46 protein-coding genes and 1 pseudogene are annotated in these 52282 nt (G+C 59.7%); 29 read left to right on the top strand and 18 right to left on the bottom strand.

The features are described from left to right. The first annotated feature begins 155 nt into the window (after positions 1–155). The 5 genes from glpE (at position 156) to malQ (ending at position 6901) form a co-directional block, all read left to right on the top strand. Entirely contained in the window at positions 156–482 is a 327-nt protein-coding gene (gene glpE / locus QMM04_RS02680) for a thiosulfate sulfurtransferase GlpE (protein WP_058759320.1), read from the top strand. A 32-nt stretch (positions 483–514) separates the two neighbouring features. Beyond that, on the top strand, positions 515–1339 hold the full coding sequence (glpG, locus tag QMM04_RS02675; RefSeq protein ID WP_282995591.1) for a rhomboid family intramembrane serine protease GlpG: 825 nt from the start codon (positions 515–517) through the stop codon (positions 1337–1339). A gap of 43 nt (positions 1340–1382) precedes the next feature. Then, on the top strand, positions 1383–2141 hold the full coding sequence (locus QMM04_RS02670; protein WP_058759319.1) for a DeoR/GlpR family transcriptional regulator: 759 nt from the start codon (positions 1383–1385) through the stop codon (positions 2139–2141). Between the two features lie 240 nt (positions 2142–2381). Next, positions 2382–4787, top strand: a complete 2406-nt coding sequence (malP, locus tag QMM04_RS02665; protein ID WP_282995590.1) for a maltodextrin phosphorylase — start codon at positions 2382–2384, stop codon at positions 4785–4787. Positions 4788–4843: 56 nt separating this feature from the next. Beyond that, positions 4844–6901: a 4-alpha-glucanotransferase gene (gene malQ, locus QMM04_RS02660; protein ID WP_282995589.1), complete on the top strand. Its 2058-nt coding sequence runs from the start codon at positions 4844–4846 to the stop codon at positions 6899–6901. Positions 6902–6937: 36 nt separating this feature from the next. Here malQ and nfuA read toward each other — a convergent pair whose 3' ends face one another. Together nfuA and gntX are read right to left on the bottom strand one after the other, a co-directional pair. After that, positions 6938–7513 carry a Fe-S biogenesis protein NfuA gene (nfuA, locus tag QMM04_RS02655; protein WP_021507402.1) on the bottom strand — a complete coding sequence of 192 codons (576 nt, stop codon included), beginning with the start codon at positions 7511–7513 and terminating at the stop codon, positions 6938–6940. 58 nt (positions 7514–7571) lie between these two features. Next, positions 7572–8249, bottom strand: coding sequence for a DNA utilization protein GntX (gntX, locus tag QMM04_RS02650; protein ID WP_059011196.1), 678 nt, complete (start codon positions 8247–8249; stop codon positions 7572–7574). A gap of 35 nt (positions 8250–8284) precedes the next feature. On the opposite strand from gntX, the gene bioH reads away from it, so the two are divergent. Beyond that, positions 8285–9058 carry a pimeloyl-ACP methyl ester esterase BioH gene (bioH, locus tag QMM04_RS02645; RefSeq protein ID WP_282995588.1) on the top strand — a complete coding sequence of 258 codons (774 nt, stop codon included), beginning with the start codon at positions 8285–8287 and terminating at the stop codon, positions 9056–9058. Here bioH and QMM04_RS02640 read toward each other — a convergent pair. Next, complete coding sequence (locus tag QMM04_RS02640) at positions 9039–10727, bottom strand: alpha-amylase family glycosyl hydrolase (protein ID WP_282995587.1); 1689 nt, start codon at positions 10725–10727, stop codon at positions 9039–9041. The genes bioH and QMM04_RS02640 overlap by 20 nt on opposite strands. Positions 10728–10823: 96 nt before the next feature. Beyond that, complete coding sequence (locus QMM04_RS02635) at positions 10824–13157, bottom strand: Tex family protein (protein ID WP_207899739.1); 2334 nt, start codon at positions 13155–13157, stop codon at positions 10824–10826. Between the two features lie 233 nt (positions 13158–13390). Here QMM04_RS02635 and QMM04_RS02630 point away from each other — a divergent pair, with 233 nt between their 5' ends. Then, positions 13391–14653, top strand: a complete 1263-nt coding sequence (locus QMM04_RS02630) for a hypothetical protein (protein ID WP_282995586.1) — start codon at positions 13391–13393, stop codon at positions 14651–14653. Positions 14654–14706: 53 nt separating this feature from the next. Further along, positions 14707–15213: a transcription elongation factor GreB gene (gene greB, locus QMM04_RS02625; protein ID WP_282995585.1), complete on the top strand. Its 507-nt coding sequence runs from the start codon at positions 14707–14709 to the stop codon at positions 15211–15213. 102 nt (positions 15214–15315) lie between these two features. On the opposite strand, the gene yjbE is transcribed toward greB, so the two are convergent. Further along, positions 15316–15558, bottom strand: a complete 243-nt coding sequence (yjbE, locus tag QMM04_RS02620; RefSeq protein ID WP_021507409.1) for an exopolysaccharide production protein YjbE — start codon at positions 15556–15558, stop codon at positions 15316–15318. A 510-nt stretch (positions 15559–16068) separates the two neighbouring features. Between yjbE and ompR the strand changes: the two genes are divergently transcribed. Then, on the top strand, positions 16069–16788 hold the full coding sequence (ompR, locus tag QMM04_RS02615) for a two-component system response regulator OmpR (RefSeq protein WP_001157751.1): 720 nt from the start codon (positions 16069–16071) through the stop codon (positions 16786–16788). Then, positions 16785–18143: a two-component system sensor histidine kinase EnvZ gene (envZ, locus tag QMM04_RS02610; RefSeq protein WP_031279686.1), complete on the top strand. Its 1359-nt coding sequence runs from the start codon at positions 16785–16787 to the stop codon at positions 18141–18143. Before ompR ends, envZ begins: the two co-directional genes overlap by 4 nt. 133 nt (positions 18144–18276) lie before the next feature. On the opposite strand, the gene pckA is transcribed toward envZ, so the two are convergent. The 4 genes from pckA to QMM04_RS02590 all read right to left on the bottom strand — a co-directional run bounded on the left by pckA (position 18277) and on the right by QMM04_RS02590 (position 23847). Further along, positions 18277–19896, bottom strand: coding sequence for a phosphoenolpyruvate carboxykinase (ATP) (gene pckA / locus QMM04_RS02605; protein WP_021507411.1), 1620 nt, complete (start codon positions 19894–19896; stop codon positions 18277–18279). A 270-nt stretch (positions 19897–20166) separates the two neighbouring features. Further along, positions 20167–21039 carry an Hsp33 family molecular chaperone HslO gene (gene hslO, locus QMM04_RS02600; RefSeq protein ID WP_021507412.1) on the bottom strand — a complete coding sequence of 291 codons (873 nt, stop codon included), beginning with the start codon at positions 21037–21039 and terminating at the stop codon, positions 20167–20169. 25 nt (positions 21040–21064) lie between these two features. After that, positions 21065–21466 carry a ribosome-associated heat shock protein Hsp15 gene (hslR, locus tag QMM04_RS02595; protein WP_021507413.1) on the bottom strand — a complete coding sequence of 134 codons (402 nt, stop codon included), beginning with the start codon at positions 21464–21466 and terminating at the stop codon, positions 21065–21067. Positions 21467–21705: 239 nt separating this feature from the next. Further along, a complete protein-coding gene (locus QMM04_RS02590; RefSeq protein ID WP_021507414.1) occupies positions 21706–23847 on the bottom strand; it encodes an intracellular growth attenuator family protein in 2142 nt (713 codons plus the stop codon). Positions 23848–24244: 397 nt separating this feature from the next. Here QMM04_RS02590 and nudE point away from each other — a divergent pair, with 397 nt between their 5' ends. Further along, positions 24245–24811: an ADP compounds hydrolase NudE gene (gene nudE, locus QMM04_RS02585; protein WP_282995584.1), complete on the top strand. Its 567-nt coding sequence runs from the start codon at positions 24245–24247 to the stop codon at positions 24809–24811. Positions 24812–24894: 83 nt separating this feature from the next. On the opposite strand, the gene mrcA is transcribed toward nudE, so the two are convergent. After that, a complete protein-coding gene (gene mrcA / locus QMM04_RS02580; RefSeq protein WP_282995583.1) occupies positions 24895–27444 on the bottom strand; it encodes a peptidoglycan glycosyltransferase/peptidoglycan DD-transpeptidase MrcA in 2550 nt (849 codons plus the stop codon). 148 nt (positions 27445–27592) lie between these two features. Here mrcA and pilM point away from each other — a divergent pair, with 148 nt between their 5' ends. From pilM to trpS, 12 genes are all read left to right on the top strand, one after another. Next, on the top strand, positions 27593–28402 hold the full coding sequence (gene pilM, locus QMM04_RS02575; protein WP_058780181.1) for a pilus assembly protein PilM: 810 nt from the start codon (positions 27593–27595) through the stop codon (positions 28400–28402). Beyond that, the gene (locus QMM04_RS02570) at positions 28402–28944 is read left to right on the top strand and encodes a PilN domain-containing protein (protein ID WP_282995582.1); all 543 of its coding nucleotides are present in this window, start codon (positions 28402–28404) and stop codon (positions 28942–28944) included. Before pilM ends, QMM04_RS02570 begins: the two co-directional genes overlap by 1 nt. Continuing rightward, positions 28937–29425 (top strand): hypothetical protein, encoded by a 489-nt coding sequence (locus tag QMM04_RS02565; RefSeq protein ID WP_282995581.1) that lies wholly within the window; start codon positions 28937–28939, stop codon positions 29423–29425. Before QMM04_RS02570 ends, QMM04_RS02565 begins: the two co-directional genes overlap by 8 nt. Further along, positions 29415–29795, top strand: a complete 381-nt coding sequence (locus tag QMM04_RS02560; RefSeq protein WP_104094151.1) for a HofP DNA utilization family protein — start codon at positions 29415–29417, stop codon at positions 29793–29795. The genes QMM04_RS02565 and QMM04_RS02560 overlap by 11 nt, the downstream gene beginning before the upstream one ends. Beyond that, positions 29737–30996: a DNA uptake porin HofQ gene (gene hofQ, locus QMM04_RS02555; RefSeq protein WP_264441903.1), complete on the top strand. Its 1260-nt coding sequence runs from the start codon at positions 29737–29739 to the stop codon at positions 30994–30996. The genes QMM04_RS02560 and hofQ overlap by 59 nt, the downstream gene beginning before the upstream one ends. A 479-nt stretch (positions 30997–31475) precedes the next feature. Continuing rightward, a complete protein-coding gene (aroK, locus tag QMM04_RS02550; protein WP_010617392.1) occupies positions 31476–31997 on the top strand; it encodes a shikimate kinase AroK in 522 nt (173 codons plus the stop codon). A gap of 39 nt (positions 31998–32036) precedes the next feature. Further along, a complete protein-coding gene (gene aroB / locus QMM04_RS02545) occupies positions 32037–33125 on the top strand; it encodes a 3-dehydroquinate synthase (RefSeq protein WP_264250332.1) in 1089 nt (362 codons plus the stop codon). A 94-nt stretch (positions 33126–33219) separates the two neighbouring features. Further along, positions 33220–34248: an SPOR domain-containing protein gene (locus tag QMM04_RS02540; RefSeq protein WP_282995580.1), complete on the top strand. Its 1029-nt coding sequence runs from the start codon at positions 33220–33222 to the stop codon at positions 34246–34248. 96 nt (positions 34249–34344) lie between these two features. Then, positions 34345–35157 carry an adenine-specific DNA-methyltransferase gene (gene dam, locus QMM04_RS02535; RefSeq protein ID WP_021507424.1) on the top strand — a complete coding sequence of 271 codons (813 nt, stop codon included), beginning with the start codon at positions 34345–34347 and terminating at the stop codon, positions 35155–35157. Positions 35158–35222: 65 nt separating this feature from the next. After that, on the top strand, positions 35223–35906 hold the full coding sequence (rpe, locus tag QMM04_RS02530) for a ribulose-phosphate 3-epimerase (protein ID WP_021507425.1): 684 nt from the start codon (positions 35223–35225) through the stop codon (positions 35904–35906). After that, a complete protein-coding gene (locus QMM04_RS02525) occupies positions 35890–36567 on the top strand; it encodes a phosphoglycolate phosphatase (protein WP_264441905.1) in 678 nt (225 codons plus the stop codon). The genes rpe and QMM04_RS02525 overlap by 17 nt, the downstream gene beginning before the upstream one ends. A 15-nt stretch (positions 36568–36582) precedes the next feature. Next, positions 36583–37587: a tryptophan--tRNA ligase gene (trpS, locus tag QMM04_RS02520; protein WP_058770971.1), complete on the top strand. Its 1005-nt coding sequence runs from the start codon at positions 36583–36585 to the stop codon at positions 37585–37587. Between the two features lie 40 nt (positions 37588–37627). On the opposite strand, the gene QMM04_RS02515 is transcribed toward trpS, so the two are convergent. The 5 genes from QMM04_RS02515 to nirB all read right to left on the bottom strand — a co-directional run bounded on the left by QMM04_RS02515 (position 37628) and on the right by nirB (position 43255). After that, on the bottom strand, positions 37628–38074 hold the full coding sequence (locus QMM04_RS02515) for a hypothetical protein (protein WP_058759299.1): 447 nt from the start codon (positions 38072–38074) through the stop codon (positions 37628–37630). A gap of 72 nt (positions 38075–38146) precedes the next feature. Continuing rightward, positions 38147–39511, bottom strand: a complete 1365-nt coding sequence (cysG, locus tag QMM04_RS02510; protein ID WP_264441906.1) for a siroheme synthase CysG — start codon at positions 39509–39511, stop codon at positions 38147–38149. Between the two features lie 46 nt (positions 39512–39557). Further along, complete coding sequence (gene nirC, locus QMM04_RS02505) at positions 39558–40361, bottom strand: nitrite transporter NirC (RefSeq protein WP_058780172.1); 804 nt, start codon at positions 40359–40361, stop codon at positions 39558–39560. Between the two features lie 30 nt (positions 40362–40391). Beyond that, positions 40392–40718, bottom strand: coding sequence for a nitrite reductase small subunit NirD (nirD, locus tag QMM04_RS02500; protein ID WP_021507431.1), 327 nt, complete (start codon positions 40716–40718; stop codon positions 40392–40394). Further along, positions 40715–43255 (bottom strand): nitrite reductase large subunit NirB, encoded by a 2541-nt coding sequence (nirB, locus tag QMM04_RS02495; protein ID WP_282995579.1) that lies wholly within the window; start codon positions 43253–43255, stop codon positions 40715–40717. The genes nirD and nirB overlap by 4 nt, the downstream gene beginning before the upstream one ends. Before the next feature lie 235 nt (positions 43256–43490). On the opposite strand from nirB, the gene QMM04_RS02490 reads away from it, so the two are divergent. Then, complete coding sequence (locus QMM04_RS02490; protein WP_021507433.1) at positions 43491–44774, top strand: cytosine deaminase; 1284 nt, start codon at positions 43491–43493, stop codon at positions 44772–44774. Between the two features lie 49 nt (positions 44775–44823). On the opposite strand, the gene tsgA is transcribed toward QMM04_RS02490, so the two are convergent. Continuing rightward, positions 44824–46002, bottom strand: a complete 1179-nt coding sequence (tsgA, locus tag QMM04_RS02485) for an MFS transporter TsgA (RefSeq protein WP_021507434.1) — start codon at positions 46000–46002, stop codon at positions 44824–44826. A gap of 261 nt (positions 46003–46263) precedes the next feature. On the opposite strand from tsgA, the gene ppiA reads away from it, so the two are divergent. From ppiA to QMM04_RS02460, 5 genes are all read left to right on the top strand, one after another. Continuing rightward, positions 46264–46836 (top strand): peptidylprolyl isomerase A, encoded by a 573-nt coding sequence (ppiA, locus tag QMM04_RS02480; protein WP_021507435.1) that lies wholly within the window; start codon positions 46264–46266, stop codon positions 46834–46836. Positions 46837–46936: 100 nt separating this feature from the next. Continuing rightward, positions 46937–47107, top strand: a complete 171-nt coding sequence (locus QMM04_RS02475) for a YhfG family protein (protein ID WP_021507436.1) — start codon at positions 46937–46939, stop codon at positions 47105–47107. After that, entirely contained in the window at positions 47097–47690 is a 594-nt protein-coding gene (locus QMM04_RS02470; RefSeq protein ID WP_125309850.1) for a putative adenosine monophosphate-protein transferase Fic, read from the top strand. Before QMM04_RS02475 ends, QMM04_RS02470 begins: the two co-directional genes overlap by 11 nt. A 41-nt stretch (positions 47691–47731) precedes the next feature. Further along, positions 47732–48307, top strand: coding sequence for an aminodeoxychorismate synthase component II (locus QMM04_RS02465; protein ID WP_088517938.1), 576 nt, complete (start codon positions 47732–47734; stop codon positions 48305–48307). Between the two features lie 87 nt (positions 48308–48394). Further along, positions 48395–49612, top strand: coding sequence for an aspartate aminotransferase family protein (locus tag QMM04_RS02460; RefSeq protein WP_058759292.1), 1218 nt, complete (start codon positions 48395–48397; stop codon positions 49610–49612). Here QMM04_RS02460 and QMM04_RS02455 read toward each other — a convergent pair. After that, entirely contained in the window at positions 49609–51684 is a 2076-nt protein-coding gene (locus tag QMM04_RS02455) for a YccS/YhfK family putative transporter (protein ID WP_021507439.1), read from the bottom strand. The genes QMM04_RS02460 and QMM04_RS02455 overlap by 4 nt on opposite strands. Positions 51685–51742: 58 nt before the next feature. Next, positions 51743–52282 (bottom strand): annotated as a pseudogene (crp, locus tag QMM04_RS02450) (cAMP-activated global transcriptional regulator CRP); the annotation flags it as partial.

The following is a 52282-nucleotide window of genomic DNA, read 5'->3' as shown; positions in this document are numbered from 1 at the left end:
TTGATGCCAGCGCTTAACTCAATAAAAACATTTTTGCGTGATATAGCTAACATTTCGGCAGGAAAAAAATCACATATCCACAGTATTTGTCAGGTTATGGCGGCGGCTTATCAGGGTAAACTAACGCCAATTGATGACGAGGTAATGAGAGACCCATGGAAACCTTCGAGTGTATTAACGTCCTGCAGGCTAACGAGCATCTGGCACAGGGAGCGCAACTGGTAGACATCCGCGATCCGCAAAGCTTCGCCATGGGCCACGCCACCGGTGCCCAACATCTGACCAATGACAACCTGGCGACGTTCATTGCCGGCGCCCGGCACGACCAGCCGGTGCTGGTGATGTGCTATCACGGCAACAGCAGTAAAGGCGCGGCGCAGTTCCTGTTAAGCCAGGGCTTTAGCGACGTCTACAGCATCGACGGCGGTTTTGATGCCTGGCGCGCGGCGTTTCCGACGCAGGTCGCCATCGGCAGCCTCTGATTGACCGATTAAAGGAAGGAGAGCACCGCATGATGCGCATCACCCAGTTTAACCAGCCGCGTATGGCGCAGGCGTTTGTCGATTACATGGCGACGCGCGGCGTCACGCTGCGTATTGAGCGCGAAAGCCACTATGTCATTGTGCTGGATGACGACAGCAAGCTGGAGATGGTCGAAAACGAACTCGCGCAGTTCGTGCGCGATCCCAACCATCCACGCTATCAGGCGGCGAGCTGGCACAGCGGTACCACCGACAGCGGTCTGCGTTATGAGCGTGGCAATATCTGGGCAAACATTCGCGAACGCGCGGGCCCGCTCACGCTGACCATGATGATCGCCTGCGTGGCGGTGTTTATCCTGATGCAGATCGTCGGCGACGATGTGGTGCTCGGCTGGCTGGCCTGGCCGGCAGATTCATCACAATATTTTGAGGTGTGGCGCTGGTTCAGCCACGCGCTGCTGCACTTCTCGCTGCTGCACATTCTGTTCAACCTGATGTGGTGGTGGTATCTCGGTGGTGCGGTAGAGAAGCGCCTCGGCAGCGGCAAGCTGTTCGTTATCATGCTGATTTCAGCGCTGCTGAGCGGCTGGATGCAGGCGAAGTTCAGCGGCGTGCTGTTTGGCGGGCTGTCCGGCGTGGTCTATGCGCTGATGGGCTACTGCTGGCTGCGCGGCGAGCGTGATCCCGAAAGTGGCATTTATCTCGAGCGCGGCCTGATTGGCTTCGCTATTGTATGGCTGGTGATTGGCTGGTACGGCGCCTTTGGCCTGTCGATCGCGAACGCTGCGCACGTCACCGGTTTGCTGGTGGGGCTGGCAATGGCGTTCGTTGATACGCGCAAACGCGCACGTCGCTAGTAGCAGGATAAAAAGAACACGGCCTTGAGCCGAGGAGAGAGATGTGAAGCAGACGCAACGTCATGACGCCATTATCGATCTGGTCCGGCGTCAGGGGTATGTCAGTACGGAAGAGCTGGTGGATCACTTTGAGGTCAGCCCGCAGACTATCCGGCGCGATCTGAACGATCTGGCCGATCAAAACAAAATTCAGCGTCATCACGGCGGCGCAGCGCTGCCTTCCAGCTCAGAAAACACCGCGTGGCAGGATCGCAAAATGATGTGGTCGGCGGAAAAAGCACGCATCGCCGAGCGCGTGGCGAGCCAGATCCCGGACGGCGCCACGCTGTTTATTGATATCGGCACCACGCCGGAAGCGGTGGCGCATGCGCTGCTCAACCACAACAATCTGCGTATCGTCACCAACAACCTCAACGTGGCGATTTTGCTGATGGGCAAGCCGGATTTCCGCGTGATCATCGCCGGCGGTGAAGTGCGCACGCGCGACGGCGGGATTATGGGGGAAGCCACGCTCGATTTTATCTCTCAGTTCCGGCTCGATTACGGCATTCTCGGCATCAGCGGTATTGATATGGACGGTTCGCTGCTGGAGTTCGACTATCACGAAGTGCGCACCAAACGCGCTATTATCGAGAACTCGCGCTGCGTGATGCTGGTGGTGGATCACTCGAAGTTTGGCCGTAACGCCATGGTTAACCTTGGCAACATGAGCCTGATTGATTATCTGTATACCGATCAAACCCCGCCATTAAGCGTACTGAAGGTGATTGAACAGCACGAAGTGCATCTGGAGCTGTGCTGATTTCCCAGGTGCGCATCAATGCGCACCCTGTGATGCAGCAGGCCATGCTTACCAAACCGCACCCTTAGTGCATTGTGCCGTATTGTAGGGTCGCCATTGATGGCGACCAGGCCGCAGCGGCACGCCTTTTTTCACTGCATCTTCATTTCCCTGTCGCTTTTTTCAGCGTCCCCGGCTTAACTTACTCTTTCAGATTTGCGCTTGCCCGTGTTTACCGTTTCGGATGCAAAGGGATGCACTATGTCGCCGCTAAAATTCAATAAAACCCGCTTTGACGCCGCGCTGACCCGCCAGTGGCAGCAGCTCGGACTGACTTCCGCCCGGCAGATGACGCCGCATCAGTGGTGGCAGGCGCTCAGCCGGGCGCTGATGGAACTGCTCGCCGCACAGCCGCCTGTGCCGCCGAAAAGCGCTCAGCGCCACGTTAATTATCTCTCGATGGAGTTTCTGCCCGGCCGGCTGACCGGTAATAACCTGCTCAATCTCGGCTGGTATAACGAGGTGGCTGCCGCGCTGGCAGAGCACCAGGTTGAGCTGAATGAACTGCTGGAGGAGGAGGTCGATCCGGCGCTGGGCAACGGCGGACTGGGACGGCTCGCGGCCTGCTACATGGATGCGATGGCGACGGTCGGCCAGCCGGCGATGGGGCACGGCCTCAACTATCAGTACGGCCTGTTTCGTCAGTCGTTTGTGGCCGGACAGCAGCACGAAGCGCCGGATGACTGGCAGCGCGATCGCTATCCGTGGTTCCGCCACAACGCCGCGCTGGATGTGCCGGTGGGGCTGGGCGGTAAGGTCAAAAAGCGCGACGATGGCAGCGTCGAATGGCGTCCGGCGCAGCAGCTGATCGGCCAGGCCTGGGATCTGCCGGTAATCGGCTATCGCAACGGCATCACACTGCCGCTGCGCCTGTGGCAAGCCACTAGTGCGCAGCCGTTTGACCTGACGCTGTTTAACGATGGCAAATTCCTGCAGGCGGAGCAGCCCGGCATTGAAGCTGATAAGCTGACCAAAGTGCTCTATCCCAATGACAACCATGCGCCAGGTAAACGTCTGCGGCTGATGCAGCAGTATTTCCAGTGCGCCTGCGCGGTGAGCGACATACTGCGTCGTCACCGACTGGCGGGCCGTGCGCTGCATACGCTGCCGGATTTCGAAGTGATTCAGCTCAACGATACCCATCCCACCATCGCTATTCCGGAGCTGCTGCGTCTGCTGCAGGATGAGCATGGCCTGAGTTGGGACGACGCCTGGCACATTACCAGCCGCACCTTTGCCTATACCAACCATACGCTGATGCCGGAGGCGCTGGAGCGCTGGCCGGCGAGCCTGCTGCGCGAACTGCTGCCGCGCCATCTGCAAATCATCAAACAGATCAATCGCCAGCTGAAGCAGCAGGTCAAACAGCGCTGGCCGAATGATAGCGCTCTCTGGCACAAGCTGGCGGTGGTGAGCGACGGCGAAGTGCGCATGGCCAATCTGTGCGTGGTGAGCTGTTTCGCCGTCAACGGTGTGGCAGCGCTGCACTCGCAGCTGGTGGTTAACGATCTGTTCCCGGAATATCACCAGCTGTGGCCGCACAAGTTTCATAACGTCACCAACGGCATTACGCCGCGCCGCTGGCTGAAGCAGTGCAACCCCCTGCTGTCCGCGCTGATTGACGCCAGCCTGCAGGTGGAGTGGGCCAACGATCTCGACGCGCTGGAATGGCTGGCGCCGCTGGCGAAGAAGAAAAGTTTTCGCCAGCAGTTCCGCACCATCAAGCAGCAAAACAAACTGCGGCTGACGGTGTACATCAAACGCGTGACCGGCATCGATATCAATCCTGAAGCGCTGTTTGATGTGCAGATCAAGCGCCTGCATGAATACAAACGCCAGCATCTCAGTCTGTTGCACATCCTGCACTGCTATCGCCAGCTGCGCGATAACCCGGACAATCCCGACTTCGTGCCGCGCGTCTTTCTGTTTGGCGCCAAGGCGGCGCCCGGCTATTTGCTGGCAAAAAACATCATCTGTGCCATCAATAAAGTCGCGGAGGTGATCAACAACGACCCGCTGGTGGGCGATCGTCTGAAGGTGGTGTTTGTGCCGGATTACCGGATTACCGCCGCCGAGCTGATGATTCCGGCAGCCGATCTCTCGGAGCAGATCTCCACGGCCGGTTACGAAGCCTCCGGTACCGGCAACATGAAGCTGGCGCTCAACGGCGCGCTGACCATTGGCACGCTGGACGGGGCTAACGTGGAGATTGCCGAGGCGGTCGGTGAGAAAAATATCTTTATCTTCGGCAACACGGTGGATGAGGTAAAAGCACTGAAGGCCGACGGTTACAGTCCGAAGAAACTGCGCAAGCACGATCGCTATCTCGACGGTTTGCTGAAGGAGCTGGAAAAGGGCAAATTCAGCGACGGCGACCGGCAGGTATTTGCGCCGCTGCTGGAGAGCCTGAGCAAACAGGGCGATCCGTGGCTGGTGCTGGCCGATTTCGCCGCTTATATCGCGGCGCAGCAGCGCGTCGAAGCGCTGTGGCGCGATCCGGAAGCGTGGACCAAAGCGGCGATTCTCAACACGGCGCATACCGGCCGCTTCAGTGCCGATCGTTCGATTCGCGATTATCAACAGCGTATCTGGCAGGCGGCGCGCTGAGCCGCCGGAAAATGACGCTGCATGCGTAATGTGCGCACGGCAACGAAGGAGACAACATGGCCATGAAGAAACTGGATCAGGCTGCACGGGATGCCGGTATCGCACTGAGTTTTATCAACAATAAAGGTGAGTCACAGACCATCAGCGACGACACCAAACGCGCGCTGATGGCGCTGATGGACGCCCCGACGGGCAGCGCGCCACCGCTGCCGCCGGTGCTGGTGTTAACGCCGCCCGGACTGCCTGAACTGACGCCGCAGGGCAGCGACGACTACCGCTGGCAGCTGGTGAGCGAGCAGGGGCAGCACTATGACGGCACGCTGAGCGCGGGAGAAAGCCTGGCGCTGCCGGCAGAACTGCCCGAGGGCTACCATCAGCTCACGCTGAGCACTTCACGCCAGCAGTGGCAGACGCGCATTATCATCGCACCGGCGCGCTGTTATCTGCCGCCAGCGCTGGCGCAGGGGGAGAAGCGCTGGGGCGCGCTGGTGCAGCTCTATACGCTGCGCTCGGCGCGTAACTGGGGCATCGGCGACTTTGGCGATCTGATGCAGATGCTGGAGCAGGTCGCCGCTCACGGCGGAGATTTCATCGGTCTCAACCCGCTGCATGCGCTCTATCCGGCGCAGCCGGATCACGTCAGCCCGTACAGCCCGAGCTCGCGCCGCTGGCTCAACGTGCTGTACATCGACATCAATCAAATCGACGAATTCACCCAAAGTGACGCCGCCCAGCGCTGGTGGCACAGCGCGCCAACGCGCAAAGCGCTAAAACAGGCGCGCAGCGCAGCGTTTGTCGATTATCGCGCGGTGACGACGCTCAAGCTGACTGCGCTGCGTTTTGCCTGGCAGCACGCACAGCCGCAGCTGACCCGGCAGCCGGCGTTTCAGCAGTTTCTGGCTGAAGGCGGCGATGCGCTGCGTTATCAGGCGGCGTTTGACGCCATCGTAGCGGCGCGCAGCCAGCAGCATCCCGATGAGTGGGGCTGGGAAAAGTGGCCGTCAGGCTGGCAGCAGGCGCAGCAGCCGGAGGTGCAGCAATGGTGCGCGCAGCATGAGGACGACATTCTGTTCTGGAGCTGGCTGCAGTGGCTGGCGCAGCAGCAGTTCGCCGCCTGCTGGCAGCGTAGCCAGCAGCTGGGGATGGCGGTCGGGTTATATCGCGATTTGGCGGTTGGCGTGGCACAGCACAGCGCGGAAACCTGGCAGGATCCGCAGCTGTATAAGCTGGGCGCGTCGGTGGGCGCACCGCCGGATCCGCTTGGCCCGCTCGGGCAGAACTGGGCGCTGCCGCCGCTCGATCCACATGTACTGCGCGCGCGGGGCTATCAGCCGTTTATCGATCTGCTGCGCGCCAATATGCGCGATTGCGGGGCGCTGCGCATCGATCACGTTATGGCGCTACTGCGTTTGTGGTGGATTCCCTATGGCGAAAGTGCCGATAAAGGCGCGTATGTCGCCTATCCGGTGCACGACCTGCTGGCGATCCTTGCGCTGGAGAGTCAGCGTCAGCGCTGCATGGTGATCGGTGAAGATCTCGGCACCGTGCCGCAGGAGATCGTCAGCCTGCTGCGCGACCGCGGCATTTTTTCGTGGAAGGTGCTGATGTTCGAGTGCGGGGAGGACGGGCAGTTCCGGCCACCGGCAGCCTATCCGCGCCAGTCGATTGCCAGCGCCAGTACCCATGATTTGCCGACGCTGAGCGGATTCTGGCATGCCGCCGATCTGCAGTTGCGCGAGCAGCTGGGGCTGTTTACTAAACGCAGCATGCTGAAGGCGGCCATCGCCGAACGCGATGGGCAGAGAAAAGCGCTGCTGAAGGCGATGAGCGAGGCGCAAGCCATTGATGCGCGCAGCAAAAACCGCGACGGCCAGCGTCTGACGCCTGCGCTGAATCAGGGCGTGCACCGCTTTCTGGCGTACACCGACAGCGCCCTGCTGGGGCTGCAGCCGGAGGACTGGCTGGGAATGGAGACGCCGGTCAACGTGCCGGGCACGGTAGCCGAATACCCCAACTGGCGGCGCAAACTGCGCGTACCATTGGAGAAGTTGTTTAGTTACCGGAAAGTGCAGCAGCTGCTGGCGATCGTCAATGAAGGGCGTAAGAAGCCGTAAAACACGCGGCAGCCGGGGTGGCTGCCGCATCTTCTATCAGTAGTAGGAGTGCTCGCCGCGCTGATGCTCGGTGAGATCGCGCACGCCTTTCAGCTCAGGGAAGGCGGCCAGCAGCTCTTTCTCGATGCCGTCTTTCAGCGTCACGTCAATCATCGAGCAACCGTTACAGCCGCCGCCGAACTGCAGAATGGCATAGCCTTCGTCGGTGATCTCCATCAGCGAGACGCGACCGCCGTGGCTGGCCAGCTGCGGGTTGATCTGCGCCTGCAGCAGATACTCCACGCGCTCAACCATCGGTGCATCGTCCGACACTTTACGCATCTTGGCGTTCGGCGCTTTCAGCGTGAGCTGTGAGCCGAGGTTATCGGTCACGAAGTCGATCTCCGCATCTTCGAGGTACGGCGCGCTCAGCTCATCGACATACGCAGACAGCTTGTCGAACTTCAGTTCGGTATCGGTGGCTTCAACCGCGTCCGGCGGGCAGTAGGAGACGCCGCACTCGGCGGTTGGCGTACCCGGGTTAATAACGAATACGCGAATCTGGGTGCCATCTTCCTGTTTTGACAGCAGTTTTGCGAAGTGCTCTTGCGCAGTATCAGTAATACGGATCATGGCGATTGCTCAATAGTTGACTAAAATACCTGGTTATAATACGCCCAACGCCGACGCTCTACAAGGTACGGCACAGGCATCCTATGTGTACGCTGGCCGCGCCCTGCGCCAGTAATAAGCGGCTGATTTCCCCCACCGTGCTGCCGGTGGTCACCACATCATCGATAAGCAGGATGTGGCGTCCGCGCACCGCCATTTCAAGGCGAAACGCGCCACGCAGATTGCTTTTCCGGGCGCGGGCGCTGAGCGCATGCTGCACCGCACCGTGACGCACCCGGCGTAGCCCTTCGCGGTATTCACAGCCAAGCCAGCGCGCCAGCGGTTTAGCCAGCAGCGCGGCCTGATTATACCCACGCTGCCACGCGCGGCGGCGATGCAGCGGCACGCTCAGCACCAGATCGATACGCGGCAACGGCTGCTGGCGGCGCTTTGTTAATAATTTTAACAAAAGCAGCCGCGCCAGCATCACCCTGAGTGCGGTTGCGCGCGAGAATTTGAGCTGCTGCACCCATTCGCTCAGCGGCGGCACATAATCACTCACGCAAGTAAGAGCGTGCCACGGCGGCGGCCGGCGCAGACAGCGTCCGCACGGCTGATCGCCGCTGGCCGGCAGTCCGCAGCAGGGACAGAGCGCCGGCAGCGCCGGTAGCTGACGCAGACATACGCTGCACAGGCCGTGCCGGGCGATACGCAGCGGCAGACGGCATAGCCAACACAGGGCCGGGATTGCTAGCATAGCGACCTCCTTTTCACTTTTCGGGAGTGTAACCGATGAGTTCGCTTTACTGGCACACCACAGGCACAGGCGATCGCGATCTTGTGCTGCTGCACGGCTGGGGACTGAACGCCGAAGTGTGGCAACACATTGTTCCGCGACTCAGCCCGCATTTTCGTCTGCACCTGGTGGACCTGCCGGGATTTGGCCGCAGCCAGGGATTTGAGCCGCTGAGCCTGGCGCAGATGGCGCAACAGCTATTACCGCAGTTGCCAGTGCGCGCCGTGCTGCTCGGCTGGTCGCTGGGCGGCTTAGTGGCCAGCCAGCTGGCGCTGAGCCAGCCCGATCGCGTGGCGGCATTGATTAGCGTGGCGTCGTCGCCGTGCTTTACCGCCCGGGATGAATGGCCCGGCATCCAGCCTGAGACGCTGGCGACGTTCCAGCAGCAATTGAGCAGCGATTTCCAGCGCACGGTGGAGCGTTTTCTCGCGCTGCAAACTATGGGGACGGAAAATGCGCGTCAGGATGCGCGCCAGCTGAAAGAAGTGGTGCTGTCGCAGCCGATGCCGTCGGTGGCGGTACTGGAAGGGGGATTGAACATTCTGCGCCACGATGATTTGCGCAGCGCACTGGATGGGCTGACGCTGCCGTTCCTGCGTATCTATGGCGCGCTGGATGGCCTGGTGCCGCGCCGCATTGCGCCGCAGCTGGATGCGCGCTGGCCGCATTCGCAGTCGGTTGTCATCGCGAAGGCCGCGCACGCGCCGTTTATTTCGCACCCGGAGGCGTTCTGCCAGCAGGTTCAGCAGTTCATCCACGCAGCCACATAAACTGCCAGGCGGCCAGCACCAGCGGCTGGCTGCCATCCACGCGCTTCCCGCTGATTACATCCTGAAAAGGGCGCGCCTGCGGCAGCGCGGTGCTGATCTCGCGGCTGCTGAGATTGAACACGCACAGTAACCCTTCGTCGCTGTCCGCGGCGTGACGGCGCAGCAGCAGCACCGCGTTGTCGCTCTCCAGCAGCGTCATCGGATTGTCCGGATGGAACGCCGGCTGCCGGGTGCGCAGCTGAATCAGCGCGCTAAGCCGCTCAAACACCTGCTGACGCAGCGGGTTGCCGCCGCTGATTTGCTGTTCGATATCGCGCAGGCTGTACTTCTCACGGTTGATGGCGCGGTTGTGCCCGGCAGCGCGCACGCCCTCGTTGTCATTGCGCGAGCCGAGAATACTTTGAATATAGATGGCGGGCACGCCGGGAAAGGCCAGCAGAATCGCGTGCGCCAGCAGGAAGCGACGCAGGCGCGTGTCGTCATCGTCGGTCTGGTGATTGAGCGCATCCAGATACGTTACGTTGATTTCATACGGGCTGGTGCTGCCGTCCGGGTTGTTTTTATAGGACACCAGCGCGCCCTCCAGCGCCAGTTCACGCACCAGCGCCACAATCTCGACTTCCGACAAAATGCCGCGTGCCGGATTGAGGCCAATGCCGTCGTGCGAGGCGAGAAAATTGAAGAAGGTGGTGCCGCCATCACCGGGCTCAAGCGTGCTGGCCCACTGGCGCAGCGCGCGCGCCGAGCCGGAGTGAATGGCGTGCAGCACCAGCGGCGGCAGCGAAAACTGGTAAACCATCTGCGCTTCGTCGTGGCCGTTGCCGAAATAGCTGATGTTATCCTGATGCGGCACGTTGGTTTCCGTCACGATCACCGTACCTGGCGCGACTTCGTTGGCGATGGCGCGAAACAGCTTCACCAGCTGATGGGTTTTGGTCAGATGGATACAGCGTGTGCCCGGCGTTTTCCACATGTAGCCCACCGCGTCCAGCCGCACGTAATCCGCGCCTTTGTTGAGATAATCCAGCAGCACGCCCACCATGCGGATCAGCACCTGCGGATTGGCGAAGTTGAGATCGATTTGGTCGGCGCTGAAGGTGGTCCAGATAAAGCGCGTGTCGCCGTTAGCGAGGGTAAACGGCGTCAGCAGCGGTGAGGTGCGCGGGCGCGTCACGGCACTGAGATCGGTGGCGGGCGGCATGCTGATAAAGAAGTCGTCCCAGCCGGCATCCTGCGCCAGAAAGTGGCGAAACCACGCGCTGTGCGCCGACATGTGGTTACAGACGAAATCGAACATCAGCCGGGTTTCGCTGTGCAGCGCCGTGATGTGCTGCCAGTCGCCGCAAATCGGGTTCACTTTGTGGTAATCGATAACCGAGAAGCCATCGTCGGACGAATAGGGGAAAAATGGCAGCAGATGCACCAGGCTGAAGGTGGACTGCAGATGCTGCTGAAAAAAACGCGTAAAGCTGACGAGCGTGGGCTGCTCGGGTTCGCGGAACTGGTCAGCGTAACTGATCAGCACCACGTCTTTTTCATCCCAGTGCGCTTTACGCGGCAGCTTTACCGTGTCGCGCGCCGCGCGGATGTGCGAAAGCAGGCGCTCGCGCGCCGCGACGGGGAGGCTACCTTCATAAATCTCATCGAGCAGGAAGTTGATAATGTCCATCGGATCGCCGGGTTACGCGGAAGGTCATTTTTTCACACGGTTTTTTCAGCGTAGTCCGCCAGGACAATTTATCAACCTCCTGTACTCGCGCGCCGCTTAGCGTTTTTTCCCAAACGCGGCCGCCAGCGCATCGCCCATCGCACTGTTACCGACGCTGGCGCTGGCAGGTTTGCCGCGGCCTTTGGCACCGGCGGCCGGCCGCGCGGCCTCTTTGCCTGCGCCACGGTTGCCGCCGCTGCGCGCGTTGCTTTCACCCGGCTGCTCATCCAGACGCATAGTCAGCGCGATACGCTTACGCTGCAGATCGACTTCCATCACCTTCACTTTGACGATATCGCCGGCTTTCACCACCTGATGCGGGTCGTCTACGAATTTGTCCGACAGCGAAGAGATGTGCACCAGGCCGTCCTGATGCACGCCGATATCGACGAACGCGCCGAAGTTGGTCACGTTGGTCACTGCACCTTCCAGCACCATGCCCGGCAGCAGGTCGTTGAGCGTCTCCACGCCTTCGGCAAACTGCGCGGTTTTGAACTCCGGACGCGGATCGCGGCCCGGTTTTTCCAGCTCTTTGATGATATCGGTGACGGTCGGCAGCCCGAAACGCTCATCGGTGAAGTCGCGCGCATTCAGGTCGCGCAGGCTACCCGGATTGCCCATCAGCTCATTCAGCGCCTGTTCCGTGGCGGCGAGAATGCGCTCCACCAGCGGATAGGCTTCCGGATGCACCGTTGAGGCATCCAGCGGATTATCGCCGTGGTTGATGCGCAGGAAGCCGGCGCACTGTTCAAAGGCTTTCGGCCCAAGGCGGCTCACCTTCAGCAGCTGCTGGCGGTTCTGGAAACGGCCGTTTTCGTCACGCCAGCTGACAATGTTCTGCGCCATCATGCGCGTCAGGCCGGCGACGCGCGTCAGCAGCGCCACCGAAGCGGTATTCAGATCGACGCCCACGGCGTTCACACAATCTTCCACCACCGCATCGAGTTTTTTCGCCAGCTGGCTCTGGCTGACATCGTGCTGATACTGGCCAACGCCAATCGATTTCGGGTCAATTTTGACCAGCTCTGCCAGCGGATCCTGCAGACGACGGGCGATAGACACCGCACCGCGCAGCGAAACGTCGAGATCGGGGAACTCCTGCGCCGCCAGTTCGGAAGCGGAATAGACCGATGCTCCGGCCTCACTGACAATCACTTTTTGCGCTTTGATTTGCGGGAACTGCTTCTGTACGTCGAGGAAGAAACGCTCGGTTTCACGTGAAGCGGTGCCGTTGCCGATCGCCACCAGTTCAACCTGATGTTTCGCGCACAGTGCCGCCACCGAGGTTGCGGCTTTGGCCGCCTGGCCGGTATGCGGATAGATGGTATCGGTCGCGACCAGCTTGCCGGTGGCATCGACCACCGCCACTTTGACCCCGGTGCGCAGGCCAGGATCGAGACCCATGGTGGCGCGCATGCCGGCGGGAGCCGCCATCAGCAGATCGTGCAGATTACGGGCAAACACGTTGATCGCTTCGTCTTCCGCCCGTTCGCGGATGGTGCCCATCAGTTCGGTTTCGAGGTGCAGCAGGACCTTGATGCGCCAGGTCCAGCTGACCACGGCTTTGCGCCAGCTGTCGGCCGGTGCGTTGTTCAGGCGCAGGCCAAGGTGGTCGGCGATCAGCGTTTCACCGTAGCTTTCGCGCGGTGCTTCATCAAACTGCGGATCAGCGTTGAGCGACAGCTGTAAAATGCCTTCGTTACGGCCACGGAACATGGCCAGCGCGCGGTGCGACGGCACGCTGCTCAGCGCTTCGTGATGATCGAAGTAGTCGCGGAATTTAGCGCCTTCTTCCTCTTTGCCTTCCACCACCCGCGCAACCAGATGGGCGTTCTTCCACAGGTATTCACGTACTTTCGCCAGCAGCGTGGCGTCTTCGGCGAAGCGCTCCATCAGGATATAGCGTGCGCCATCCAGCGCGGCACGCACATCGGCGACGCCTTTATCCGCGTCGACATAACGCGCTGCCAGCTGCTCGGGGTCCTGAGACGCATCGTTCCACAGCGTCTCTGCCAGCGGTTCCAGCCCGGCTTCGATAGCGATCTGCCCGCGCGTGCGGCGCTTCTGCTTATAAGGCAGATAGAGATCTTCCAGCTCGGTTTTGTTCAGCGTGCCGTTGATGGCAGTGGCTAATTCCGGCGTCAGTTTGCCCTGGTCATCAATGGATTTCAGAATCGACTGGCGGCGTTCCTCCAGCTCACGCAGATAGCCGAGACGGCTCTCCAGCGTACGCAGCTGGGTATCATCCAGCCCGCCGGTCACTTCCTTACGGTAACGTGCGATAAACGGCACGGTGTTCCCTTCGTCCAGCAAGCGAATGGCGGCGTCAACCTGGTCGGCGCGTGCCTTCAGCTCACCTGCGATAATCTGGCTCAGCGAATCTTTCATCATCAGTAACGGTCTTGCTTACACAGGGTTAGAAATAGGGGACAGTTATACGGACTGAGGCCGCAAATTGCCAGCCGCTGACCGGTGAATCCGTCTTTTTCTGAATGCAGCGCGCAACTCAGAGAAACTTAGCCACCTATGTGTTAAACCCCAGCGCAATGGCGTGCCGGTTGCAGCCAGGCTCGCCCCGTCTCTGCCCTATAATCCGCGGCAAACCACGGAAGGAGGGTGAAGCAATGATCAAATTACTGCTGCTGCTGGCCGGACGCGAGCTGCTGGTGCGTTATCGGCTGCTGATTTATTGCCTGGCGCTGTGCGGCGTGCTGCTGGCCGGCATGATCGTGGCGGACGTGCTGGTCGATGGGCATATCAATCTGTCGCTACAGGTGCTGGCGCTCTTACTGTCGCTGTCGCTGCTGTTTAACCTGCTGAGCGGCGAGGTGTCGCTGCAGCGCTGGCTCAATCTGCTGTTTTCCCTGATTTTTGTCGGCACGCTGCTGGCCGGCGCGCTGTGGCACGGGGACGAAAGGCAGCTGAAGAAACTGCTGCTGACGGTGATGGAAATCTGCCTGTTGTTTAACGGCCTGTTTCGCTGCCTGAGCGCGGCGCTGATTCAGCGTCAGCGCTGGGTGCGACATTTTATGCTGGGCTGCGGCGAGATGGTGCTGAGCGTGGTGCTGTTTTTCAATGACAACCTGCATACCTGCGTGTTGCTGGGCAGCTGGCTGGTACTGTTGCTGCTGTCGTTCAGCCTGACGGTATGGCGCGTCTGGCGCCAGTGGCAGCGCCTGCCGGCGGGTCAGTCCGTTACGCTGCTGCCGTGGTTTTGTCGCGGCCATCGTCATATCGCGCGGCTCCGGCCGTGGCAGCAGGCCCGCTTTCCGCCGGTCGCCGCGGCATTTCCTCTCTGTGTCCACGTCTGGCAGGCGCAGTCTGAAGCCAGTCAACAGCCGAAGCGCTATGTGATTGACCGTTACATCGGCGTGATTAACGGTGAAGGGCACTTTTGTACCGGCCACGCGGCACTGAGCTTTGGCGAGCGCGGCTACATCAGCCTTTATCCGCAGCAGGAGATCGATCCGCAACCGCACGAGCTGCCGCGTCTGCTGCTGGCCGGACAGATTAACGATCGCCCCGGCCGTTTTCTTCCCTCGCTGGTGGCAGAGATTGCCGACTGGCGCAGCCCGGATTTAACCTTCAGTTTTCAGCACTACAATGGGCAGGCGCTCGCCAGCTACTGGCAGGCCAACCGTGGTGACAGCCTGTATAATCTGACGGCAAAAAACTGTTCGACTACCGTGGTGGATGCGCTGGACGTGGCGTTTGAAGGCTATTACGGTCAGCGGCTGCAGCAGGTGTTTGCGCTGCTGCTGCAGCCGGCATTCTGGGGCGCCTGCGTGCTGCGCGAACGGGCAGAAATCATGACCTGGACGCCCGGCCTGGTCGCCGATTATGTGCGCCTGATGAAAAAGACGCTGGGTGCCTGTCCGGGCAGGTAAGGCTTTGTGATAGCCTCTGTGCAGTGAACAGGGCTGTAACCACGAGTGAAGCGATGAAAACCCAACTGATTACCCGCGAAGGCTATAACAAGCTGCGTGCTGAGCACGACCATCTGTGGAATGAGAAGCGGCCGGAAATCACCCACATTGTCTCCTGGGCCGCCAGCCTGGGCGATCGCTCTGAAAACGCTGATTACACCTATAACAAGCGCCTGCTGCGCCAGATCGATCGGCGTGTGCGCTATCTGCGTAAATGTCTCGCCGAGCTGAAAATTGTTGATTATGCGCCGCAGCAGGAGGGCAAAGTGTTCTTCGGTGCCTGGGTGGAAGTGGAGAATGAGCAGGGCGACGTGAAGCGTTTTCGCATCGTCGGACCGGACGAGATCTATGGCGATACGGTGAAAGAGTACATCTCCATCGACTCGCCGATGGCGCGCGCGCTGATCAAAAAAGAGGTGGATGACGAGGTGACGGTAAACACGCCGGAAGGGCAGAAGGTGTGGTTTGTGAACCGCATTGAGTACGTCACGGAAAGTGAGGAAAAAAGAGGCGGAGAGTAATGGCCTGGTGAAACAAGCCGGGGCGCAACTTATTCTCCGCTGGCGAAAGGGCTGGCAGTATAAGAGGGGGAAGCGCCGCAGCCTTGCCGCGCCAGATAAGCGTTATTTGCCCGGCGTGGTCGCCGTGGTCGTTGAGGTGCTGCTGCCGCCGTGATCGCCGCCGCCCATGGTGGCCAGCGCGACGCCGAGCAGGGCACCCACCGCACCGATGCCGATAGCATCGGAATTACCTTTGGCCGTGGTCGACGCCTGTGCGCCGGCGGCTTCGCCCGCTGGCGTAGCGGCCTGAACCTGTGTGAGGCTGGTGAGTACCAGAGCGCTCAGCAGAACAACGGTTTTTTTCATCTTTCTTCTCCACATGAACTCAGTAAGCAGGTACCGATGCAGTGTCGGAGATCATTTGCGCAGAGGAAAGGGAAGTTTACTGACTGATTTAAATCACTTTATTTAACACTGGCCTTATTTTGCGCGCGCACTGGCACTGTTCCGAGCGCGGATACGCAGTCAGCGGCAGAAACGCGATATTTTATGCTGCTGAGCGCGGCCGCTGGCTTATCCTGCAGGCGAAACTTAAGCCAAATGGCGCGCCCCGCCTGACGGCGGAAGCGGGACGGCCCGGCTGGACCACTCGCCGACAGAAAACGCCGCTGATTTTCAGACAAGCGCTAAACGGCGTCAAAATCAGTCAGAAAAGCGCGAGCGGAGCCGCAGTTCGCGGTTAAAATTAAAGATAAGCTGCTGTTTAATATGCTTTGTAACAATTTCGGCTAGAATATAAACCATTAATGACTGTCACATGTAGGCATCTTTTTTACACAATATTGGCTCAGGCAATGGCGCCTTTGGGAGTTGAACATGCAAGAGAACTACAAAATTCTGGTCGTCGATGATGATATGCGTCTGCGCGCACTGCTCGAACGCTATCTCACCGAACAGGGCTTTCAGGTGCGCAGCGTCGCCAACGCCGAGCAGATGGATCGTCTGCTGACCCGCGAATCATTCCATTTAATGGTGCTGGATTTAATGCTGCCGGGCGAAGATGGCCTGTCAATTTGCCGTCGTCTGCGTAGCCAGAGTAACCCGATGCCGATCATTATGGTCACCGCGAAAGGTGAAGAGGTCGATCGTATCGTGGGGCTGGAAATCGGCGCCGATGACTACATTCCAAAACCGTTCAACCCGCGTGAGCTGCTGGCGCGAATTCGTGCTGTGCTGCGTCGTCAGGCCAATGAGCTGCCGGGCGCGCCGTCGCAGGAAGAAGCCGTCATCGCCTTCGGTAAGTTCAAACTGAACCTCGGCACGCGTGAAATGTTCCGTGAAGATGAGCCGATGCCGCTGACCAGCGGAGAGTTTGCCGTGCTGAAAGCGCTGGTGAGCCATCCGCGTGAGCCGCTGTCGCGCGATAAGCTGATGAACCTGGCGCGCGGGCGTGAGTACAGTGCGATGGAGCGTTCTATCGACGTGCAGATCTCTCGTCTGCGCCGCATGGTCGAAGAAGATCCGGCGCATCCGCGCTACATCCAGACCGTCTGGGGCCTTGGCTACGTGTTCGTTCCGGACGGCAGTAAAGCATGAGGCGATTGCGCTTCTCACCCCGCAGTTCGTTTGCCCGCACCCTGTTGTTGATCGTTACCTTGCTGTTCGTCAGCCTGGTAACGACCTACCTGGTGGTGCTCAATTTCGCCATTCTTCCCAGCCTGCAGCAGTTCAACAAAGTCCTCGCCTACGAAGTGCGTATGCTGATGACCGATCGGCTGCAGCTGGAGGATGGTACGCAGCTGGAAGTGCCGCCGGCCTTCCGGCGCGAAATTTATCGTGAGCTGGGCATCTCGTTGTACACCAACGCGGCGGCGGAAGAGAGCGGACTGCGCTGGGCGCAGCATTATGAATTCCTCAGTGAACAGATGGCGCAGCAGCTGGGCGGGCCGACCGACGTGCGGGTTGAGGTTAACAAAAACTCGCCGGTGGTCTGGCTGAAAACCTGGCTGTCGCCGGATATCTGGGTGCGCGTACCGCTGACCGAAATCCATCAGGGCGACTTCTCGCCGCTGTTCCGCTATACCCTGGCGATTATGCTGCTGGCGATTGGCGGCGCCTGGCTGTTTATCCGTATACAAAACCGACCCTTAGTCGATCTTGAACACGCTGCGTTGCAGGTGGGGAAAGGCATTATTCCGCCACCGCTGCGCGAATACGGTGCTTCGGAAGTGCGTTCGGTGACGCGTGCCTTCAACCAGATGGCGGCGGGCGTGAAGCAGCTGGCCGATGACCGTACGCTGCTGATGGCCGGCGTCAGCCATGATTTACGCACGCCGCTGACGCGCATCCGTCTCGCCACCGAGATGATGGGCGAGGAAGATGGCTACCTGGCCGAGTCGATCAACAAAGACATCGAAGAGTGTAACGCCATCATCGAGCAGTTCATCGATTACCTGCGCACCGGGCAGGAGATGCAAACCGAGCGCGCCGATCTGAATAGCGTGCTGGGCGAAGTGGTGGCGGCGGAGAGCGGCTACGAGCGCGAGATTGAGAATGCGGTGATGGACGCGGAGCTGATGCTGGATATTAACCCGCTGTCGATTAAACGCGCGGTGGCGAATCTGGTGGTTAACGCGGCGCGTTACGGTAACGGCTGGATCAAGGTCAGCAGCGGTCAGGAATTGAATCGCGCGTGGTTCCAGGTGGAGGATGATGGTCCGGGCATTAAGCCGGATCAGTTACAGCATCTGTTCCAGCCGTTTGTGCGTGGCGACAGCGCGCGCAGCACCAGCGGCACCGGCCTTGGCCTGGCGATTGTGCAGCGTATTATCGATGCGCATGACGGATCGCTGGAGATTGGCGACAGTGAACGCGGCGGATTACGTATCCGCGCGTGGTTACCGATCCCGGAAAACAGCGCCACGACGGCAGTAAGCAGTAACGTTAGTTAAATTTCCGCACCAACCGTCGCGGCGCAATCTATTGCGCATCCATCAGCGATATTGCCGCTGCAGGCATGCGCGATAAATCGCGCCGCGACGAAATGTGCCATCGCTAAGCCGCCGTTGTGGCGGCTGGGCTACTTCACAGCTGCGGGCCGGCCTGCACCAGCGCCTTGCCGGCATCGTTATCGGTGTACTTCTCGAAATTGGTGATAAAGCGCTGCGCCAGCGCTTCGGCAGCCTGCTGCCAGGCGGCGGCGTCAGGCCAGCTGCGGCGCGGATCGAGAATGGCATCGTCCACCTGTGCCAGCGTGGTGGGCACCTGCAGATTAAACACCGGCAGCGTTACGGTCTCCGCTTCATCCAGCTCACCGGCCAGAATCGCGTTGATGATAGCGCGCGTGTCTTTCAGCGAAATGCGCTTGCCGCTGCCGTTCCAGCCGGTATTCACCAGATAGGCCTGCGCGCCGGACGCCTGCATACGTTTCACCAGCACATCCGAGTACTGCGTTGGATGCAGCGTCAGGAACGCCGCGCCAAAACAGGCGGAGAAGGTTGGGGTGGGCTGCGTCACACCGCGCTCGGTGCCGGCCAGCTTGGCGGTAAAGCCGGACAGGAAGTGGTACTGGGTTTGCTCCGGCGTCAGACGCGAAACCGGTGGCAGTACGCCAAAGGCATCGGCGGTCAGGAAGATGACCTTCTTCGCGTGGCCGGCTTTCGATACCGGCTGCACGATGTTTTCGATGTGCTCGATCGGGTAAGACACGCGGGTATTTTCCGTCTTGCTGGCGTCGGCGTAATCGACCGTGCCGTCGGCGCGCACCACCACGTTCTCCAGCAGCGCATCACGGCGAATCGCGCGGTAAATCTCCGGCTCGGCCTGCTCTGACAGATTGATGGTTTTGGCGTAGCAGCCGCCTTCGAAGTTAAAGACGCCGTCGTCGTCCCAGCCGTGCTCATCATCGCCGATCAGCTGACGATCCGGGTCGGTAGAGAGGGTGGTTTTACCGGTACCGGACAGACCAAAGAACACCGCCACGTCGCCCGCTTTGCCGACGTTGGCCGAGCAGTGCATCGAGGCGATACCCTTCAGCGGCAGCAGATAGTTCATGATGGCGAACAGGCCTTTTTTCATCTCGCCGCCGTACCAGGTACCGCCGATCAGCTGCATGCGTTCAGTCAGGTTAAAGGCAACAAAATTCTCGGAATGCAGCCCCTGCGCCTGCCAGTCCGGATTGGTGCACTGCGCCGCGTTCATCACCACGAAATCCGGCGTAAACTCAGCCAGTTCGGCTTCAGTCGGACGGATAAACATGTTTTTGACGAAATGCGCCTGCCACGCCACTTCCATCACGAAACGCACGCTGAGGCGGGTGTCCGGGTTGGCGCCGCAGAAGGCGTCAATCACAAACAGACGCTTGCCGGAAAGCTGTTGCGTGCAGCGATCTTTGAGCGCCTGCCAGGTTTCCTGTGACAGCGGCTGGTTGTCGTTCTTGCCGTTGCCAACGTCGTTCCACCACAGCGTGTCACGCGTAGTGTCATCCCGCACGATGTATTTATCTTTCGGCGAACGTCCGGTGAAGATGCCGGTATCCACGGCAATGGCACCGCTCTGCGTCAGGGTGCCGCGCGCGTAACCTTCCAGCTCCGGGCGGGTTTCTTCCTGAAATAACGTGGCGTAATCAGGGTTGTACACCACCTCGGTGGTGCCGCTAATTCCGAGCGTTTCGAGGTCTTGCGATGTCAGGCCGTTAACGCGCATGTGACTGCTCCTTAAATCGGTACTTCATGGCATTTTTTATGAGGGTTTCTGCGTCCTGCTGCGCATAGCCGCACAGGGCAGATCGCGCGCAGTGTACACGTCTGAGCGAGGTGGAAAAGTGAAGAGAGTTAAAAATGCGAGCTGGAACGTGACAAGTAGAGAAATCTGCCACTTATGAAACTAAAGTTAGCGTAAATTAGTTAATTTCCGTGAAAAATCATAGCGCTACGCCGGCGGAAAATACGGGCGGCGTCACCGCCCGTTTGCTGATTAATGCAGTTGATCGCTATTGCCGGAGGGAGCGTTACGAATAGCAGCAATATCCACTGCGTCGTACACGTAGTGTGTGCCGCAGTAGTCACAGTGCATATCGATTTTGCCGTCTTCGACCAGAATCTCATCCACTTCCTCTGGCGGCAGCGTTTTCAGCACTTCACCGCAGCGTTCGCGCGAGCAGGTGCATTTGAAGCTGACCGGCGCCGGATCGTAAACCGTGGCTTCTTCCTGATGATAGAGACGCCACAGTACGTCAGTAGCGGGCAGCTCAATCAGCTCTTCGCTCTTCACGGTTTCGGTTAACGTGGCCAGATGGTTGAAGTCATCCAGGTTGGGCTCCTGCGCGGGCAGCACCTGCAGCAGAATACCGGCTGCGCCTTTCTCGCTGGTGCGAATGAACAGGCGGGTTGGCAGCTGCTCGGAACGCATGAAGTAATCTTCCAGACAGCCCGCCAGCGTATCGGCTTCCAGGCCAACCACGCCCTGATAGCGCTCGCCTTTCTCAGGCGAAATGGTGATCACCAGATAGCCGTTACCCACCATCTGCTTCAGGCTGCTGCCGGCGGCAATCTCCGCATCCTCTTTCAGCCGCGCCACGCCGCGCAGCTCCTGGCGGTTATTCCCGTTGATCACCGCCATGCTCAGCGGGCCATCGCCCTGCAGCTGCACGGTGATGTCGCCGTCAAATTTCAGCGTAGCGGTGAGCAGGCTGGTGGCTACCAGCAGTTCGCCCAGCAGGGTTTTGACCGGCTCGGCGTAGTCGTGGTTCTGCACGATGTCGCGCCAGGTTTGAGATGCGTTGACCAGCTCGCCGCGCACGGCGACGTTTTCAAACAGGTAACGATGCAGTTGATCTTGAACAGACATAAGGTTTCTCTCGTGGGGGCGCGAGTTATTCATCGCCCGACAATTTAAATTTCAGCAGATCGCGGCGCTCTTTTTTATCCGGGCGGCGATCGGGATGCGGCATGGTCAGGGCATTCATTTTGCGCGCCAGCGCGTTCTTTTCGCGCTTTTCGATGCTGGCGGCCGTCTCCGCGTACATCTGCTGCGCTTCGCTGGCCGGACGTCGCTGGTCGCCGATGGCGGTGATGATCACCGTGCGCTCATCGTTGCCCTGACGCAGCGTCAGTTCGGCCTGCAGTTCGACCACTTTGCCCGGTTTGCTGCGCTGGCCGTTGTAATGCACTTTGCCGCCTTCAATCATGTCGCGAGCCAGCGCGCGGGTTTTATAGAAGCGCGCGGCCCACAGCCATTTATCAAGGCGGACGCCTTCACTGGTTTTCTCTTTCATTGCGGCTCCTGCTGTTACGCTGCGTCGCGCCGTGTGGCGATCGGTCGCACACGGTCGCATGACGCCGGAAAGATGGATCGGGCCGGTGCCGGATACCCAAAGGTATGGGTACAACGTGATAAATCAAGGGCGATGTGCCGTTGCGGGCTGCCGATCCATCGCCAATCCCTTAAGCGTAATCGGCATTTTGTTTTCCGCCCTGAAAAACAGGGCGACAGGGTAGCACAGAAGGCGGAGGGTCAGAACAGCGAGCGCACGCTCTGCATAGTGCTGAGGTTGTGGTTAAAGCACTTGTCGTAATACTGCTGAATCTGCGCCATACGCAGGCGGTTGCGGTGGATGCGGCGCAGCGCCAGCAGGCCGTTGCTGACGGCGCTGACAATCAGCACCAGCATCAGCAGCGCGGTGCCGAGATAGCGCCACTGCGCCATGGCATCGGGCTCGTTGTGCAGGGCGATGTGGCGCGTGCCGTTGGCATCGGTGGTAATGCTGGTAATGATACCGCTGGCGGCAAACGGCGTGTGCAGCAGCATGCCGGACAGGCGCTGCAGTTCGTGCCACTGTGAAGGGGCGTCGAGATCGAACAGCGCCACCGACGGCTGCGGCTGGTTCACCATCTGCCGGCCTTCATCGCTAATGATCAGGAATCCGCCCGGCGGCGGGCTGTTAAGGGTTTCCGCCGCGCGACGCGTCTCCCGCGAGAAGAATGTCGAGGTGGCGGTGTTCACCAGATTCTCCAGCGCTTCGGCGCTAACCGGACGCAGCAGCACGTTCATGCCGTTGAGCTTGCCGGAATCCGCACGGTGAATCAGCGTATCCCAGTCTTTGGCGTTACCGAGGTTAACCAGCGCATTTTTCAGGCGCACGCAGTCCTGCTGCTGGCTGCACAGCTGCTGGGTTTTCAACACCAGATCGGAGAAATCATCCAGCAGGATCATGCCTGATTTCTGGATCGCCGACGCCAGCTGCGGGTTAAGTTTCGGGTCGGTGTTGGTTTCCGGATGCAGCTGCTGCGTGGTAGTCTCCAGCAGCGCGGCGGCTTTGTCGATGATGTCGGACTGCGGCAGCGGCAGCGGCGCAGCGTTGTTCCAGTAAATCGCCGAGCAGTCGAACGGCATGTAGCCGTAGCTGCGGTTGCTCTGGTAATTGCCCGGAACCGAGCACATGCCGGTGCCGCTCACTTTCAGGCTATCGCCAATGTGCAGCGGCAGGGCAGTGAGTTTATCGACGCTGTTCACTTCCACGCTCTCAGTCCCTTTTAACCAGGCGAGGCTGAGTTTGATCGGCATGCTGAGCGGAATCCAGCTCACCAGCATCACCAGCACCAGCAGCGAACCGCACGCCAGCACCAGGTTTTTACGCCAGCGCTGTACCGGGAAGTTACGGACTTCATCCTGCAGCGACAGGAAGCGCCCCTGGCGTACCACCTGACGATTCAGGTAGATATCCACATCCGTCACCTGGCCCAGGTCGTGCGCCACATAAGGCTGCCAGTGTGCCGGATAGATTAAGTCGATGATGCCGAGCGAAATGTTGCTCTGCTCCTGATTGGATTCGCCAAACAGGCCCCAGCGCTTCGGTGCGCCGCGCAGACAGTGCACATCGCGCAGCCCTTTTTCACCGGGGAATCGATACATAAACCACAGGCTGACAGCAACGATCGCGCCAGCGGGCAGCGCAATCCACAGCATCAGGCTGCCGGGCAGCACCAGGCTGAGGAAAAACAGCAGGAAGGCGCAGCAAATGGCGCTGGCTTCACGCGTGCCGTCGGCGCGCGACAGCTGATACTCTTCCGGCGACTCTTTGCGCACCTGCAGCAGCTCGACGTTTTCGCTCTCCTCTTTACGAATCGAGGCGTTGGTCGACATCGGCCGCACCAGCGGCGGTAGCGCTGGTTGTTCCACCGCATAGTTCACCAGCGAGTGGCCGTTGAGCGAGATCACCAGCGGCAGGGTCTGGGTGCGGATCAGCTCGACGTAGTTTTCTTCAGCGATGTACTGCTCCCACAGCGGCGGCAGATGCACCTCGACTTCATCCAGGTAGTAGCGCCATTTGTGGGGATCGTCAGTGGAGAGGCCGTAACGGGTGATGGAGCGGGTAACGGGATAAACATTATTGCTCTGTGCGGTCAGCGCCAGCGCTTCGGGTTCCCGTGACGATCGGGTCGATCGCCCGCTGCTGTGCTGACGCGCTTTACCCAGCGATGCAATATACTTCTCAACGGCAGCGCGTTCTTCATCGGTGAGTTTACGGCAGGGCGGACTGATAAACGGCAGTGGTTTCGCCAACGGCGGACGATGCCGCATAGCGTACCAGTAGCCGATTCCGGCCACTAACGAACAGGCCAGCATGACAGCCAGAATGACGATAAGAGTGCTCATGCTTTGCTCAATCCAGCCAAAAAACTGCCGTCACGTTTACGATGTGCTCCCGGTAAAACCTGCAATACGAGTCAATTTTGGCGAGCAGAAGTCATTCTGACAAGAGGCAAATGAAACAAAATACCGCGCAAAATCATTGTATTATAAATTTGTTAGATTATTCCTTAACGGGATGGTACTCACAAGCCCCTCAATTAAACATCGGTATTATCCGAATTTGCTGCTACCCCGTTGACTTATTGTGAAAATCTTACTGTGCAGATAACAAGAAGTTGTTAGCGGCAGCGGGCAAATGTATGTCACCATGATGACCCGCGCTGCGTGTCGCACAATGCTGCGGGCTTCGGTATGCTGACGTCATCGCGTTTCACAAGGCTGTGCTAAGTTTGAGGCTGATATGACCACTCCCCTGAAAAAACCTGACATCCTCAACGTGGAAGCGGTGGCCCGCTCCCGCCTGTTTACCATCGAAGCGGTTGATCTCGCCTTCAGCAACGGTGCGCGTCGCGTCTATGAGCGCATGAAGCCCTCCGATCGTGAAGCGGTGATGATTGTGCCGATCATTGGCGATGACGTGATCCTGATCCAGGAGTACGCCGTCGGACTGGAAACCTATGAGCTGGGCTTCCCGAAAGGTTTAATCGATCCTGGTGAAAGCGCTTTTGAAGCCGCCAACCGTGAGCTGAAAGAAGAAGTGGGCTTTGGCGCGCATCAGCTGGAAGCGCTGGGCAAACTCACCATGGCGCCGTCCTATTTCTCCAGCAAGATGAATATCGTGGTAGCTGAAGAGTTGTACGAAGAGAAGCTGGAAGGGGATGAGCCGGAGCCGCTGATTGTACGCCGCTGGCCGCTCAGCAATCTGCTGGCGCTGCTGGAAGAGCCGGATTTTCGCGAGGCGCGTAACGTCAGCGCGCTGTTCATGGTGCGTGAGTGGCTGGTGAAGCAGGGGCGGTTGAGTTATTGAGGACACCTGGCGGCGCAATAAAAGGCGCGGAAAGTCGCACGGGGTAAAAACAAAAAGCCGGGGATTTCCCCCGGCTTTTTTGATCAAAACAGTTCGTGGCTTTCACCGTTGTCCATGATGGTGGTGCCCACATCATGCACCGAATACTCGGTCGGCTGGGTGCCGTTAATGAAGTACTCCTGACGGGTGTTGCCGCCACCGTTGGCCAGCTTGCCGGTGCTGCGGTCAATGGTCACCGTCACCACGCCGTCCGGTGGTGTCAGCGGCTGCACCGGCACACCATCCAGCGCCACTTTCATGTAATCATCCCATGCCGGCTGCGCACTCTTCGCGCCGCCTTCGTAGCCGGAGATCTGATCCGGAATCGCACCCGATACCGTGGTGCGACCCAGCGCGCGCGAATCATCAAAGCCAATCCACACCGACGTCACCACGCCCGGACCATAACCGGAGAACCAGGCGTCTTTGGAACTGTTGGTGGTACCGGTTTTGCCGCCGATATCGTTACGCTTCAGATCGCGGCCGGCACGCCAGCCGGTTCCCATCCAGCCCGGTTCACCGAAGATGTTAGAGTTCAGCGCGCTCTTAATCAGGAACGCCAGCGGCGTGTTGATCACGTGCGGTGCATACTGCTGATCGCCGGCCGGCTGTGGCTGCGCCGGTACCTGCTCCAGCTCGGGCTGCGGCACGGTCTGATTCTGCTGCTGATTCGAGGTGGCGACGTTCTCCACGCTCTCTTCATTCAGCGCCACCGACTTTTTGGTGTCGCCATAGATCACCGGCAGATTGCACTGCGGGCAGGCAATCTTCGGCTGCGCCTGGAAAATCACGCCGCCCTGTTCGTTTTCAATCTTCGCGATGAAGTAAGGATCGACCAGGAAGCCGCCGTTAGCCATCACCGCATAGCCGCGCGCCACCTGCATTGGCGTGAAGGATGCTGCGCCCAGTGCCAGCGACTCGGTATGGATAATGTTCTGCGCCGGGAAGCCAAAACGCTGCAGATACTCAGCGGCGTAGTCGACGCCCATGGCACGCATCGCGCGCACCATCACCACGTTTTTCGACTCACCCAGGCCCTGACGTAAACGAATCGGACCGGCGTAGGTAGGCGGCGAGTTCTTCGGACGCCAGTCTGCGCCGGCACCGGCATCCCAGCGTGAAATCGGCACATCGTTGAGGATCGAGGCCAGCGTCAGGCCACGGTCCATGGCGGCGGTATACAGGAACGGCTTGATGTTCGAGCCGACCTGGCGCAGTGCCTGGGTAGCGCGGTTGAACATGCTCTGGTTGAAGTCGAAGCCACCCACCAGCGCGCGTACCGCACCGTCTTCCGGGTTAAGCGACACCAGCGCCGAGTTCACCAGCGGCACCTGTCCCAGCCACCACGCATCGCCGACTTTACGTACCCAAATCTGCTGGCCAGCCTGCAGCACCTGAGTGACGCTGCGCGGCGTCGGGCCCTGCAGGGTGTCGGATTTATACGGACGCGCCCAGCGCACGCCGGCTAAGGTCAGCGAAACGCTGCTGCCATCTTTCAGCATGGCGGTGGCTTCGTCGGCGCTGGCGCTGGTGACCACGGCGGCATTCAGCGGACCGTAGACCGGCAGATTTTTCAGCGTATTGACGATGCGGGTGTGATCCCAGCTGGCTTCACCCACTTTCCACAGCACGTTGGTCGGGCCGCGGTAGCCGTGACGCATATCGTACGCCATCACGTTGTTGCGCACCGCCTGCTGTGCGGCTTCCTGCAGATGGCGGGTCACGGTGGTATATACCTTGTAGCCATCGTCATAGGCGCTGTCGCCGTAGCGTTTCACCATCTCCTGACGCACGAGCTCGGTGAGATACGGTGCAGAGAAGGCGATTTCCGGGCCGTGATAGCTGGCGGTCAGCGGCGTGTTGCGCGCGTCGTTATACTGCTGCTGCGTGATGTAGTTCTGATCCAGCATGCGAGCCAGCACCACATTACGGCGCGCCAGCGCACGGGCGTGTGAATAGAGCGGGTTAAAGGTCGACGGCGCTTTCGGCAGGCCGGCGATCATCGCCATCTCACTCAGCGACAGCTGATCGACCGGTTTACCGAAGTACACCTGCGCCGCCGCACCGACGCCATAAGCGCGATAGCCGAGATAGATTTTATTCAGATACAGCTCAAGGATTTCATCCTTACTCAGCAACTGCTCGATGCGAATCGCCAGGAAGGCTTCCTTGATTTTACGCATCAGCGTGCGTTCAGGGCTGAGGAAGAAGTTACGCGCCAGCTGCTGCGTAATGGTACTGGCGCCCTGCGAGGCGTGGCCGGAGACCAGCGCGATGCTGGCGGCGCGGAAAATCCCCACCGGATCGACGCCGTGATGCTCATAAAAGCGGCTGTCTTCGGTGGCGATAAACGCTTTGATTAGCTCAGGCGGCATCTGTTGCAGGGTGAGCGGGATACGGCGCTTTTCACCGTACTGGGCGATCAGCTCGCCATCCGCGCTGTAAACCTGCATCGGGGTTTGCAGGCGCACATCTTTCAATGTGTTCACATCAGGCAGCTGCGGCTCTATGTATTTGTACAAACCATAAACCGTGCCTGCTCCCAGCAGAATGCAACACACTGTAAGAATCAATAAATACTTTACGAACTTCACCTGAGAATTCCCATCTGTTGTCGTTTGGGCAGTTTATAAACAATCGCGCGGTAGTATAAAGGCAAGCCTGACGCTTTGATATACCCGTCATTCTTCATGCAATGCGGGTAATCATCCTTTTTCCTGTAACGATAAGGAGATCGCGCGCATGGCTTTTCAGCGCTGGCAAATTGGACTGGACATCCAGAACGGGCAACTCTGCGCCCTTGGCATTGAACGACGCCGTCACGGATGGCAGCTGCGACACTGGTGGCAGCAGCCGCTGCCGCACGATACGTTACGCAACGGCGTGTTGCAAACCTCGCCAGTGTTACAGGAGATGTTGGTGCGCTGGCAGCGTCATTTACCCAGGCGCTACTCACTGCGCGTTGGCCTGCCGCCGCAGCTGGTGCTGCAGCGTACGCTGCCGTTGCCAGAGACCTCACTGCGCGAGCCGGCGCTCAGCCGCTACGTTAACGCGTCCGCATCGCGTCTGTTCCCGGTCGAAGCCGCCTCGCTGTCGCTGGATTACCGGCTGGGCGGCAGCGCCAGCCAGCTGCACGTCACCGCCGCGCGCCGTGACGTCATCGCCCAGTGGCTGGCGCCGCTGCAGCAGGCCGGACTGCGCCCCGACGTGTTTGAGCTGAGCAGTCTGGCGCTGACGCAGATCGCCATGCGCGTTCCGCTGCGCCCGCATCAGCTGCTGATCCATCCGCTCTGCGACCACTGGCTGTGGACGCTGGCCGGCGAAAATAGCGCCTGCGGTGCGGCAACCGAACCCCTGACGCTCGCCCATCTGCGTGACACCTTTCCCCAGGCACAAACGGTGTTCTGCACCTCACCGCAGGCGTTGCCGGAGGCGGAAGTACAGCGCTGCAAGCCGCTGGCGCTGTTGCACTATCTGCAACCGCCGCTACCGGCAGAGGCGGGCGCGCTGGCGATTGCGCTAGGCCTGGCGCTACGTCCGGAGGATTACTGATGCTGGCGGTCAATTTGCTCCCGTGGCGGGCACAGCAGTTGCTGCTACGCCGCCAGCACAGCGTGGCGTTGCTGGTTGTCGTGCTGCTGGTAACGCTGTTACTCACGCTGCTGCTGTGGTGGCGCGCTGAACAGCGGCTCCAGCAGGCAGCCCGGCAGCAGGCCGATATGACCATGCAGCTCCAGCAGATCCAGCAGCGGCTGGCGCAACAGCAAACGCTGATGGCGCAGCGGGATGATCTGTTACGCAGGCAGCAGGCGCAGCAACAGCGGCTGCAGCAGCATCAACGCTGGCAGCAGTTCTGGCAGCAACTGCCCGCACTGATGCCGGAGACGCTGTGGCTGAGTCGCGTGGAGCGGCGTCAGGGGCAACTGGTGCTGGACGGTCTGGCGCAAAGCCTGGCTGATGTCAGCGCGTTCCGCCATCAACTGCAGACGCAACCGTTATTTGCGGCGGTGAAGCAGGGCAGCGTACAGCGTCAGGCGCAGGGAGATTACCGCTTCGCGCTGCGTGCCCGGCTGCAGGAGGCGACCGATGAATGAACTCATCCAGCGCTGGCTGCAGCTGGCACTGACGTGGCGGATAGCCAGCCTGCAGCTGCTGGCGCTGCTGCTACTCGGGCTGGCGTGGCTACTGCTGCTGCGTCCGCAACAGCAGCAATTCAGCACGCTGCAACAGCAGCTGTCACAACTGGCGCAGCAGCACCAGCAACTTCAGCAGCAGCTGGACGCGCGACCGGCCATCGAACAGCTTCAGGCGGAGATCGCAACGCTGCAGCCAGCGGCAACGGCGGCGTCCGTATCGTTAGAGCAACTGGTGGCGGCGCGCGGCAATCTGCTCGAGGCCTGGCATCCGGACAGCCAGCCACAGCAGCTGGCGCTGCGCCTGAGCTGGCCGCAGTTTCTGCCGCTGTTCAGCGGGCTGGCTGCGACGGCGTTAGCGGTGCCACAGCGTTTTCAGCTGCAGGCGGAGCAGGGCGTGTTACACAGCGAGTTCTGGCTGGAGAGTGACGATGCGGAGTAGCGCACTGGTGTTACTGCTGTGCAGCAGCTGGGCGCTGGCGCGCGATCCGTTCCAGCCGCTGGCTGCCAGCCAGTGTCAGGCGCCTGCTGCTGTGCCGCACGGCTGGCGATTACAGGGCATCATTGGTCGCGCGCCGCACTTTGTGGCCTGGCTGGTTTCACCGCAGGGCAAACGTCAGCGGCTGAGTGCACCGGCTGCTTTTCCGGTGGCACCGTGGCAGGTAACCCAGCTCAGTGCACATACGCTGGTACTGAGCGCCACGCAAAGCTGTCCGCCGCAGCACATCACATGGGTAATAAAAGGAGGATTTTATGAAAAGGATGACGCTGCTGCTGTGGCTGGCGCTGAGCAGTCCGCTGCACGCCGCTGATCAGCCCCTGAGCCTGGTATTTGATGATGCGCCGGTCGAGCGCATTCTGCAGGCGCTGGCTGACTATCAGCAAACCAACCTGTTGATCGCGCCGGGCGTGGAGGGGCGGCTGTCGCTGCGACTCGATAACGTCGGCTGGGAGCGTGCACTGGCGCTGGTCACGCGGCTGGCGAAACTCACGGTGATCCAGGAGGAGGGCGTGCTGCTGGTCTATCCGGAGAGCTGGCAGCAGCGACAGGCACAGCAGGCACAGGCGGAGCGTGAAGAGAAGCAGCTGCAGGCGCCGCTTGAGCAGCGCACCGTCACGCTGCACTACGCCAGCGCCAGCGATGTCTACCGCAGCCTGCAGGCGGAACGCTCGCTGATGACGCCGCGCGGCAGCGTGACGGTGGATAGCCGTACCAACAGCCTGTTGCTGCGGGACAGCGCGCAGGCGCTGCGCGACACCGAGCGCTGGCTGCAGGCGCTGGATCTGCCGCTGGAGCAGGTTGAGCTGTCAGCGCACATTGTTACCATCAATGAAGAGCATCTGCGCGAGCTCGGCGTCAGCTGGAGCACCGCACCCGGCGATGTCGTCACCGGGGCGCTGCGCAATCCGCAGCTGCTGGTGCCGCTGGCGGTGAGCAATCCGGCGATACGCGCCGGCGTCACGCTCGGACCGATGAACGGCGAACTGCTTAATCTGGAGCTGAGTGCGCTGGAGCAGGAGAACCAGATCGAAATCATCGCCAGCCCGCGGCTGTTTACCTCGCACCAGCAGACCGCCACCATTAAGCAGGGCACCGAAATTCCCTACGAGGTGAAATCCGGTAACAGCGGTGCGACGGCAATTGAGTTCAAAGAGGCGGTGCTGGGCATGGAGGTGACGCCAGTAGTATTGGGCAACAGGCGTATTCAGCTCACGCTGCGGCTGAGCCAGAACATGCCGGGTCGCAGCCTGACGATGGGGGAAAGTCAGGTGCTGAGCATCGATAAGCAGGAAATCGCCACTCAGGTGACGCTGCGTGACGGTGAAACGCTGGCGCTGGGCGGTATTTTCCAGCAGCAGCGCACCCAGGGCGAAAAGCGCGTGCCGTGGCTGGGCGAGGTGCCGCTGCTCGGCAGTCTGTTTCGTCAGCAGACCGACGAGCGCAAAAAACGTGAGCTGGTGATCTTCATCACGCCGCGACTGGTCAGGGAAGCAGCGCTTACCGCCGGATAAAGCGGAAAATTCGCTCCATATGACCAACTGCGTTGACGCAGGGCAGGAATTAGCATACAAGGTTTAGCGATTTTAAAACGGTGTAACGGAACGCGGCAGGATAACCTTCCGGCGGGTGTCAGTGACAAGCGATACTGGCATCGAAAGAAATATGCCCGAATTTTGGGTGGTACAGGACGTCAGCAACGGCACCTATTCCACAGTTTACGCAGGTAAGCTGTCGGGAGCGACAGGCCCAGCCAGCGCACCTGTAGCGCGCACAAGGATGGCAAAAAAGGAAGAGCGTTACCGTCTCGCGAACCACAGACCGGTCCTGTTTGAAGGTCGCCGGGGGCAATTTATTCGGTTGCCAAACGGCCATGAGTGTTGAGATAATTTTCCGTCTGACTCTTGTTAATGCTCATGAGGTCTCAGTTCCTGTCCCGCCAGCAACGCTGAACGCGGGGTATCATCAACGAATTCTTAGTAATACCGATAAAATGGCAGAGAAACGCAATATCTTTCTGGTTGGGCCGATGGGTGCCGGCAAAAGCACTATTGGTCGTCAGTTAGCTCAGCAACTCAATATGGAATTTTTCGATTCCGATCAGGAAATTGAGCGACGTACCGGAGCGGATGTAGGCTGGGTATTTGATGTGGAAGGCGAAGCCGGTTTTCGCGATCGTGAAGAGAAAATCATCAACGAGCTGACCGAGAAACAGGGCATTGTCCTGGCGACCGGTGGCGGCTCCGTCAAATCCCGTGAAACCCGTAATCGTCTCTCCGCCCGCGGTGTGGTCGTCTACCTCGAAACCACCATCGAAAAGCAACTTGCCCGCACTCAGCGTGATAAAAAGCGTCCGCTGCTGCAGGTTGACGAACCGCCGCGCGAAGTACTGGAAGCGCTGGCTGGCGAACGTAATCCGCTTTATGAAGAGATCGCTGACGTCACCATTCGCACTGACGATCAAAGTGCAAAAGTTGTCGCCAATCAGATCATCAACATGCTGGAAAAAAATTAATCCAGCGCCCTGACGGCTCAGCAATAGGTATCGGTCATCATGGAGAAGATCACTGTCTCACTCGGGGATCGTAGTTACCCCATCACCATCGCTGCCGGACTGTTTAACGATCCGGCTTCTTTTTGGCCGCTGAAAGCCGGCGACAATGCCATGCTGGTGACGAATCAAACGCTGGCACCGATCTATCTGGAAAAACTCGCGACGCTGCTGAGCAACGCCGGGGTGAAAGTGGATCAGGTGATTCTGCCCGACGGTGAGCAGTACAAAACGCTGGCGGTGATGGACGAGGTTTTCACCGCGCTACTGCAGAAGCCGCACGGCCGTGACACCACGCTGATTGCGCTGGGCGGTGGCGTGATTGGCGATCTGACCGGTTTTGCTGCCGCCAGCTACCAGCGCGGCGTACGCTTTATTCAGGTGCCGACCACCTTGCTGTCGCAGGTTGACTCCTCGGTTGGGGGCAAAACTGCGGTGAACCATCCCCTCGGTAAAAACATGATCGGTGCTTTCTACCAGCCGGCTTCGGTGGTGGTTGATACCGACTGCCTCACTACGCTGCCGCCGCGCGAGCTGGCCTCCGGTCTGGCGGAAGTGATCAAATACGGCATCATTCTCGACGGTGAATTTTTCCAGTGGCTGGAGCAGAATCTTGATGCGCTGCTGGCGCTGGATAACACCGCCATGGCTTACTGCATTCGCCGCTGCTGCGAGCTGAAAGCCGACGTGGTGGCGGCCGACGAGCGTGAAACCGGCCTGCGTGCGCTGCTCAATCTCGGTCATACTTTTGGCCATGCGATTGAAGCGCATATGGGTTACGGCAACTGGTTGCACGGTGAAGCGGTCGCGGCGGGCATGGTAATGGCGGCGCGCACTGCTGAGCGTCTGGGTCAGTTCAGCGCTGCCGATACTGACCGCATTATTGCGCTGCTGCAGCGTGCTGGCCTGCCGGTTAACGGCCCGGCCAGCATGACGGCAGAAGCCTATCTGCCGCACATGATGCGCGATAAAAAAGTGCTCGGCGGCGAGCTGCGTCTGGTGCTGCCTCTCGCTATTGGCCGCTCCGAAGTGCGTGGCGGCGTGGCGCATGATATGGTGCTGGCTGCGATTAACGATTGCAAAGTATCTTGATTATCCCCGGACTACGTCGGGCTGCTGTCCGGCGGGGGAACAGTGAGCAGTGATGCGGCACGTGGGAAGCGTGCCGTTTTACGGAGGAGGCTAAATGGATGAGTTCAAACCGGAAGACGAGTTAAAACCTGACGCCAGTGACCGCCGTCCCACGCGGCCTCGCAAATCGTCTTCTGCGCCGAAAGCGAAAGTACCGGTTTCCCGTCAGCATATGATGATGGGCATCGGCATTCTGGTGCTGCTGATTCTGGTGCTGGGCATTGGCTCCGCGCTGACCGGCCCGGACGAGAAGAAACCGGCCAGCAACAGCGCCAGCACCGGTAGCGCGGCACCGGCTGGCGGCGGCAGTGAAAAGAATATCGACCTGTCAGGTTCAACCGCCATGAGCGGCCAGCAGAATGCCACGCCGTCGGCTGAGGGCAGTGCGCCGCAGAATACCGCCGGTAACGCCGCACCCGCTGGCAGTGACGGTCAGCCAATCTCCATGCCGTCTGTCTCCTCCACGCCGACTCAGGCAGCACCGGTTGACACACCGGCCAACCAGCAACGCGTAACGCTGCCGGGCGATCTCAATACCGCGCTGAATAATCAGCAGGGTTCCGTTGATGCCGCGGCGCAGGGCGCACAGGGCAACAGTTCGCTGCCTACCGCACCGGCAACGGTCAGCGGCAGCGCCGGCAAAGCGGTCACGCCGCCGGCGGTACGCGCTGAGACGCCACCGCGCAGCCTCGGTGCCAGCAGCGGCAGCAGCCACAAAACCCCGGCTGCCAGCAAACCGGCCGCAGTGAAAGAGAACAAAACGCACACCACCACCGCGCACAACAGCGCATCGGCCAGCAGTGGCGGTGCCAGCAAGTCGCTGCCATCGGGCGGCAACTACACGCTGCAGCTGAGCGGTGCGTCGAAAGAAGCGAGCCTGAACGCCTGGGCGAAGAAACAGAATCTGAGCGGTTATCACGTGTATAAAACCACGCGTAACGGCCAGCCGTGGTACGTGCTGGTGAGCGGCGCTTATGCCACACCGGCCGAAGCCAAACGTGCGGTAGCTTCACTGCCGGCAGAAGTGCGTGCGGCGAACCCGTGGGTTAAACCGCTCAGCCAGGTGAAGAAAGAGAGCCAGTAAGTGATGTGGGGCCGCGTTGCTGCGGCCCCGTTCTAAGCGCAGATCTGCTGTCGGTTTCGCCACAGCCAATAATTAAGATGTAATAGCCACGACAGCATGAAGAAAAATCGCGCTTTCCTGAAATGGGCCGGAGGGAAATACCCGCTGCTTGACGATATCCGTCGTCATCTGCCACAAGGTGATTGTTTAATCGAACCTTTTGTCGGCGCCGGTTCCGTATTCCTCAACACCGATTATGACCGTTATCACCTGGCGGACATCAACGGTGATCTGATCAATCTCTATAATATCGTCAAAACTCGTACCGCCTCGTTTATTGAAGACGCGCGCCAGCTGTTCAGCGCCAGCGGCAATACGGCGGAAACCTATTACGCCCAGCGTACGGCGTTCAACGCCAGCACGGATACCTATCAGCGCGCCGTGCTGTTTCTTTATCTTAACCGCCACGGTTACAACGGCCTGTGCCGTTACAATCTGCGCGGTGAATTTAATGTGCCCTTTGGTCGCTATCGTAAGCCGTACTTCCCGGAAGCCGAACTGTTATGGTTCGCCGAGCGGGCGCAAAAAGCCACCTTTGTCTGTGAATCGTACGATGTTACTCTGGGCAACGCCCCTGCAGGCTCAGTGGTTTATTGCGATCCGCCGTACGCGCCGCTGTCGGCGACGGCTAATTTTACCGCTTACCACACCAACAGCTTTAGCCTGCGCGAGCAGCAGCATCTGGCGGAACTGGCCAGTAAGCTGGCGCAGGAGAGCCGCATCCCGGTACTGATTTCAAACCACGATACCCTGCTGACGCGCGAGTGGTATCAGCATGCGGATTTACACGTAGTTAAAGCCCGGCGTTCCATCAGCCGAAGCATAAGTGGTCGCACTCAGGTTGACGAACTGCTGGCGCTTTTCCGCTAGCCTGTTTCGTCCGCGACCAACGCATCACGCCAGCTCCGGCTGGCGCACAAAATTGGGAGATTCGGATGAAACAATTTTTACTGGCCCCATCAATCCTTGCCGCTGATTTTGCCCGCCTGGGCGAAGATACCGCTAAAGCGCTGGAAGCCGGTGGCGACGTGGTGCATTTCGATGTGATGGATAACCACTATGTTCCCAATCTGACCATGGGGCCAATGGTGCTGAAAGCGCTGCGCGATTACGGCATCACCGCGCCCATCGATGTGCATCTGATGGTCAAACCGGTCGATGCGCTGATCCCGGAATTCGCCAAAGCGGGTGCCAGCTTCATTACTTTCCATCCCGAAGCCAGCGAGCACGTTGACCGTACGCTGCAGCTGATCAAAGAGCACGGCTGTAAAGCCGGTCTGGTGTTCAATCCGGCAACGCCGCTCAGCTATCTCGATTACGTGATGGATAAGCTCGACATCATTCTGCTGATGTCGGTCAACCCCGGCTTCGGTGGCCAGTCCTTTATTCCGGGCACGCTGGATAAACTGCGCGAAGCGCGTCGTCGCATTGACCAGAGCGGTTACCAAATCCGTCTGGAAGTGGATGGCGGCGTGAAAATCGATAACATCGGTCAGATCGCGGCGGCCGGGGCTGATATGTTTGTTGCCGGCTCGGCGATCTTCGGTCATCCGGATTACAAGAAGGTGATCGATGAGATGCGCAGCGAACTGGAGAAAGTTAATGGCTCATTTCACTGATATCCGCGCGCTGGCGTTCGATCTCGATGGCACGCTGGTGCACAGCGCGCCAGGCCTGGCACAGGCGATCGATCTGGCGCTGGCCGATTTGCAGCTGCCGCCCGCAGGCGTTGAGCGCGTCTCAACCTGGATTGGCAACGGTGCGGACATCATGATGGCGCGGGCGCTTACCTGGGCGCTGGGCCGTGAGCCGCAGGCCGACGAGCAGCGCGACGCGCGTGCGCTGTTCGACAAACATTACGCCGCAACGGTGGAAGCCGGCAGTACGCTTTTTCCACAGGTGCAGGAGACGCTGGCTGCGCTGCACGCCAGCGGTCTGCCGCTGGCCATCGTCACCAACAAACCCACACCGTTTGTTGCTCCGCTGCTGCAGTCGCTCGGCATTGCCGACTACTTTTCTCTGATCATCGGCGGCGACGATGTGGTGGTGAAAAAACCACATCCGGCGGCGATTTTTCTCGTTCTCGGCCGTTTCGGTGTGCTTCCAGGACAATTGCTGTTTGTCGGTGATTCGCGCAATGATATTCTCGCTGCCCAGGCGGCGGGCGTGCCAAACGTTGCGATGACCTTCGGCTACAACTACGGTGAGCCGATTGCCACCAGCCAGCCCGATTTAACTCTCGATACTTTTAGCGAACTTTTGCCCGTTCTCGGGCTGTGATTATCAGGACATAACATGAGCAAACCCATCGTTTTCAGCGGCGCCCAGCCTTCCGGTGAACTGACCATTGGCAACTACATGGGTGCGCTGCGTCAGTGGGTGCAGATGCAGGATGATTTCCACTGCATTTACTGCATCGTCGATCTGCACGCCATCACCGTTCGTCAGGACCCGGCCGCGCTGCGCAAAGCCACGCTGGATACGCTGGCGCTGTACCTTGCCTGCGGTATCGATCCGGAAAAAAGCACCATCTTCGTGCAGTCGCATGTACCGGAGCACGCCCAGCTGAGCTGGGTACTGAACTGCTACGCCTACTTCGGCGAACTGAGCCGCATGACGCAGTTCAAGGACAAATCGGCACGTTACGAAGAGAACATCAACGCCGGTCTGTTCGATTATCCGGTGCTGATGGCGGCCGATATTCTGCTCTATCAGACTAACCAGGTGCCGGTCGGCGAAGACCAGAAGCAGCACCTTGAGCTGAGCCGCGATATCGCCGCGCGCTTCAATGCGCTGTATGGCGACGTGTTTAAAATTCCTGAGCCGTTTATTCCGAAGTCCGGCGCGCGTGTGATGTCACTGCTGGAGCCGACGAAGAAGATGTCGAAATCCGATGACAACCGCAACAACGTGATTGGTCTGCTGGAAGACACCAAATCGGTGGTGAAGAAGATTAAGCGTGCAGTGACCGACTCGGAAGAGCCGCCGGTGGTGCGCTACGACATCAAAGAGAAAGCGGGCGTGTCTAACCTGCTGGATATCCTGTCAGGCGTGACCGGTAAGTCGATTGCGCAGCTGGAGCAGGAGTTCGAAGGCAAAATGTATGGTCACCTGAAAGGCGCGGTGGCAGATGCTGTGTCTGAGATGCTGACTGAGTTGCAGGAGCGCTATCATCGTTTCCGCAATGACGAAGCGTTCCTCAACCAGGTAATGCGCGATGGCGCAGCGAAAGCCCGTGCGCATGCCCAGGAAACGCTGAAGAAAGTGTATGACGCCGTAGGCTTCGTGGCGCAGCCATAAGCCGGTTTGCCGGGGCGCAGCACAACGCGCCCCGCAGGCTTTACTTCACCCGATGCAGCGTCAGCTCTGCGCCATCCCAGAATAGCCGCGCATTGCCGTCGGCCAGCACGCTCAGTACCGCGCCCGGTGCCGGTCCCCACGCCTGATTGCCACAATGCACGTTGAAGCCATAGCGAAAGCTGAAATCACGATCCTGTCCGGCCCCGCTGGCGGCGCTCAGGCGCGGTTTTCCCTGGCAATTGTCGGTCGCCGGATTGATGCCGCGTTCGGCAGTGCCGCGCGTCCAGCTGATCGCATTGGGTTTAAACGCCACGCGCGCGCCCATAAACTGCGGATCGTTTTTGATGTAAATCTGGCCGTTCTCCTTTTTCGGCGTCACGGCAACCACCTGCCATTCGCCCGTGACCGTTGACCACGTCACCGGGGCGGCACTCACCGCCACGCTCAGCGGCATCAGCAGCGCCGCGGCCAGAGAAATAATGCGCATGGAAACTCCTTGTGATTGATTTGGCTGCTCAGTCTGGCGGCAAAGCGCAGTGCTGTACAGTATTTTACCGCATCAGAACCAGCGCAGCTGCGTGCGCAGGCTGACCACGCGGCCCACAATGATCAGCGCCGGACTGGCAAACTGCTGTGCCAGCGTCGCCAGCTCCTGCAGCGTGGCGCAGGCGACGCGCTGCTGCGGCGTGGTGCCGTGCTGCACGATAGCCACCGGCATCGCTGCGTCCATCCCGTGCCGTAACAGCTGCTGCTGAATGTCGGCCGCCTGGCTGAGGCCCATATAAAACACCAGCGTCTGCTGCTCCGCCGCCAGTTTGCCCCACTCCATTTCGCCGTGCTGCTGCAGATGGCCGGTGACGAAGCGCACGCTCTGGGCATGGTCGCGGTGGGTGAGGGGAATACCGCTGTAGGCGGCACAGCCGGAGGCGGCGGTGATGCCCGGCACCACGCTGAACGGGATGTTATGCTGCGCCAGCACCTCCAGCTCTTCGCCGCCGCGGCCAAAAATAAAGGGATCGCCGCCTTTGAGGCGCACCACACGCTTGCCGCGCTGCGCCTGCTCCAGCAGCAGCTGGTTGATTTGTTCCTGCGGCACGCAGTGATGGCCCGCCTGTTTACCCACGAAGAGGCGTTCGGCATCGCGCCGCACCAGATTAAGGATCGGCTCCGACACCAGCCGGTCATACACCACCACATCAGCCTGCTGGATAGCCTGCAACCCTTTTAGCGTCAGCAGACCGGCATCGCCCGGCCCGGCGCCGACCAGCACGACTTCGCCCTGCTGCGTCAGCGGCGCCGCAAACAAGGCATCGACCTGTGCGGCAGCGCGTGCCCGATCGCCGTTGGCCAGCGTTTGGGCCAGCCGATCGCTGGCAAAGAAGCGCTCCCAGAAGGCGCGGCGTGGCGCCATGGCGCTAAAATGCTGCTTCACGCGCTCGCGCAGTGAGCCCGCCAGCGCAGCCAGTTCGCCGAGATGCTGGGGCAGCATCGCCTCCAGCTTCTCGCGTAGCAGACGCGCCAGCACCGGCGCGCGGCCACCGGAAGAGACGGCGATCATCAGCGGCGAGCGGTCGATGATCGACGGCATAATGGCGCTGGCCTGCTGTGGCGCATCCACCAGGTTACAGAAGAGGCGGCGCTGTTCGGCGGCGTCAGCCACCTGCTGATTGACGGCATCATCATTGGTGGCCGCAATCGCCAGCCAGCATTCATCCAGCCAGTCATCGGCAAAGGCGCCGTGCAGTAACGTCACTTTTCCCTGTTGAGCCCACAGCTGAAATGCCGGGGAAAAATCCCGCGCGCCGACGTACAGCTCTGCGCCGGCCTCCAGCAGCAAACGCGCTTTGCGTTCAGCCACATCGCCTGCGCCAACCAGTAAACAACGCTTGCCTTGCAGCCGACAAAACAGCGGAAAGTAATCCATAGCGAATCCTGAAAAAAAGCCCGCACGGTGCGGGCTGTGGAAGGGATTATACCGATTTCAGCGGCGAAGCCTGGGCTTGCGTCTGCGGGCGCTGCGCCTGCGGCGTGGCATACCAGTAGCCGAGGCCCATCAGCACCATGCCAGAGAACATATTGCCGAGCGTCACCCACAGCAGGTTGTGGCCGATGCCGCTCAGCGTCAGGTCGGCGCTGTGCTGGCCAAACCACGACAGCGCAAATACCGTCATGTTGGCGATGGAGTGCTCGTAACCGGAGGCGATAAACGCCAGCAGGCACCACCAGATAGCGATGAACTTCGCGGCCCCTTCGCTGCGCACTGCCATCCAGATCGCCAGACACACCAGCCAGTTGCACAGCGCGCCTTTAAAGAACAGCGCCATCGCCGTCTGCGTGGTTTTTGCCAGCGCCACGCTGTGGATCAGCGAACCGGCGTTCGGCAGCAGCGCACCAGCGGCGTAGTAGTAGAGCAGGGCGACAAACACCGAGCCGATCAGGTTACCCAGCCAGGTTTGCGGCAGCACGCACCACATCTGGCCGTGGCTGATGGTGCCGGCTTTGACGCCCACGGTGAGGAACATGGTATGACCGGTAAACAGCTCGGAACCGGCGATGATGACCAGCGTCAGGGCAATACCGAAGGTGGCGCCCATCAGCAGTGGACGATATGCCGGGTCCGCCAGGTTGCCGAGGGTGAAGATCAGGATGATCGCCAGGCCAACGTAAGCGCCGGCCATCGCCGATCCGATCCAGAAGGCCAGCGGGCTGTGCTGTGCGGTGCGTACAATGCGCGCCGCATTGGCGGCGCAGGTGTTCAGGGTGTCAGAAAACATAGTGACGTCTCATAAAGTGAAGGAATTCTGTCAGGCGCAGACTTCGACCTGGCCGTTGCTGACGCGCACCGCATAGCTCGCCACCGAGCGGCTTTCATCTTCCAGACAAACGCCATCACTCAGGCGAAAACGCTGTTTTTTCAGTGGGCTGGCGACCCACAGCGTGTGCTGGTGTTCGGCGATCAGGCCGCGCGACAACACGCTGGCTTCAGCAAACGGGTCGATGTTGCTCAGAGCGTACAGCTGCGCATCGTCGCGCGGGCGAAAGATGGCGATCTGCTGACCGTTAACCAGCGCGCACACGCCGGTAGCGGGCAGGATTTGTGTGAGTTCACACACGGTGTACCACTGGCTCATGCGTCAGCCTCCTCGATCAGGGTAATCGCGATGCGCTCCGCCGGACGCGCCGGGCGATGCTGCTCGCGTTCACTGACGTGCTGCACCAGCGGGTCGCGCTGCGGGCTGTTAATAAACGTGGCGAAGTGCGCCTGCTGCTGCGGGTCGTTAACCGTGGCGGTCCATTCACAGCGGACGTCAGCGCGCAGACGCGTCAGCTCCTGTTCCAGCTGCGCGTTAAGGCCGAGCCGATCGTCGATAATCACGCTGCGCAGATAGTCGATGCCGCCGTCCATGCTCTCCAGCCACAGCGAAGTGCGCTGCAGGCGGTCGCCGGTGCGGATGTAAAACATCATGAAGCGGTCGAGATACTGCAGCAGCGTGTCGCGGTCGAGGTCAGCCGCCAGCAGATCGGCGTGGCGCGGTTTCATGCCGCCGTTGCCGCACACGTACAGGTTCCAGCCTTTTTCGGTGGCGATGACGCCGACATCTTTGCCCTGCGCTTCGGCGCATTCACGGGTACAGCCAGAGACGCCAAACTTCATCTTGTGCGGCGTGCGGATGCCTTTGTAGCGGTTTTCCAGCTCAATGCCGAAGCCGAGGCTGTCGCCAACGCCATAGCGGCACCAGCTGCTGCCGACGCAGGTTTTCGCCATGCGCAGCGCTTTGGCATAAGCCTGTCCGGTTTCAAAGCCGGCGGCAATCAGCTGTGACCAGATGGCCGGCAGGTCATCGCGCTGCGCCCCGAACAGGCCGATGCGCTGTGAACCGGTGATTTTGGTGTAAAGGTTGTACTGCCGCGCCACTTCGCCCAGCGTCATCAGCCCCTGCGGCGTGATTTCACCGCCGGCGGTGCGCGGAATCACCGAGTAGGTGCCATCTTTCTGGATGTTGCCGAGATAGAGATCGTTGCTGTCCTGCAGCGGCGTATGCTGCGGCTTGAGGATGTATTCGTTCCAGCAGGAGGCCAGCAGCGATCCGACGGTCGGTTTACACACTTCACAGCCGTAACCCTGGCCATACTTCGCCAGCAGCGCGTCAAACGACTTGATCTCCTCCACGCGGATCAGGTGATACAGCTCCTGGCGCGAATAGGCGAAATGCTCGCACAGGTGATGATTGACTTCGATGCCCTGACGGCTCAGCTCAGCGTTCAGCACTTGCGTAATCAACGGGATGCAGCCGCCGCAGCCGGTACCGGCGCGGGTTTCGGCTTTCAGCGCCGCCACGGTGTGGCAACCCGCCTGCACCGCGTTAACGATATCGCCTTTGCTGACGTCAAAGCAGGAGCAGATTTGCGCGCTGTCCGGCAGCGAATCGACGCCCAGCGCCGGTTTTTCGCCGCTGCCCGCCGGCAGAATCAGCAGCGCCGGGTTTTCCGATAAGGCGATGTGATTGAGCGCCAGCTGCAGCAGATTGCCGTAGTCGCTGGTGTCGCCCACCAGCACCGCGCCGAGCAGAGTTTTGTTGTCTTCGCTGACGATCAGGCGCTTATACACGTGCTGCTGTTCATCGAGCCAGATGTAACTGCGCGCGCCCGGCGTGCGGCCGTGCGCATCGCCAATGCCGCCGACGTCCACGCCCAGCAGCTTGAGTTTGGCGCTCATATCGGCACCGGCAAAGACGCTGTCACGCCCGACCAGCGCATCGCTGGCGACCTGCGCCATTTTGTAGCCCGGCGCCACCAGACCGTAAATCCGATCCTGCCAGGCGGCGCATTCCCCAATCGCGTAGATCGCCGCATCGCTGGTCTGGCAGCGATCGTTGATGGCAACGCCACCGCGCTGGCCGAGCGCCAGGCCGCACTGTTGCGCCAGCTTATCCTGCGGGCGAATGCCGGTGGAGAACACGATAAAGTCGACGTCGAGCGCGCTGCCATCGGCGAACGCCAGCGTTTTACCGCCTTTAGCGTGATGCACAATCTGCCGGGTATTTTTGCCGGTATGGACCTGCACGCCCATCTGTTCGATCTTACGCCGCAGCTGTTCGCCGCCCTGTGTATCCAGCTGTTCCGCCATCAGCACCGGTGCAAACTCAACCACGTGCGTTTCAATGCCGAGATTTTTCAGCGCGCCCGCCGCTTCCAGTCCGAGCAGACCGCCGCCAATCACCGCACCGCGTTTGCTGCGGCGCGCGCAGGCTTCTATCGCGTTGAGATCTTCGATGGTGCGATAGACAAAGCAGTCGCTGCCCTCCGCGCCGGCGATCGGCGGGATCCACGGATAAGAACCGGTGGCCAGAATTAGCGTGTCGTAATGCACCGCACGACCGGTGTTGGAGTGAATCAGCTTTTCCTCACGGTTGAGGGTAATGGCGCGCTCGCCAAGCAGCAGATTGACCTGATGCTTTTCGTAGTAGCCTTCGCGCACCAGTGAGAGTTCTTCGGCGGTGTGGTGGGAAAAATAGGCGGAGAGATGGACGCGATCATAGGCGACGCGGGGCTCTTCACAGAAAACGGTTATCGCGAACTGCTCAGGGGCGGCTTTGTCGATTAGTTCTTCGATAAAGCGGTGGCCAACCATGCCGTTGCCAATAATAACGACACTGTGCTTGCTCATGCTTGCCTCAAAATTTGCGGGATCTGCGCCTACCTTAGCGCGCTGTTTCTGGCGCTTATTGACGTACATCAACTGCGGCTTTATATACCCATTTAGAGGTATGTTGCTGATTTTACGCGTTTTTATCTAAGTCTTTTATTTGGTTGAAAATTACCCAATGGCGGCAGAAAAGTTGCCAGCGGCGCGGCCGTTTTTCGTGCTAGCTTAAGATGTTGCGTTTTCAGCGGAGAAGGATATGACCCAGCAAGCGTTTAAGTGGATAAACAACCTGCGCCTGGCAGGCCAACCGGGTTTATGGCAGATCGAAATTCGCCACGGCAACATCAGCGCCATCATTCCGCAGCCGCCGCACGCGGCCGCCCAGCCGGATGCGCTGGATGCCGCCGGTGGCCTGGCGAGCGCGCCGTTTATCGAGCCGCATATTCATCTCGACACTACGCAAACCGCTGGCGAACCGGCGTGGAATCAGTCCGGCACGCTGTTTGAAGGCATTGAGCGCTGGGCTGAACGCAAGGCGCTGCTTAGCCATGAGGATGTGAAGCAGCGCGCGCGGCAGACGCTGAAGTGGCAAATTGCCAACGGCATTCAGCACGTGCGCACCCACGTGGATGTGTCCGATCCCACGCTGACCGCCTTAACCGCGATGCTGGAGGTGAAAGCGGAGATGGCGCCGTGGATCGATATCCAGATCGTGGCCTTTCCGCAGGAAGGCATTCTCTCTTATCCCAACGGCGAAGCGCTGCTGGAAGAGGCGCTGCGCCTCGGTGCTGACGTGGTGGGCGCGATCCCGCATTATGAATTTACTCGCGAATACGGCGTCGAATCGCTGCACAAGGCGTTTGCGCTGGCGCAGCGCTATGACCGGCTGGTGGACGTGCACTGTGACGAGATTGATGATGAGCAGTCACGCTTTGTCGAAACCGTGGCGGCGCTGGCGCACCGCGAGGGCATGGGCGCGCGCGTCACCGCCAGCCACACCACGGCGATGCATTCGTACAATAACGCGTATACCTCGCGGCTGTTCCGCCTGCTGAAGCTGTCGCAGATTAACTTTGTCGCCAATCCGCTGGTGAATATTCATCTGCAGGGACGCTTTGACAGCTACCCGAAACGGCGCGGCGTGACGCGGGTGAAAGAGTTGCTGGAGGCGGGTATCAACGTCTGCTTCGGCCATGATGATGTGTTCGATCCCTGGTATCCGCTCGGTACCGCCAGCATGCTGCAGGTGCTGCACATGGGGCTGCACGTTTGTCAGCTGATGGGCTATGAGCAGATCGACAGCGGTCTGCAACTCATCACGCACAACAGTGCGAAAACTATGCAGCTGGCGGATTATGGCGTGCAGGTGGGCAACGCGGCCAGCCTGATTATTTTGCCTGCTGATAACGGGTTCGATGCGCTGCGCCGTCAGGTGCCGGTGCGCTATTCGCTGCGCAAGGGCGTGCTGGTGGCGGCCACACAGCCGGCAAGCAGTGAAATTTATCTCGGTGCTAGCGAAGCGGTGACGTTCCGGCGTTAAGGGAGCGGGAAGGGGAATAGCGGCGCGAGGCTTCGCGCCGCTCGGGGGATCAGGCAGTCTGGTGTGCGTGCTGGCGATGTTTGGTGACAAAGCCGAGCAGCACACACATCACGAACACCACCGCGTACAGCGCGTTCGCGGTGGATAGCGCCGCGTGGGCACCGCCTTTCGCCACGATCGGGCCGGTGACCACGAAGGTCAGCATGGTGCCGACGGTGCCGCAGGTGAGGATGAAGTTCACCAGCTTCGGCGATGACGCTTTGGTCTGCAGCGAGCCCAGCGTGATGATGGTGGTGTAAATGGCGCTGGAGAAGAAGCCAAGCGACATAATGATCCAGTGCAGCATGCTGGCATCGGTGGTTTTCACGAACCAGAACATCAGGCCGGTGGCCAGCAGCGCCAGCACCACCAGAATGCGTTGCAGGTCGAAGAAGCGCAGCAGGAAGCTGAACGCCCACATGCCGACCATATAGGCGGTCCAGAAGTTACCGACCAGCTGACCGGCGGCGGCGATATCCATGCCCATTGATTTGGTGGCGTATTCCGGTACCCAGGAGATGAAGCCGAGCTGGCCGAGGATGTAGCACAGTGCCGCGATCGACAGGAACAGCACGCCGATGCCCCACTTCTCTTTTTCGCCGCCCTGCACCGCGGCTTCGCTCTTCAGTACCGGGAACTCGACCATCAGCGTCAGGATGAAGATCGCCACGTAGATCACGCCAATGCAGGCGTAAACCCAGTACCACGGCAGCGCGCGCGCCAGCAGAATGCCCGCGATAATCGGGAAGATGGTGCCGGCCATGCTAAAGAACGAGTCGGTAAACAGCAGACGGGAACCGCGCTGGCGACCATCGTACAGATGGGTAATCAGGAAGGTGCCGATCGACATGGTGATACCGCTGACCACGCCGAGCACGAACATGCACAGCGAGAACACCGTGAGGTTATGGCTGGTCATCAGCCCGGCCACGGCGAGGATCATCAGCACAAAGCCAAAGATCAACTGGCGCTTGAGTGGCACAATCACCATCAGCCAGGCGTTCAGGAACACCGCCGCCAGAATACCGGCGTTAAGGAAAGTGAAGGTGTTGCTCATCTCTGAGATGGGCAGCTGGAAATACTGGGCAATATTATCCAGCACCATACCGGTAACGATCACCAGTGCGCCGGTGAGCGCATAGGAGAAAAAGCTGATCCAGGTAAGGCCAATGCGATTACGGTTTGTCATGTTCTGAACCTGTGATGCGCCGACGTGGCAAAAAGTGTCATGAATTGTAAATGGATCTGTGATCGTAATAAACAAGCAGTGAAACGTGCGAGAAATATTTCATTAATAGTGTGATTTTCGTCACGCAAATGATTGCGCGACGGGAAAAGTATGACGATAGCAACATCAGCGTAAATATAGGTAAAACGCTGGCTCTTGTATTACATGCTCTTTACAATCAATCTCGTTTTTGAGCTTGCTCTCCAAGGTAAGGAATCTTTCATGCTTAAACGTACTTTGACAGCGGCGGTTGCCCTGTTAGCGCTCTCTTCTGTATCTGCTTCGGCTCTGGCGGCGAAAGGGGATACGCACGTGCTGCTCACCACCTCTGCGGGCAATATCGAACTTGAACTGGATAATCAGAAAGCCCCGGTTTCAGTAAAAAACTTTGTGGATTACGTGAATAACGGCTTCTACAACAACACCATTTTCCATCGTGTGATCCCGGGTTTCATGATTCAGGGCGGCGGCTTCACGGCGGATATGCAGCAGAAGCAGACCAACGCGCCGATCAAAAACGAAGCGGATAACGGCCTGCGCAACCTGCGTGGCACCATTTCCATGGCGCGTACCGCTGAGAAAGACAGTGCCACCAGCCAGTTCTTCCTGAACGTGGCGGACAACGCTTTTCTTGACCATGGCCAGCGCGACTTCGGCTATGCGGTGTTTGGTAAGGTAGTGAAAGGCATGGATGTGATCGACAAGATCGCCCAGGTGCCGACCAAAGATGTCGGGCCATACCAGAATGTGCCGTCAAAACCGATTGTTATCACTTCCGCGAAAGTCCTGCCCTAATCCCTCTGCGCGCCACCTCTGGGTGGCGCCGTCTGCCGCGCTCCGGCAAAGCTGAAATTTGCTCTTATACTTAGGGCACATCCTGCTTGCCGGAGGCGCTATGAGCAGCAAACTCACCGAAAAACAGAAAATCACGTTGTGGCAGCAAACCCGTGCGGCCAATTATCAGGCCAGCTGCAAACTGGCCGGTTATACGCTGAATGAACCTGCCGTCGAGAGCGCCCAGGCGGACGATCGTCTGGCATCGCTGAGGAGGCAATATGGCGGATAACAGCCTGGCGGTGCGCGATCCCTACTTGTGGCACAACGATGACGTGCTGAAAAACCTGCTGGAAATTCACGACGTGGCACAGCTGCGTAAAGCCGAGCTGGCATTCAGCGCGGCGCGGCTGGCCACGCTGGCGCTCGGACCGGCCACGCCTGGCCTGCCGCACCTGCGCCAGATTCACCGCACGCTGTTTCAGGATATCTACAGCTGGGCCGGCGAACTGCGTACCATCGACATCTGGCGCGACGACACGCCCTATTGCCACTGCGAGTACATCGAGAACGAGGGCAATGCGCTGATGAGCGCACTGGAAGAGGAAGAGGGCCTGTGCGACCTCGACCCGCAGACCTTCGTGGCACGCATCGCGCATTACTACTGTGAAATCTATGTCCTGCATCCGTTCCGTGCCGGTAACGGGCGGGCACAGCGCATCTTTTTCGAACAGCTGGCGCTGCACGCGGGCTATCTGCTGAACTGGGATACGCTGGAGCCTGAAAGCTGGCACAAGGCCATCGTCGCCGGCGTCGGCGGCGATCTCGCGCCGCTCAACGCGCAGTTTGCGAAAGTGGTGAGTCCGGCGCGTTAAAATGCGTAGAATAGCGGCGGTTTTACTGGCCTGAGGGCATTATGCTGCTGCTAATTGATAACTACGACTCCTTTACCTGGAATCTCTACCAGTACTTTTGTGAACTGGGCGCGCAGGTGCGCGTGGTGCGCAACGATGCGATGACGCTGGAAGAGATGACAGCGCTGCCGCTGAGTCATCTGGTGATCTCGCCGGGCCCCTGTACGCCGGATCAGTCCGGCATTTCGCTCGAAGCCATTCGCCACTTTGCCGGACGGTTGCCGGTTCTCGGGGTATGCCTGGGCCATCAGGCCATCGCCCAGGCCTACGGCGCACAGGTGGTGCGCGCGCGCCAGGTGATGCACGGCAAAACCTCTGCGGTGCAGCACACCGGCCAGGGCGTGTTCCGCAACCTGAATAATCCGCTGACCGTGACGCGCTATCACTCGCTGATTGTGGCGCGCGACACGCTGCCGCCGGAGTTTGAAGTCACCGCCTGGAGCCTGCGCGACGGCGTTGCCGATGAGATCATGGGCTTCCGCCATCGTACGCTGCCGCTGGAGGGCGTGCAGTTCCATCCGGAGAGCATTCTCAGTGAGCAGGGACATCAGCTGCTGGCGAATTTCCTCAATACGTAACTTCCGTTTGCCATTGCATGATTTTTTATGCATATTTTGTGATTATAATTTCACATCAGCTCAACAAATAACCCGATGAGGTCATCAATGGCAGCGGAAAATCTAGCGGTAAGCCGGGAAACGTTCGATAACGTTATTTTGCCTGTTTATGCACCTGCGCAGTTTGTGCCGGTCAAAGGCAAAGGCAGCCGCGTGTGGGATCAGCAGGGCAAAGAGTATATCGATTTCTCTGGTGGTATCGCGGTCACCGCGCTTGGCCATTGTCATCCGGCGCTGGTGGAAACGCTGAAAAGCCAGGGCGAAACCCTGTGGCACACCAGTAACGTGTTCACCAATGAGCCGGCACTGCGCCTCGCTAGTAAACTGATCGCGGCGACCTTCGCCGAGCGGGTATTCTTCGGTAACTCCGGTGCCGAAGCGAACGAAGCGGCGTTCAAACTGGCGCGCTACTACGCCTGCAAAAAGCACAGCCCGTTCAAAAGCAAAATTATTGCTTTCCACAACGCCTTCCACGGCCGCACGCTGTTCACCGTCTCGGTGGGCGGTCAGCCGAAATACTCCGATGGCTTTGGCCCGAAGCCGGCGGATATCGTCCATGTGCCGTTTAACGATCTGGCCGCGGTGAAAGCGGTGATTGACGACCACACTTGCGCGATTGTGGTGGAGCCGATTCAGGGGGAAGGCGGCGTGATGCCGGCAACGCCGGAATTCATGCAGGGATTGCGTGCGCTGTGCGATCAGCACAACGCGCTGCTGGTGCTGGATGAAGTGCAGAGCGGCATGGGCCGCAGCGGTAAGCTGTTTGCTTACGAACACTATGGTATCAAGCCAGATATCATCACCACCGCTAAAGCGCTGGGCGGCGGTTTCCCGGTGAGCGCGATGCTGACCACCCATGAAATCGCCTCGGTGATGGCGCCGGGCGTGCATGGCACCACCTACGGCGGCAACCCGCTGGCCTGTGCGATTGCCGAAACCGCGCTGGATATCATCAATACGCCCGAGGTACTGAATGGTGTTGACGCGCGCCGTGAGCAGTTTGTCTCGGCGCTGCAGAAGATCAATCAGCAGTTCGACATCTTCAGTGAAATTCGGGGCAAAGGGCTGCTGCTGGGTGCCGTACTCAACGCGCAGCACGCCAGCAAAGCGCGCGATATCCTCAACGCTTCCGCCGCTGAAGGCCTGATGGTACTGACCGCCGGCAGCGATGTGATTCGCTTTGTGCCGTCGCTGGTGATTGAGCCGACCGATATCGCAGAAGGCATGGCGCGCTTCGCCCGGGCGATCGCGAAAGTCCTGAACTAACCTTTCGGCTTCAGCACGCTGAGCCAGCGGCCGTGATGTGGGCGCTGGCTCCACGCCAGTGAAGAAATGGTGTGCATCACATTGAGGTGCTGCAGAATGCGCTTCACATGCTGTTCGACAATCGTCACCGGCCCCTCATTCAGATTCTCCGGCGCTTCCAGAATATTGCTGTCGTTGCCCGGCCCGTCGTAAGCCAGCCGCTGCTGACAGCGCTGCAGCGCAATTTCACAGGACTGCAAATAGCGCTCCGCCAGCTTTGGCGTCAGCATGGTGTGCTCGCGCGCCAGAATGGTCATGGCGTTGATGTGCTCGACGATAAACTGGCTGTGAGTCACCCACAGGCGCATATCTTTCAGATACTGGAAGTTAAAGCCCGGTTCGGTAGACGCCTGGTTGAGCGAGTTAAACAGCGCGTTGTGCGCCTGGTTAACCTTGACGCGCTGATACGCCAGCTTCTCCGGCGCCTGCTCCGGACCGAGCAGCAGGCGCAGCGCCTCCTGATAAGCCTCCAGCGCGTCGTGCGCGTTATTGCGCAGCAGCCCGCTCTGCCACTGCGGCCATAGCCAGATCATGCCGGCGAAGGCAATCAGGCAGCCCATCAGCGTATCCATCATGCGTGGCAGCAGGAACTGCGCGCCATTCAGTGACAGTAGCTGCAGCGAATACACCGCCGTCACCGTAAAGCCAATCATCGACCAGCCATAATATTTACGCGTGATCAGATAGCTGGCGAGGGTGATGACCAGCATGGTCAGCAGGGCAATCGACTCCGGTACGGCAAAGCGCAGCGACGCCGCGGCGATCAGCAAGCCGGCGAAGGTGCCGAGTGCCCGGTGCTGAATGCGAACGCGCGTGGCGCTGTAGCCGTTCTGGCTGACAAACATGATGGTCATCAGAATCCAGTAAGGCTTGGGAATATTGAAGAACAGCGCCAGCGCGCTGCCGAACATCAGCATCACGGCGAAGCGCGCCGCCGTCCGCAGCGCGGCAGATTTCAGCGACAGGTAGCTGCGCAGCGCCGGCAACAGCGGCAGGCGTCGCTGGCGATCGGCCATCAGGTCGCGGGTATACAGCGGCTTCTGCGTGCGCAGCACGCGCGCAATGCGGCTGAAATGGTAGAGGCAGAAATTACCGACCGGATTATCCGGGTGCTGCCGGGCAATTTTCTCCAGCGCGCCGAGCGGCTTCTCCATGTGGAAGCGTTCCGGCAGCTGGTGATAGAGAATGGCATCGGCCAGCACGCGTAGCCGTGCCGAAATGATTTTCGCATTCCAGCGGATCACCGCCTCGGCGTGGCTTTGCTCCACCAGCTTTTGCACCTCTTCCGGCTGGTGCAGGCTGACCGAGATATGTTCCTGCAGATCGAGCGCGACCTGGAAAGCGCGCGTCAGGCGTTTATGGCTGTTATCACGGCTGGCGGACAGCATATGCATCTGCTGGTAGCAGGTGGTGATCAGATCGACCGCTTTCTGCTGGCGCGCCAGTAGCGGCGGCAGCGCTTTTTCCGGATCGGTCAGCTGCGTCAGCAGGGTGTATTTGGCGTCGCAGTAATCGGCCAGCTCGCGGTACAGCAGGCTGAGGGTCTCGCGCATCGGCTGCTCTTTCCACAGCCAGAACCAGAACCAGTTAAACAGCCCGTACCACAGCGTCCCGCCGATATACAGCAGCGGCGGGACCCACATCGGCATACGGCCGACGAGGCTTAAGGTAAAGATGGCGGCGATCAGCGTGCCGGGCAGCAAACGACCATGCAGCGGGCTGATTTCACCGGTCACGCCCACCAGCAGCGGCAACACCAGCAGAATCAGCGGCAGCGGCACAGCGTAAGCCGTGAGGTACTGAATCAGAAAACTGCCGCTGGCGAACAGTGCGCCGCCGACAATCAGCCGTTTGAAGAACCGCTTATGTGGCGTATCCAGACCGGCGATGTTGCAGCAGGCCGGCACCAGGGAGAACAGCAGCCCTTTTTGCAGATCGCCAAACAGCCAGCCGAGCGCCACAGGCAGGCACAGCACCAGCGTTTGCCGCAGCGCATAGTTAACTTCCGGATGATAGATGATTCGACGCCACATCATCTCATCGTAAACAGAAACGGCGCGATGTTGCCATCACGCCGTAGGTGAGAAGAAATCAGCGGGTGCCGTAAACGACGATGGTTTTGCCGTGTGCGGAGATCAGGTTCTGATCTTCCAGCATTTTCAGGATACGACCCACGGTTTCGCGTGAGCAGCCCACGATCTGACCAATCTCCTGACGGGTGATTTTAATCTGCATACCGTCCGGGTGGGTCATGGCATCAGGCTGTTTCGCCAGGTTGAGCAGCGTTTGCGCGATACGGCCGGTCACATCGAGGAAGGCAAGGTTGCCGACTTTTTCAGATGTTACCTGCAGGCGACGCGCCATCTGCGCCGACAGGCGCATTAAAATATCCGGATTGACCTGAATCAGCTGACGGAATTTTTTGTAGGAAATTTCAGCCACTTCGCAGGCGGTTTTCGCACGTACCCAGGCGCTACGCTCCTGGCCCTCTTCAAACAGGCCGAGCTCACCGATGAAATCCCCCTGATTGAGGTAGGAGAGGATCATCTCTTTGCCTTCTTAATCTTTAATCAGTACCGCGACGGAGCCTTTCACGATGTAGTACAGCGTTTCCGCTTGCTCACCATGATG

Source organism: Pantoea sp. Pa-EAmG (assembly GCF_030024295.1).
GTDB classification, from domain to species: Bacteria; Pseudomonadota; Gammaproteobacteria; order Enterobacterales; family Enterobacteriaceae; genus Pantoea; species Pantoea dispersa.
The sequence above is the reverse complement of the archived record's forward strand: the minus strand, read 5'-3'. Positions and strand labels throughout refer to the sequence as shown.

Excerpts from the sequence above, each read along its gene's own strand:
- hslR (WP_021507413.1), bottom strand. The coding sequence starts at position 21,466 with ATGAAAGAGAAAACCAGTGAAGGCGTCCGCCTTGATAAATGGCTGTGG.
- QMM04_RS02525 (WP_264441905.1), top strand. The coding sequence starts at position 35,890 with ATGGCTCATTTCACTGATATCCGCGCGCTGGCGTTCGATCTCGATGGC.
- QMM04_RS02460 (WP_058759292.1), top strand. The coding sequence starts at position 48,395 with ATGGCAGCGGAAAATCTAGCGGTAAGCCGGGAAACGTTCGATAACGTT.
- malQ (WP_282995589.1), top strand. The coding sequence starts at position 4,844 with ATGGCCATGAAGAAACTGGATCAGGCTGCACGGGATGCCGGTATCGCA.
- ppiA (WP_021507435.1), top strand. The coding sequence starts at position 46,264 with ATGCTTAAACGTACTTTGACAGCGGCGGTTGCCCTGTTAGCGCTCTCT.
- aroB (WP_264250332.1), top strand. The coding sequence starts at position 32,037 with ATGGAGAAGATCACTGTCTCACTCGGGGATCGTAGTTACCCCATCACC.
- QMM04_RS02470 (WP_125309850.1), top strand. The coding sequence starts at position 47,097 with ATGGCGGATAACAGCCTGGCGGTGCGCGATCCCTACTTGTGGCACAAC.
- ompR (WP_001157751.1), top strand. The coding sequence starts at position 16,069 with ATGCAAGAGAACTACAAAATTCTGGTCGTCGATGATGATATGCGTCTG.
- malP (WP_282995590.1), top strand. The coding sequence starts at position 2,382 with ATGTCGCCGCTAAAATTCAATAAAACCCGCTTTGACGCCGCGCTGACC.
- pckA (WP_021507411.1), bottom strand. The coding sequence starts at position 19,896 with ATGCGCGTTAACGGCCTGACATCGCAAGACCTCGAAACGCTCGGAATT.
- yjbE (WP_021507409.1), bottom strand. The coding sequence starts at position 15,558 with ATGAAAAAAACCGTTGTTCTGCTGAGCGCTCTGGTACTCACCAGCCTC.
- QMM04_RS02590 (WP_021507414.1), bottom strand. The coding sequence starts at position 23,847 with ATGAGCACTCTTATCGTCATTCTGGCTGTCATGCTGGCCTGTTCGTTA.
- tsgA (WP_021507434.1), bottom strand. The coding sequence starts at position 46,002 with ATGACAAACCGTAATCGCATTGGCCTTACCTGGATCAGCTTTTTCTCC.
- QMM04_RS02630 (WP_282995586.1), top strand. The coding sequence starts at position 13,391 with ATGATCAAATTACTGCTGCTGCTGGCCGGACGCGAGCTGCTGGTGCGT.
- nudE (WP_282995584.1), top strand. The coding sequence starts at position 24,245 with ATGACCACTCCCCTGAAAAAACCTGACATCCTCAACGTGGAAGCGGTG.
- QMM04_RS02565 (WP_282995581.1), top strand. The coding sequence starts at position 28,937 with ATGAATGAACTCATCCAGCGCTGGCTGCAGCTGGCACTGACGTGGCGG.
- cysG (WP_264441906.1), bottom strand. The coding sequence starts at position 39,511 with ATGGATTACTTTCCGCTGTTTTGTCGGCTGCAAGGCAAGCGTTGTTTA.
- QMM04_RS02640 (WP_282995587.1), bottom strand. The coding sequence starts at position 10,727 with ATGGACATTATCAACTTCCTGCTCGATGAGATTTATGAAGGTAGCCTC.
- nirD (WP_021507431.1), bottom strand. The coding sequence starts at position 40,718 with ATGAGCCAGTGGTACACCGTGTGTGAACTCACACAAATCCTGCCCGCT.
- QMM04_RS02475 (WP_021507436.1), top strand. The coding sequence starts at position 46,937 with ATGAGCAGCAAACTCACCGAAAAACAGAAAATCACGTTGTGGCAGCAA.
- rpe (WP_021507425.1), top strand. The coding sequence starts at position 35,223 with ATGAAACAATTTTTACTGGCCCCATCAATCCTTGCCGCTGATTTTGCC.
- QMM04_RS02560 (WP_104094151.1), top strand. The coding sequence starts at position 29,415 with ATGCGGAGTAGCGCACTGGTGTTACTGCTGTGCAGCAGCTGGGCGCTG.
- aroK (WP_010617392.1), top strand. The coding sequence starts at position 31,476 with ATGGCAGAGAAACGCAATATCTTTCTGGTTGGGCCGATGGGTGCCGGC.
- glpG (WP_282995591.1), top strand. The coding sequence starts at position 515 with ATGCGCATCACCCAGTTTAACCAGCCGCGTATGGCGCAGGCGTTTGTC.
- hslO (WP_021507412.1), bottom strand. The coding sequence starts at position 21,039 with ATGTCTGTTCAAGATCAACTGCATCGTTACCTGTTTGAAAACGTCGCC.
- QMM04_RS02635 (WP_207899739.1), bottom strand. The coding sequence starts at position 13,157 with ATGATGAAAGATTCGCTGAGCCAGATTATCGCAGGTGAGCTGAAGGCA.
- pilM (WP_058780181.1), top strand. The coding sequence starts at position 27,593 with ATGGCTTTTCAGCGCTGGCAAATTGGACTGGACATCCAGAACGGGCAA.
- QMM04_RS02515 (WP_058759299.1), bottom strand. The coding sequence starts at position 38,074 with ATGCGCATTATTTCTCTGGCCGCGGCGCTGCTGATGCCGCTGAGCGTG.
- bioH (WP_282995588.1), top strand. The coding sequence starts at position 8,285 with ATGAGTTCGCTTTACTGGCACACCACAGGCACAGGCGATCGCGATCTT.
- QMM04_RS02455 (WP_021507439.1), bottom strand. The coding sequence starts at position 51,684 with ATGTGGCGTCGAATCATCTATCATCCGGAAGTTAACTATGCGCTGCGG.
- dam (WP_021507424.1), top strand. The coding sequence starts at position 34,345 with ATGAAGAAAAATCGCGCTTTCCTGAAATGGGCCGGAGGGAAATACCCG.
- nirC (WP_058780172.1), bottom strand. The coding sequence starts at position 40,361 with ATGTTTTCTGACACCCTGAACACCTGCGCCGCCAATGCGGCGCGCATT.
- nirB (WP_282995579.1), bottom strand. The coding sequence starts at position 43,255 with ATGAGCAAGCACAGTGTCGTTATTATTGGCAACGGCATGGTTGGCCAC.
- trpS (WP_058770971.1), top strand. The coding sequence starts at position 36,583 with ATGAGCAAACCCATCGTTTTCAGCGGCGCCCAGCCTTCCGGTGAACTG.
- glpE (WP_058759320.1), top strand. The coding sequence starts at position 156 with ATGGAAACCTTCGAGTGTATTAACGTCCTGCAGGCTAACGAGCATCTG.
- greB (WP_282995585.1), top strand. The coding sequence starts at position 14,707 with ATGAAAACCCAACTGATTACCCGCGAAGGCTATAACAAGCTGCGTGCT.
- QMM04_RS02540 (WP_282995580.1), top strand. The coding sequence starts at position 33,220 with ATGGATGAGTTCAAACCGGAAGACGAGTTAAAACCTGACGCCAGTGAC.
- QMM04_RS02465 (WP_088517938.1), top strand. The coding sequence starts at position 47,732 with ATGCTGCTGCTAATTGATAACTACGACTCCTTTACCTGGAATCTCTAC.
- nfuA (WP_021507402.1), bottom strand. The coding sequence starts at position 7,513 with ATGATCCGTATTACTGATACTGCGCAAGAGCACTTCGCAAAACTGCTG.
- QMM04_RS02570 (WP_282995582.1), top strand. The coding sequence starts at position 28,402 with ATGCTGGCGGTCAATTTGCTCCCGTGGCGGGCACAGCAGTTGCTGCTA.
- envZ (WP_031279686.1), top strand. The coding sequence starts at position 16,785 with ATGAGGCGATTGCGCTTCTCACCCCGCAGTTCGTTTGCCCGCACCCTG.
- gntX (WP_059011196.1), bottom strand. The coding sequence starts at position 8,249 with ATGCTAGCAATCCCGGCCCTGTGTTGGCTATGCCGTCTGCCGCTGCGT.
- hofQ (WP_264441903.1), top strand. The coding sequence starts at position 29,737 with ATGAAAAGGATGACGCTGCTGCTGTGGCTGGCGCTGAGCAGTCCGCTG.
- QMM04_RS02490 (WP_021507433.1), top strand. The coding sequence starts at position 43,491 with ATGACCCAGCAAGCGTTTAAGTGGATAAACAACCTGCGCCTGGCAGGC.